This window comes from Pseudomonas umsongensis, from assembly GCF_002236105.1.
In the GTDB taxonomy this organism is placed as follows: domain Bacteria; phylum Pseudomonadota; class Gammaproteobacteria; order Pseudomonadales; family Pseudomonadaceae; genus Aquipseudomonas; species Aquipseudomonas umsongensis.
The window spans coordinates 57672-115342 of record NZ_NIWU01000002.1 but is presented as its reverse complement, the minus strand read 5'-3'; the positions used below and the strand labels follow the sequence as shown (position 1 = coordinate 115342).

Below are 57671 nucleotides of genomic sequence, written 5' to 3'. Positions count from 1 at the left end.
CCGGATTCAAACAAATATCTGAATCACAACAGCTTGCTCGAGTGACCAATAACTTTTTCGAATCAAGGATTAGATTAATGAAAACTGAAACAACTGAAAGTGTGAAAAACGTGCCGAATGAAATCAGAATTAGCGGCATCCCTGCACAGCCTATAAAAACCGGAAACCCCCTCAATGCTAACACCGGTGTGAGCGTGCACGGCCCAAACGGAAGTACATTCCCCAATGAGTTTATCAACTGGGAAGTATCATCGCAGCCGGCTTCCAATATGACTGCCATTAAAACTGGCACTCAATTCGCAAGAATCCATTTGCCTAGTGTACAGAGAAGCTACAACGTAACAGTAACTGCAACAGTGCATAACTATCCAAACCTGAAAGCAATCACGACATTTGCTGTCAATGCAGTTTAATCAAATCTAGTTTTAAAAATCACCAAGCCAGCAACCCAACACATGTAGTCACTTTACTGCTGACTTTTCCACCGAAACAAAGTTTTTGTGGTGAAGGAGCTTGCTCACTCGCCACAAAAACCGTTCGAATTCCTTTCAAATCTCCCTCCTGGGGGAACATCAATCCGTCATCCCTGTCGGTTACACAGGTAGCTGTAGGCTGCCTTACGACGGATGCGTGCAAAAACGCGACATTTTTTGTTGATCTCAAGCCCCTCACGCCCTAAAGTTCGCGCCGAACGTCCATGCTGGAAACGATCCATCCGGCTCAAGTACTGACGACGAGACAGCAAGGCCAAGGGAAAGCAGCGCTTCCCATGGCCTTTTTGCTTTCGGCGACATGCCTTGGGAAGTAGGCGAACCAAAGTGGGGATACGGAGGACGTTCATTTGCACCCATTGATAATTTCAGTTTGCCAGTAGGAGTTCCCAGCATGTCGATCCAGGTCGAAGACTATTTCGCGCGTGAAACCTTCCAGAAAATGAAGGCGTTCGCCGACAAGCAAGAAACCCCGTTCGTGGTGATCGACACCGCGATGATCAGCCAGGCCTACGATGACCTGCGCGCCGGTTTCGAATTCGCCAAGGTCTACTACGCGGTCAAGGCCAACCCGGCGGTGGAAATCATCGACTTGCTCAAAGAGAAAGGCTCGAGCTTCGACATCGCCTCGATCTACGAGCTGGACAAAGTGCTGAGCCGCGGCGTCAGCGCCGATCAGATCAGCTACGGCAACACCATCAAGAAATCCAAGGACATCCGCTACTTCTTCGAGAAGGGCGTGCGCCTGTATGCCACCGACTCCGAAGCCGACTTGCGCAACATCGCCAAGGCCGCACCGGGCTCGAAAGTCTACGTACGCATCCTGACCGAAGGCTCGACCACCGCCGACTGGCCTCTGTCGCGCAAATTCGGCTGCCAGACCGACATGGCCATGGACTTGCTGATCCTGGCCCGTGACCTGGGCCTGGTGCCGTACGGCATCTCCTTCCACGTAGGCTCGCAGCAGCGCGATATCAGCGTCTGGGACGCCGCGATCGCCAAGGTCAAGGTGATCTTCGAACGCCTGAAGGAAGAAGACGGCATCGTACTGAAGCTGATCAACATGGGCGGTGGCTTCCCGGCCAACTACATCACCCGCACCAACAGCCTGGAAACCTACGCCGAAGAAATCATTCGCTTCCTCAAGGAAGACTTCGGCGACGACCTGCCGGAAATCATCCTGGAACCAGGCCGCTCGCTGATCGCCAACGCCGGCATCCTGGTCAGCGAAGTGGTGTTGGTCGCCCGTAAATCCCGCACCGCCGTCGAGCGTTGGGTATACACGGACGTGGGCAAGTTCTCCGGCCTGATCGAAACCATGGACGAAGCCATCAAGTTCCCGATCTGGACCGAAAAGAAAGGCGAGATGGAAGAAGTCGTCATCGCCGGCCCAACCTGCGACAGCGCCGACATCATGTACGAAAACTACAAGTACGGCCTGCCGCTGAACCTGGCGATCGGTGATCGCCTGTACTGGCTGTCGACCGGCGCCTACACCACCAGCTACAGCGCGGTTGAATTCAATGGCTTCCCGCCGTTGAAGTCGTTCTACGTGTAAGCGCTACACGCCGAAATCAAAAAGCCCATGACGAGTCATGGGCTTTTTTGTGCCTGAAATTTTTTGTACCTGATCGTTCCCACGCTCTGCGTGGGAACGATCTGTCTTCAGGTGTGCCTACAGTTCGGCGCAACGTTTGGCGTAGTCGTCGGCCATTGCGTGAATCCGGGGCTCGGTTGCGCCCATGAGCGCCTGGCTTGCCACCCGAAGAAAGTTCAGATTGCCATTGGCCAATGCCTTGCGTAGCCAGACCAATGCAGTATCGATACTCCCCTCTGCGGCCAACACCGCCGCAAAACTGAACTGCCCACGAAAATCCCCTCCCTCTGCCGAGCGCCGATACCAGTCCCGAGCCGCTTGGGGATCTGCCGGGCAAACACGCCCCTCTTCCAGATAGCGTCCCAGCAGGTTCATCGATTTCGCGTGGCCAAGCTCGGCAGCGCGGCGATACAGGTTCAGCGCCGACGATTGATCCTCAGCCACCCCACGCCCGGTCGCCAGCAGATTGGCGTAGTTGTACATCGCCCAATCCAGCCCCGCTTCTGCGGCGATTCGATAATGCCGGGCAGCCGCCGCTGCATCGGCCACACACCCCCAGCCGTGTTCGTGACATCGCCCCAGCATGTTGCGCGCCATCAGGTGCCCTTGTCGGGCGGCGATGTCGAACCAGCGCAACGCCAGCGGTTGATCCTGGGCGATTCCATTTCCATCCAGCAGGATCTGCCCAAGCAGCGCCTGGGCATCGACGAGTCCCTCGCGGGCTGCTGCTACGATCGCCTGGGCCGCACGGGCCGGGCTTTCGTCGAGCATGGCTTTGAGACGGTCTCCATCGAGTACCTCTTGGCGGCGCAATTGAAAACTCATACCTCGACCCAACGGCGCAACAGGTTGTGATACGTGCCCGTCAGGCGGATCAATGACGGGTGATCCGGCACGTCCTGGGTCAACTGCCGGATCGCCCCGTCCATCTCGAACAGCAGCGCACGCTGGCTGTCTTCGCGCACCAGGCTCTGGGTCCAGAAAAACGAGGCGTAGCGCGTACCACGGGTGACGGCGTTGACCTTGTGCAGGCTGGTGCCGGGGTACAGCACCATGTCACCCGCCGGCAACTTCACCCGCTGGGTGCCGTAGGTGTCCTGGATTTCCAGCTCCCCGCCGTCGTAATCCTCAGGTTCGCTGAAGAACAAAGTGGCCGAGAGGTCGGTGCGCACCCGTTCGATACTGCCCTTGGGCTGACGCACCGCGTTGTCGATGTGGAAATCGAAACTGCCGCCAGCCGTGTAACAGTTCAGTAACGGAGGAAACACCTTGTGCGGTAACGCTGCTGACATGAACTGCGGGTTTTTCCACAGCCGCTCCAGCATGGCCGCGCCGATTTCCTTGGCCAGCGGGTGGCCTTCCGGCAACTGCAGATTGTGCTTGGCCTTGGCCGACTGGTACCCGGCCGTGATCTTGCCATCAGCCCAATCGGCCTGTTGCAGAGCCTCGCGAATGCGCTGCACTTCTTCTTTTTCGAACAGGCCGGGAATGTGCAGCAGCATGGGGCAAGCACCAGAAAGCAAAGGGATGCCAATGGTATTGATTCTTATTGCCCTTGTAAAACCCGCGAGACGAACGAAACAGTAAAAACCGTAAGGCTAAATTGTAAAGATTGTAAATTCAGTGCGAATAGTAATTTTTCGCAATTGATACAAATACGTGTTTACACTATATTCCGCCGCCTCAAATCCTTGGGGAGGGGAATAAAAATGTCACGCCAACAACCACAACTACCGGTCAGTTCACCGCGTTTACTCGCTTCTGCAATTGGCGTGGCGATCACTGCCGGCTCTGCGGGCCAAATGGTTTTCGCGGCGGAAAAAACCAACGAGCAGGCACCGAGCAACACGATTTCCCTCGGCGCAACCGCGATCACCGGCGAAGCCCAGGATGAGACCTCCTACAACGTCGAAAAAGCCTCCTCGCCCAAGTACACCGCGCCCCTGGTAGACACTCCGCGCTCGATCACTGTCATCCCGCAACAAGTCCTCAAGGACACCGGCGCCCTGAACATGCAGGACGCACTGCGTACCGTCCCGGGCATCACCTTCGGTGCCGGTGAAGGTGGCAACCCTCAGGGCGACCGTCCGTTCATCCGCGGTTTCGATGCCCAGGGCGATACCTACCTGGACGGCGTGCGCGATACCGGTTCGCAGAGCCGTGAGATCTTTGCCGTTGAATCGATCGAAGTCAGCAAGGGCCCTAACTCCGCCATTGGCGGTCGCGGCGCTGCCGGTGGCAGCATCAACCTGGTGAGCAAGAAAGCGCATCTGGGCGACTCGTTCGACGGTGGCTTTACCTGGGGTTCGGACCAGACCCAGCGTTACACCATGGACGGCAACTACCAGTTCTCCGACACCGTTGCCGGTCGCCTGAACCTGATGAGTCACGAAAGCAATGTCGCCGGTCGCGAAAGCGTCGACTACGATCGCTGGGGCGTCGCGCCTTCTCTGGCCTTCGGCCTGGGCACCGACACCCGTGTCAACCTTGACTACTACCATCTGGAAAGCAACGACACGCCAGATTCGGGTATTCCCTACACCATCCCGGCCGGTGGCTCGGCTGCCCGCACCAAGTCCAATCCGGACAAGCCCTATGCCGGCGGCGATAGCAGCAACTTCTACGGCCTGACCGATCGTGACTTCCGCAAGGGTCGTACCGACACCGCGACCATCGCCATCGAGCACGACCTGAACGACGCGTTGACCGTCAAGAACACCCTGCGCCACGGCAGCAGCATGCAGGACTACATCCTGACCCAGCCGGACGACAGCAAGGGCAACGTCAACAACGGTACCGTGTGGCGTCGGGCCAACACCCGCGTCAGCAACACCGATACGACGACCAACCAGACCGACCTGTTTGGTGATGTCTACATCGCAGGCTTCAAGAACAGCTTCGCGACCGGTATCGAGTTGAGCCGCGAGGAAAGCAAGAAGTCCTCATATACCGTCAACACCGACACCACGCCAGGGACCACTCCAGTCACCACCACGTGCAACCCGGCAATCATCGGCGCACCCAGCGGCTACAACTGCACCTCGCTGTCGAACCCGAACCCGAACGATCCATGGAACGGTTCGATCACCCGCAACTACGCCGGCACCGACACCAAGGCGAACACCTACGCACTGTACGTGTTCGACACCCTGGAGCTGTCCGAGCAGTGGCTGGTGAACATGGGCCTGCGCTACGACCATTTCGAGACTCAGTACCGCACTTATGATGCCAGCGGGGCAACGGTCGTGAACAAAGGCGTGCCGGCCAAAGCCAAGGACACCAGCGAGTTCGTCACCGGTCAGTTCGGCGTTGTTTACAAACCTGCTGAAAACGGCAGCATCTACGCTTCCTATGCCACCTCTGCCACCCCGCCGGGGAACTCTCTGGGTGAAGCCGTGGAAACCAATTCGTTGCCTGGCACTCCTGATCGCAACGGCAACCAAATAAGCAGCGACCTGGAACCGGAAACCACCAAGAACTACGAAATCGGTACCAAGTGGGACCTGCTCAACGATCGCTTGTCGCTGACTGCCGATATCTTCCGCACCGAAAAAGACAACGCCCGCGTCCAGGTCGATACCACCACATACGAAAACGCTGGCAAGACCCGCGTCCAGGGTGTCGAGCTTTCGGCCACTGGCAAGATCACCGACAAATGGCAAGTCTTCGCCGGTTACGCCTACATGGACAGCGAGCAAGTCGACGGTGGTGACCTGCCGGCAAACAAAGCCAACGACGGCAACGAACTGCCTAACACGCCAAAAAACAGCGCCAGCCTTTGGACGACCTACCAGGTCACGCCAAGGCTGACCATCGGTGGCGGTGCGTTCTATGTCGACGACGTGTTCGGTAACGTGGCCAACACCACCATGGTCAATGACTATGTGCGCTACGACGCGATGGCCGCGTACAAGCTGACCAAGAACATCGACCTGCAGCTGAACGTGCAGAACCTGACCGACGTTACCTACTACGACAAGGCGTTCTCCAACCACTTCGCCAACCAGGCGGCGGGCCGGACTGCCTTGTTGAGCACCAACTTCCACTTCTGATAACAGAAGCATGGACACAAACCTGTAGGAGCTGCCGCAGGCTGCGATCTTTTGATCTTCGGCGATTGCACCACCGCCCAAAATCAAGATCAAAAGATCGCAGCCTGCGGCAGCTCCTACAGGGGTCAGGCCCCGTTCATCCAGGTGAACGGGGCTTTTGTGTGTAAAGGGAATGTTCCTCGATAACCCACGGCATAATGCGCGCCGTGATGACTATTTTTAAACGAGCAAGGCGAGCGACGTGTTGAAGAAAACCCTGTTCCAGTTGCACTGGTTTTTTGGCATCAGCGCAGGTCTCGTCCTGGCCCTGATGGGCATTACCGGGGCGACGGTCTCGTTTCAGGATGAAATCCTGTACGCGCTGAACCCTTCCGTGTTGCAGGTCCAGAAACAAGTCGCCGGCGTGCTGCCACCGGCTGACCTGGTGGAGAAGATCGAGGCGGCGACGCAGATGAAAGTGGCGATGCTCTCGGTCGGCATCGACAGCGACGTTGCCGCAAAAGTGTTCTTCACCCCGCCAGCGGGCGAGCGTCGCGGCCCCATGCGTTACGTCGACCCGTACACCGGCGAACTCCTGGGCGACGCCACCGGCCAAGGCTTCTTCGGCCTGATGTTGCAACTGCACCGCTTCCTCGCCATGGGCGATACCGGCCGGCAAATCACGGGCGCCTGCACCCTGATCCTGGTGTTCTTCTGCCTGTCCGGCCTGTACCTGCGCTGGCCTCGCCAGTGGAAAAGCTGGCGCGCCTGGCTGACCCTCGACTGGAAGAAAAAAGGCCGCAGCTTCAATTGGGACTTGCATTCGGTTGCCGGCACCTGGTGCCTGGTGTTTTATCTCCTGGCCGCGCTGACCGGGTTGTCCTGGTCCTACGAGTGGTACAACAAGGGCCTGACACGCCTGCTCTCCGATTCGCCACAGAATGAACGTGTTCGCGGTGGACGCGGCCCTGGGCCAAGCGGTCCGGCACCGGTGGTCGACTACTCGGCGATGTGGAGCAGCATCTACAGCGCTGCCGGTCCCGACCTGAGTTTCTACAACACCCGCATGCCGTCCGTGGCCGGGCAACCGGCAACTGTTTTCTACCTGTTGAAGAACTCGCCCCACGACCGCGCGCTGAACCAGATCACCCTGGACCCGGTGACCGGCGCGATCAAACGGCATGACCGCTACAGCGACAAGAGTTTCAAGGCGCAGTTGTTGACCAGCATCTACGCGCTGCACGTGGGCAGCTATTTCGGCATCGTCGGGCGCATCGTCCTGACGCTCACGGCCCTGAGCATGCCGCTGTTCTTCGTCACCGGATGGCTGCTGTACCTGGATCGTCGACGCAAGAAACGCCAGATCAAGGACGCCCGCAAAGGCCTGGCACAACCCGACAACAACACCCCGGCCTGGCTCATCGGTTTCGCCAGCCAGAGTGGCTTTGCCGAGCAATTGGCCTGGCAGACCGCCGGCCAGTTGCAGGCGGCGGGCCTGCCGGTGAAGGTGCAGCCACTGGCGGATGTCAGCGAGCAGGACCTGCATGCTTCGAACAACGCGCTGTTTGTGGTCAGCACCTTCGGTGACGGCGAAGCGCCGGACAGCGCCCGGGGTTTCGAGCGCAAGGTGCTGGGCCGGTCGTTAAGCCTCGACAGCCTGAACTATGCCGTGCTGGGACTCGGCGACCGGCAGTATCAACACTTCTGCGGGTTTGCCCAGCGCCTGCACAAGTGGCTGGGCGAGCACGGCGGCAAGACCTTGTTCGCGCCGGTGGAAGTCGACAGCGGCGATCCCTATGCCTTGCGTCACTGGCAGCAGCAACTGGGCCTGTTGACCGGTCAGGCGCCTGTGGGCACCTGGCAAGCACCGAGCTACGAAAACTGGACGCTGGTCCGCAGGGAATTGCTCAACCCCGACAGCAGCGGCTCATCGGTGTACTTGCTGGGCCTGAAGGCGCCAGGTACCAACAGCTGGCTGGCCGGTGACCTGGTGGAGGTGCTACCGCGCAATTGCCCTTGGGCCATCGAGCACTTCCTCGAAGGATTGGGGATCGACGGTCGCGCGACGATTACCCACGAGGGTTTGTCGCAACCGCTGGAACAAGCCCTCGCCAGCCGGCAGCTGCCCGAGAACCGCAGCCATTTGGTCGGCCTGCATGCGCAGTCCCTGGTGGATGCCCTCGTGCCGTTGGCCATGCGCGAATACTCCATCGCCTCGATAGCCGCCGACGGCATCCTGGAATTGATCGTGCGCCAGGAGCTGCACCCTGATGGCACCCTTGGCGTCGGCTCCGGCTGGCTGACCGAACACGCCGCCGTGGGCGGCAGCATCAGCCTGCGCGTGCGGCGCAACAGCGGTTTCCACCTGCCCAATGAACCGGTGCCGATGATCCTGCTGGGCAACGGCACGGGACTCGCTGGCTTGCGTAGCCTGCTCAAGGCGCGCATCGCCGATGGCCAGCAACGCCAGTGGTTGTTGTTCGGTGAGCGCAATCGCGAACACGATTACCTGTGCCGCGACGAGCTGGAGGAGTGGTTGATTTCCGGCGACTTGCAGCGCCTGGACCTGGCATTCTCGCGTGATCAAGCCGAGAAGATCTACGTGCAGGATCGCTTGCGCGATTCGGCCGAAGAGCTGAAGAAATGGCTGGCGGAGGGTGCGGTGATCTACATCTGCGGCAGTCTTCAGGGGATGGCCGCAGGCGTCGATCAGGTGCTGAACGATGTGTTGGGCACCGCCGAAGTCGAGCGCTTGATCGAACAAGGCCGCTACCGCCGCGACGTTTACTGACCCTACAGTGATCATTCCCACGCTTTGTGTGGGAATGCCTCAACGGACGCTCCGCGTTCGGCTCCGGAAGGGACGCGGAGCGTCCCGGGCTGCGTTCCCACGCAGAGCGTGGGAACGATCAATCTGATTTAACGCCCGGAGCCTGATAGCGCCTACAGGGGGCCAGTGTCAGGCGTTGACGGGTTCCACCGCCATCTCCACCACTTCCGGCCGCTTGACCAGCGCATACACCACCGCCGTCAACAAACTCCCCGCCACAATCGCCAGCAAGTACAGCAATGCATGGTTGATCGCATTCGGAATCGCCAACACAAACAACCCACCATGGGGCGCCATCAACTTGCAGCCGAAGTACATCGACAACGCACCGGTCAGCGCACCGCCGGCAATGCTCGCCGGGATCACCCGCAGCGGGTCTTTGGCGGCAAATGGAATCGCGCCTTCGGAGATAAAGCACAGCCCCAGTACCAAGGCCGCTTTACCCGCCTCGCGTTCGGTCTGGGCGAACTTGCGCCTGGCAATGAACGTGGCGATGCCCAGGCCGATCGGCGGCACCATGCCGGCGGCCATGGTCGCCGCCATCGGTGCATAACTCTGCGACGCCAGCAGCCCGACCGAAAACGCATACGCGGCCTTGTTGATCGGCCCGCCAAGGTCGACACACATCATGCCGCCCAGCAGCACGCCGAGCAGAATCGCGTTGGTCGTGCCCATGCTGTCGAGGAAATGCGTGAGCCCGGCGAGCATGCCCGCCACCGGCTTGCCGACCACGTAGATCATCACCAGGCCAGTGAACAGGCTTGCCAGCAAGGGGATGATCAGGATCGGTTTCAGCGCCTCGAGACTCTGCGGCAACCGCGCATAACGATTGATCGCCTGCGCCGCGTACCCGGCGAGGAAACCGGCAATGATCCCGCCGATAAAACCGGCACCCAGGGTGCTGGCCAGCAGGCCGCCGATCATCCCCGGCGCCAGGCCCGGACGGTCGGCAATCGAATAAGCGATGTAGCCTGCCAGCAGCGGCACCATGAGCTTGAACGCGGTGTCGCCGCCGATCTGCATCAGCGCCGCCGCCAGCGTCCCCTCTTCCTTGAAGGCGGTGATGCCGAATACGAACGACAAGGCAATCATCAAGCCGCCTGCCACCACCATCGGCAACATGTACGACACGCCGGTCAACAGGTGTTTGTAGACCCCGGTCTTCTCTTGTTTGACCGGCCCCTTGGCACCGGTCGAAGCGCTTTCCTGCTTGCCTTCGGCCAATGCTTTATTGAGTGTCGCTTCAGCCTGCTTGAGGGCAATGCCGGTGCCGCAACGGTAGATTTTCTTGCCAGCGAATCGCTCGGTGGCCACTTCGATGTCCGCCGCCAGCAGCACCACATCGGCGTCGGCAATCGCTTGGGCGCTCAGCGGATTGCGTGCGCCGACCGAACCCTGGGTTTCCACCTGCAAGTCATAGCCCAAGCGCTTGGCCGCTTGCTGCAAGGCTTCGGCGGCCATGAAAGTGTGGGCGACACCGGTTGGACAGGCCGTCACGGCAACGAGTCGCGGCGCGTTTTTAACGACGGCCACCGGCTCAACCACGGCTTGCGGTGCGACATACACCTGAGCCTCTTCAGCACCACGGCGCAATACCGCTTCGACGTCTTGCAGCGCTTGGGCAGGGGTACTCTGGAACAAACGCTTACCGACAAAACGCGACATATCCACAGGCGCGCTGGTCACCAGCAACACCCACTCGGCCGCCTCGATCGTGGCGGCCGACAGTTGCCGTTCGGGATGTGCCGAATCGCTGATCTCCACGCTGGTGCTCCAGCCCTGACGCTGGGCCGCGGCATCGAGCAACCGGGCGCACAGCACACTGGTGACCATGCCGTTCGGGCAGGCAGTAACAATGGCTAACTTCATGACCAACCCTCTTATTGTTCTGTCAGGGGGCGCACGCGCACGCCCTGTTCGAGCTGCGCCAGTTGCGCTGCATCGCTGATACCGAAGCCGATCTGGGTGACCGCCATCGCGGCAATCGCCGTGGCGGTGCGCAAGGTTTGTTCAGGCGTATCGGCACTGAGCAACCCGTGGAGCATGCCGGCCAACAACGAATCGCCCGCGCCTACCGTACTGGCGACGCTGACTTTCGGCGGCGTGGCATGCAGCGCCGAACCGACGCTGAACCAGTTCACACCCTCGGCACCGTGGGAAATCACCACATGCTCGATGCCTTGGGCGTGCAGGCGACTCGCGGCTTGCGCCTGGGCCAGGACCGACACCGTCTCGCCACCGAGCACTTCAGCCAACTCCTCGGCATTGGGCTTGATCAACCATGGAGCAGCCTTGAGCGCCGCCCGCAATGCTTGCCCACTGGTGTCCAGGGCGACCTTCAAGCCCAGATCATTCAATCGCCCGATCAATGCCTGCAACCACTGCGGGCTGATGCCTTGGGGCAGACTGCCGGCAACCACTACCGCATCATGCCCCGGCGCTATCTGGTCGAGACGCTCGAGCAATGCCTGCTGCGCCGCGGCGCTGACCAGCGGCCCTGGCCCATTGAGGTCGGTGATACGTCCATCGCTTTCCGCCAGCTTTATGTTGCTGCGCGTCTCACCGGGAACACGAATGAACGCATCGACAAAACCGCGTTTGGCGAACAGGTTTTCGAAAGCTTGCTGATTGTCTTCACCGAGAAAACCGCTGACGGTCAATTGATGCCCGAGGTCCGCCAACACCTGCGCCACGTTCACCCCTTTGCCCGCAGCATGGGTGTGCATGGTGTCGCTGCGGTTGACCTGACCGGGTTCCAGGCGCGCAAGCTGGACGGTGAGGTCCAGCGCCGGGTTGAGGGTCAGGGTTAAAATTCTGGCCATTACAAAGCCTCCACTAATGCGCGCACTTCATTCGCGCTGCCCACGGCAAGTGCCTGTTGGGCAAGGGTTTGAGCCTGGGTCAGGCTGAGTTCGCGAACCCGCGCCTTGACCTCGGCAATGCTGCGTGCGCCGACACTGAGTTCATCCACGCCCAAGCCAACCAACACCGGTACCGCCAACGGATCGGCCGCCAACTCGCCGCACACACCGACCCATTTGCCATGGGCATGGGCCGCGCGCACGGTGATGTCGATCAGCTGCAGCACCGCCGGATGCAAGCCATCGGCCTGGGCCGACAAGGTTGGATGGCCACGGTCGATGGCCAGGGTGTATTGCGTCAGGTCATTGGTGCCAACGCTGAAAAAGTCGACTTCCCTGGCCAGCACCGGCGCCAGCAAGGCCGCCGACGGCACTTCGATCATGATGCCCAATTGCAGGTCCGCCACTGGAATTTCCAGGCGCAGGCGTTCGGTCATGTCCCGCGCCTGGCGCCACTCGTCGACGCTGCCGACCATCGGAAACATGATCCGCAGCGGGCGGTTGTCGGCGGCGCGCAACAAGGCGCGCAACTGGGCTTCCATGATCTGCGGCCGTTGCAGGGTCAAGCGAATGCCGCGCACCCCGAGGAACGGGTTTTCTTCCTTGGCGATCGGCCAATACGGCAGCGGTTTATCGCCACCGACATCAAGGGTGCGCACCACCAGCGGACGACCGGCCAGGCCATCGAGAACACGGCGGTATTCGGTTTCCTGGGTCGCCTCGTCCGGCGCTTGCGGGTGGGCCATGAAAATCAATTCGGTGCGCAACAGACCAATGCCTTCGGCGCCCTGCTCTACCGCACTGGTGACGCCGGCACTTTCACCGATATTGGCGAACACTTCGACGGCATGGCCATCGGTGGTCAACGCCGGTTGATGGCGTTGTTCGGCGGCGGCCTTCAGGCGTTGCTCGCGGGTATCACGCTCCTGGGTGGCGCGCTGCAAGGTCGCCGCGTCGGCGTCCACATGCAAACGCCCGCGTTGGCCATCGATCAACAGCGGCGTGCCCGGCGCCAGCAGCAACACCGCGGCACCGGCACCGACCAGGGCTGGAATTCCCAAGGCCCGCGCAACAATCGCGCTGTGAGCGGTGGCGCCACCGCGGGCGGTGAGAATACCGGCGACACGGGCCGGATCAAGGCGCGCCACATCGGACGGACCGACTTCGTCCATCACCAGAATGTAGGGCTGCTCAGGTTCATGCGGTGTTTCGACACCACTGAGCTGCGCCAGCACTCGACGGCCGATATCGCGCAGATCGGCGGCGCGCTCGGCGAGCAAGGCGTCCTGCAAGGACTCCTGTTGCCTGGCAGCGGCTTCGATCACCGACATCCACGCCGCTTCCGCGCTTTCGCCCTGCTTGAGACGGGTGTCGACCTCATCGGTCAACTCCGGGTCGTCGAGCATTTCCTGGTGGGTGATGAAAATCTCGCGGATAGCCTTGGCCTTGCTGCGTTCGATCAAGCCGCCGATGTCCTGGCGCACGTGCGCCAGCGCTTGCTTGAGGCGCTCACGCTCGATGGCGGCGGACTCTCCCCGTAGCGGGTAATCGATGGTTTGCAGTACCTGGATATGCGCCGGGCCGATGGCGATTCCCGGAGCGGCGGCGATGGCCTGCACCAGACTGCCCGGCGCCGGGGCGAGCAGTACTTGGGCCACCTCGACGATTTCTTCACGAGGCTGGCTCACCGCTGGCAACGGCTCGACTTCTTCACCGAGGCCCTCTTCAATCGCGGTCAACAGAGCGGGCAAGGCATCGGCGGCGATGCTCGGCTCGGCGATGATTTCCAGCACCTGCCCACGACGGGCGCCCAGGCTGAGCAGTTTGCTCAAGCTTTTCACCGACACCGCACTGTCCTGGCCGTCGACGATGCGGATGCGAATCTCGCCTTCAAAACTTTTCGCCAGTTGCGCGAGGATCTTCGCCGGACGGGCATGCAGACCGTGGGCGTTGGCCAGCGCAATGCGTGCGCTCGGCCAGTCTGCCGGCAACTCGCCGCCGAGCACTTCAAGCACCGCGCGGCAACTGGTGGCACGGCCCAACTCATGGCCGCGACCTTCAATCAGCAACGCACACAGGCGTTCGAGCAACGCTTGGTGGGCCTCGCCCAGGCTGGCCAGGCAAAACAGGCCGCTCAGCGGTTGACCGAGGTAGCGCAGCGGTTTGTCCGGGGTGACGAACGCCAGGCCTGGACGCTTGACCGTTTGTTCACTGTGCAGCCACCACAGCCCATCGCCCAGCGGCAGCGCTTCGACTTGCTGCAACACGGCGGAGAAACCATTGCTGACGCAGTCGGCCTGACGCAGTAACCGCGCGCCACGCCAGACCAGCTCTTCGAAATCTTCGGCAGCGACGCCCAAGCCGATCATCTGCGCATCCAGCGCCAGCTCTTGCGGCGCGCCTTGCAGCAGTTTCAGCAAGGCCTCGGCGCTGCTGGCGCGACGCAAGGCTTGGCCAAGGTCGGTCTCGCCGAGCGCGCGGGTCAGCAGTTGCAGCAGGCGCAGGTGTTCGTCGGATTTGGCGGCAATCCCGATCGCCAGGTAGACGATCTGTCCGTCACCCCAGTCCACGCCGTCGGGGAACTGCATCAGGCGCACGCCCGTGGAAAACACTTGGTCGCGGGTTTCTGGCGTACCGTGGGGGATGGCAATACCTTGACCAAGAAAAGTCGAGCCCTGGGCTTCGCGTGCCTGCAAGCCGGCGAGGTAGCCTTCGTCAACCAGACCATCGTCGACCAGGTGCCTGGCCAGCAGTTGCAGCGCGGCGGATTTATCCACAGCCGACTGGCCCATGGATATCTGCTCTATGGTGAGCTCGAGCATGCTGTCTCCTGTTGGCGCCCTTGGGGCGCCAGGTATTGTTTTTGAATGATTCAGCTTAGGCCTTTGTCTTAAAACAATCTTCGGCGGTTTCACGGCAGAACCGGCCAAAGCAGCCATTAATGTAGAAAATACGCTTGCTGAATCGTTTAATCTAGAGTGATTGGCACGTTACTCGATAATGGTGCATCGTTGAAGCCCAACTTGTCGGATGCGTTGTGACCAAGGTCGCCTGCCTGAATCGGGTAGGATTGGTGAAAATGTCGAGGCAAGCTCGAAAAAACAAGGAATAGCGGGTTGAAACTCAGTGATATAGCCCAGCTGGCCGGTGTGTCCGTCACCACCGCCAGCTACGTCATCAACGGCAAGGCCGAACAGCAACGTATCAGCAGCGCCACCGTTGAGCGCGTGCGCGCGGTCGTCGAAGAACATGGTTTCACGCCTAATCCCCAGGCGGCCGGCCTGCGCAGTCGCCACACCCGGACCCTGGGCTTCATTCTGCCGGACCTGGAAAACCCCAGTTACGCGCGGATCGCCAAGCTCCTTGAACAAGGTGCCCGGGCGCGTGGCTACCAGCTATTGATTGCCAGTTCCGACGATGCACCCGACAGCGAACGGCAATTGCTGCAACTGTTCCGCGCCCGTCGTTGTGATGCCCTGATCGTTGCCAGTTGCCTGCCGCGGGGTGACGACAGCTATCGCCAACTGCAAGCCAAAGGCATTCCGATCATCGCCATCGACCGGGTCATGGAGCCTGAATATTTCTGCTCGGTGATCAGCGATGACCGAGAGGCCAGCCTGCACCTGACCCAAAGCCTGCTTGAGCCGTTGCCCAAGCAGATCGCCTTGATCGGCGCGCGTCCCGAATTGAGCATCAGCCAGGAACGGGCTGCTGGCTTCAAGCAGGCCCTGGTCGGGTACGACGGCGAAGTGCTCATCGAACACGCTGATTCGTTCAGCCGTGAGTGCGGCAAGCAGTTGATGGAAGAACTGATCCAACGCGTAGGACATTTGCCCGAGGCCCTGGTGACGACGTCCTATGTACTGCTTCAGGGTGTGTTCGATGCGTTGCACGATTTCCCGTTGAAAACCCGCCCGCTGCGCCTCGGCACATTTGGAGACACCCAGTTGCTGGATTTCCTGCCGCTGCCGGTGAACGCCATGGCACAACAACACCAATTGATTGCCGACAAGGCGCTCGCACTCGCCCTGGCAGCCATCGAGCAGTCCGATTACCAACCCGGTGTGCTGGCCATCGCGCGGACGTTCAAACAACGTATTCGCCAGGACTGAGCCATGGACCTGATCGACACCCACACCCACCTGGACTTCCCCGACTTCGACGCGGATCGTCAGGCACTGATGGCCCAGAGCCGTGCTCTCGGGGTACGTGAAATGGTGGTATTGGGGGTGTATCAGGGTAATTGGCAGCGCGTCTGGGAATTGGTGCAAAGCGATCCCGACCTGCATGCGGCGTTCGGTTTGCACCCTGTGTACCTGGAGGATCATCGCCCCGAACATCTCACCGAACTGGGCGACTGGCTGGGGCGACTGGCCGGCCATCGCCAGCTGTGTGCGGTGGGCGAGATCGGCCTGGACTACTTCATCGAAACCCTGGACCGCGAACGACAGCAGGCGTCGTTCGATGCGCAACTGCAACTGGCGGTGGATTTCCACCTGCCCGCGCTGATCCATGTGCGGCGCAGTCATGCGGCGGTGATTGCCACGCTCAAGCGTTTCAAGTTGAAACGCGCCGGAATCATCCACGCCTTCGCGGGCAGTCAGGAAGAAGCGCGCGAATACATCAAGCTCGGTTTCAAGCTCGGCCTCGGCGGCGCTGCGACCTGGCCCCAGGCACTGCGCATGCACCGCGTACTCGCCCACTTGCCACTGGAGTCGGTGGTGCTGGAAACCGACTCGCCGGACATGGCGCCAGCGATGTTCCCCGGCCAGCGCAACAGCCCGGCGCACTTGCCAGCGATCTGCACGGCGCTGGCGCAAATCATGTCGCTCGCCCCGGAACAACTGGCCGCCGCGAGCAGCGCCAACGCCCGTGAACTGTTCAACTGGTAATCAGTCGACGTGGGCCTTGGCGGCCTCGAGAATCAACGTCATGTGCTGACGCTGGCGGGCGAATCGAAGAGCAACGAAGTAGACGAAAATCGCCACCAGTGAAATGTTCAGTTGCTCCACGACGCTGAGCATTCCAATCCATTCCAGTACCAACGCCACCAGCAATGTGCTGCAAATCATGATTAGCAGGCTGGCCTTCAACATGGCTAACGAGTCCAGGGTCTTGAAGCGCCTGATCTGTTTCGGGTCGCTCAGTTGCAGGGCTTTCTGACAGTGGGTACAGGTGAATGCTTCGTTGATTGCAATGGCATTGAGTTGCCAGGGTTTGAGCAATAGCGTGCGCTGGCAATGTGCACAGCGCCCCTGGATACCAAGTGTTGCGACAGCCATAACCGTGCCTCCTCCATGCGGTCAGTGACGTTGATAGTCCTTCATTGAAGACGAAAAAAGCAGCTCCTAAGAAAATAAGGACCTTTCCTACAAAAGAAGAGGATGAGGTACTACAGAAATTTCAGGCGCTCACCAACCTGTGGGACTGAACTCCCACAGGTTGGTGAGATGTCTTCAGACCCGGAAGGCGCTGATCAACTGCTTGAGCTGCACCACCTGCGCCGACAGCGCGCGACTGGCATCCTCCGTCTGGTGCGCACCTTCGGCAGTACGCTCTCCGGCACGATTGATCTCGACAATGTTCTGGTCAATGTCGTGGGCCACGGCGGTCTGCTGCTCCACAGCCGCGGCAATCTGCTGGTTCTGATCGACGATCATGCCGACAGCGCCCAGGATATTGTCCAGGGCTTGCTGGACCTTTTCCGACTGCCCCACCGTTCCATTGGCCATCTCATGGCTGACGCTCATCGCCTTGACCGCGGCCCCAACACCGCCATGCAGCTTGGCGATCATCTGTTCGATCTCTTCGGTCGATTGCTGGGTGCGCTTGGCCAGTGTGCGGACTTCATCCGCCACCACCGCAAATCCGCGCCCCTGCTCACCCGCCCTGGCTGCCTCAATAGCGGCATTGAGTGCCAGCAAGTTGGTCTGTTCGGCAATGCTCTTGATCACCTCCAGCACACGACTGATGGACTGGCTGTCGCTGGCCAGTTGGTTGATCACCTGCACCGACTGGTCGATTTCACTGGCCAGCGCAGCGATGCTGCCCTGCTGCGATTCCACCAGCCCACGACCGCTCGCCGTTTCGTCGTTGACACTGTGGGCGCTGCTGACGGCGGCGGCAGCACTGCGCGCCACCTCAAGGGACGTGGCCGACATCTGATTCATCGCCGTGGCGACCTGCTCGATCTGCGAGCGCTGACCGGCCACGGCCTGGTTGCTTTGCGCGGAGACACTCTCTACTTGCCCGGCTTGGCGCTCGACCTCGCCGACGGTCTGTCCGACACGCTCGATCAAGTCATGGATCTTTTTCACGGTGCCGTTGAACACCTCGCCCAACTCACCCAGCTCATCACGACTGTGGGCGTTGAAAGTGACCGTCATGTCGCCGGCCGCCACTTTGTCCATGACCTCGCCAAGACGCTTGAGGGTGGTGCGGGTCGAGGCGTAGAACGCACCGTACAGATAAAAAATCAGCACAAACACCACCGACAGCGCCACGGCCTGCAGAATCATGTGCGTGCGGTTCTGTTCCAGGCGTTGTTGCAACTGGGTGCCGAGAAATTTCAAGGTGGCTTCATTGAGTTGATAGGTCTGGCCCATCAGCGCCGAGACCTGATCGTAAAAGGCCTGCCATGGTGCATCGAGCGTGTCGGCCATCACCACCTGCTCTTCGAACAGTTCGCTGGCCTTTTTCAACGAGGCCTTGCTGCTGTCAGCCTGGGTCGCCAGGGTTTCACGTGCGGCGTTGCTCGAGCCCGTTGCGTCCTGCAGCTTCAGGCCGTACTCGGCATGGAGCTTGTCGAGCTGTACCAGCAATTCATCGAAACGCGTGCTCGACGACGAATTGAGAAACCCCTGGCCCAGGGAAGAGGAGCCCAACGCGCGACCTTCACCCAGCATCTGGGTAACGCGCGGAGTGATGTTGGTGACGAGCTCGCTCAGCTGACGCATGTCACTCTGGCTATCGTGGCTGAGACCGGCCTGACTGGCGATGATCTGGCCGAAGACCTGCGCATTGCCGAGCAGCTTGCTGATCAGTGCACTTTTGCTTTGCAGGGACTTTTCCGTCTGCTGCGCTTTGAATGCGCTGATCATTTCATCGCGCTTGGCATCGAACAGCACGACCTGCTCCGGATCGGTGGCCATTGCCGTCAAGCCCTGCAAACGTGCCAGGACACCTTGTTCAAGCGTACCGATCTGCGTCTCGACATTTCCCGCCTTGCCCGACTGGCCCAAGGCGACGTTGATCTGCACAAGATTGTTCAGGGTTTCCAGATCACGCCTTAACGCGAGACTGCTACCCAACAGATCCAGGCTCTGCAATTCGACCCGGGTGCCCTGGAACTCGCGATAGGAATCACGCACCAGGTAGAAGTTGGTTACCAGCATCGGCACCAGGAACAGTACGCTGATCAGGCTGAACTTCATGCCGAAGCTCAGGCGGTTCATCAGCGCGACGGCGGGATAGAGCAAGCTCTTCACTGGAAGTCTCCCTTCGATTTCTTATTTTTATTGGCGGGCGCAGCGAGACGGCAGATAGCCAGTATTCGGCGCTATCTCTGTATAGCGTAAATCAGGGGAGATTTTTGTAACTTAAGGTTAACGGAAGACACATTTTAAGAGTGACGGCATTCCCGCGAAGAACGATGACGCGGTGCTACAGACACACCGCGGCGCCTGGTTCGCCGGCAACCCAGCGCCTACGGCAGAACCGTCCACAACGCAAACCCCGCATACCAGAGCACTGCCGCTCGCAGCAGCAACTCCCAGATGCGATCGAGGCTGTTGACGCCTTCAGGCCCGACCACCGGGGCTGGAATCTCACCGGCTACCAGCCCGACCTTTTCGATCAATTGGGCAGCGCTGATGTTCCAGTTCAACAGTTCGTGCAACATCACCCGGCTGACCGCGACAAAGTTGCCGACCAGGGCAAAGCTCGCTGCCAACAGACGCACCGGCACCCAGTCGAATGCATGGCGCAGTTGCGCAGCACGCTCGACCACAGCCGGGTTTTGCCCGTGTTCTTCTGCCAGCGCCAGCAATCGATAACTCAGCGCGGCCACCGGCCCGAGCAGGAAGTACCAGAAAATTATCGCGAAAAAGCTCTGGTAGGCCTCCCACAGCAAATGCCCTTCGACCCGCTCCAGCAGTTGCTCGGCATTGTCGGCGCAGATGTCCAGGTCACGCTTGGCCACATGAGCCGCCGCTTGCAGGTCTTCGCGACGCCAGGCATCGCGAAAGGATCCTAGCTCCCCCAGCAGGTCACCACGCCCCAGGCTGTAGATCACCACCAGCAAATGCACCGGCAACGCCAACAGACCGTAGGCTACGGGGTCGAGCACCACCAGCAGCAAGCCCAGCACCGCCACTGGAAACAACACCAGCACGGCAAGGACCAGCCACGGCCGCTCTACCAGACGCGGGCTGAGCTCTAGCTTGTTCAGCTCACGAATCCAGCCAGCGTCGTGCTGAACCCGGTGGCGCAGGGCCGAAAACTTCTCGATCCATACCGCCAACAGCAACACCAGAAAACTCATTATCCTTCCTCTTGTGCCAAGGCCGCGCGATAGCGTGCCCAATCGAACGCGGGTCCCGGATCGGTCTTGCGCCCAGGGGCGATATCGCTGTGCCCGCAGATACGCTGCGTGGTGATGGCCGCAAATGCCGATTGCAACTGCCGGGTCAGGGTCGTCAACGCTCGATATTGCGCATCGTCGAACGGCAGATCATCCGTGCCTTCGAGTTCGATGCCTATGGAAAAATCGTTACAGGTTTCCCGCCCTTCAAAACTCGACACGCCCGCATGCCAGGCACGCTCAAGGCAAGAAACAAACTGAGTGACGGTGCCGTCACGCTCGATCAGAAAGTGCGCGGAAACCCGCAGGTGCGCAATCCCTTCAAAATAGGGATGCTCCGTGACATCCAGGCGGTTCTGGAAAAACTCCTGCACCTTTCCAGTCTTGAACTGCGCTGGCGGCAGGCTGATGTTGTGGATCACCAGCAGGGAAATTTCGCCCTCGGGGCGCGCATTGAAGTTGGGCGAGGGGCATAAATGCACGCCTTTGCACCAACCGCTGGCGGGGTCCAACTGCATACAGGTTCCTTCAACGACGACTGTGTTGGCGCCAGTATGCCGCGATAGGCCATCGGGGGCGATCATTTGACGCGATTGAGGTACTGCAATTTGCCCATCACTGAAGCCAGGTCTGGTTCAAACAATACGCCATCGTCGAACACACGTGCAGTATCGACCGGACCTTCCTCAGCCGTAGGCAGGATGATTGGCTCCAATACCTCGACCGTCGCTGTCGCGTCGGCTCGCGAATGCCCTGGATGCTCGAACATTTGAACGTGCAGGTACTCCAGCTCGCTGAAAAACGCACGGGTCGCAAATGGATCGAACGCCGAACCGCTCAGCCCTTCGCGCAATGCCTTTAGCAACGCCGGAACCAGCGTCAACAAATGCTCACGAGCATCGGGCGGGTCATGACGTTGGACGCTCCAGATCAATTGCATCATGGTCTGCACATCAGCCTGCCACTGCAGTGACAGATGGCCACGCTTGAGGCAGGTCAGTAGCAATACCTTGCTCCAAGTCTCGAGCACGAATGCCAGCACACTTTGCGGCAATGTCTTACCCAGCAGAGCCTGGTTCAAAGCTTGCTCTACTCGCTGGCGGGCCAAAGCGGTCTGGGCGTGACTTTCTTCGGCGTCGCGAATCCGCTGCTCCAGCCGTTCAATGCGTCGGCGTTCGTCACGGGTGAGCGCGTCAGCTTGCTCACCTTCCGGCATGGCAAGCTCAGAAGCGATGTTGTTATCCATCGTGTCGTTTGTAGGGGCAGGTGTCAGGCCTGGCAGCACGCCGGTGGCGATCAACAGTTGGTTGGCCTGGGCGTAAAGCTGGCCGGCGCCACTGAGCACATAGCGATCAAACAGCGTGAGGATGATCAGCTTGACCTTGATGTCCACACCCAGGTGACGCCCGGCCGCCAGGAAGCACTTGCAGAGCACCGTGGGCCCCAGGGGATTGTGCTGTTCGATCAGCGTCCTTCCCAACAACGTACTGAGGCGTGCGGTGAGCTGGTCGAGGGCGAAACCGTCGCGGTAGAGCACCTTGTTGACCATCGCTTGCACAGCCAGGTTGCGTTCGGGCGCGTCATCAGTCGGCGCAACACTCGCATTGGGAGACAATGACCGAGGCAGCATCCTGTAGGCGAGATCGCATTGGCCGAGGTTGATGAACGCCTTGAAGAGTTGCTCGAAAAACAACCGCTCGATACTTTTGCGTTTCAAACGCAAATCGCGCATCGCCTCAAAGAAAAGATTCTGCTCAACATCGTCAGGTGCCCGGTCGGCCATTTCGAAGAGGGTATCGTCGGCATTATCGAACAGCGCCTGCAAGCCCTGCCTGAGCTGTTGCGTCGCCTTGTCGCGAACCTGCAACACAATGACAGGCAGGCGGGCGAGTGGCAGTTGCGTCGCCTGGTCACTAGCGACCCTGCGCAATGGCACTACATTCCCGTCGATGTGCATCCAGCCTCCTGAAATTCCAGACCGTCAAAGCCATGACGTCAAATCCAAGGCGAATTATCAGGTAAAGGGCGTCCTTGCGCCACCCCGGCGCGTACTTCGCAGGAAAAGGAGGCAGCCCCAAGGGGGCATCACACACGCAATCGACCAAATGCAGGCTTCAGAACGCCAGCAACCGTTCTGACGCCTTGGGTTGCTCAGTACCATGGCCCTATAATCGGGGCACTTTGTTTGTGGAGCGCCTTATGCCGAATCTACGTCTCGCCGACTTGAACGCCGAAATCGAAGCCAACGTGCGCCGCGCGTTGCTCGAAGACATCGGCAGCGGCGACATCACCGCACAGCTGATCCCTGCTGAACGCCTGGCCAAAGCCACCATCATCACTCGCGACGCTGCCGTCATCAGCGGCACCGCCTGGGTGGATACCGTGTTTCGCCAGCTCGACCCACGGGTTGCGGTGCACTGGCAGGTTGCCGATGGCGAGCGGGTCAAACCCAATCAGGTACTGTTCCACCTCGAAGGGCCAGCTCGCTCGCTGCTGACGGGGGAGCGCAGCGCGCTGAACTTCCTGCAAATGCTCTCTGGCGTTGCCACTCGCGCGCAGCAGTTGGCGGACTTCGTTGCCAATACCCAAGTTAAACTGCTCGACACCCGCAAAACCCTGCCAGGGCTGCGTTTGGCGCAGAAGTACGCCGTAACCTGTGGCGGTTGCCACAACCACCGCATCGGCCTGTATGACGCCTTCCTGATCAAGGAAAACCATATCGCCGCCAGCGGTGGCATCCCGCAGGCCATCGCCGCCGCCCACAAGATTGCGCCGGGCAAGCCGGTAGAAGTCGAAGTGGAAAGCCTGGATGAACTCAAGGAAGCCCTGGCGGCCGGTGCCGACATCATCATGCTTGATGAGCTGAGCCTGGATGACATGCGCGAAGCCGTGCGCTTGAACAACGGCAAGGCAAAGCTGGAGGCCAGCGGCGGGATCAACGAAAGCACGCTGCTGCCGATTGCCGAAACCGGGGTGGATTACATTTCGATTGGGGCGATGACCAAGGATGTGAAGGCTGTCGATCTGTCGATGCGACTGAGTCTGTGACCAGCAACGCATACCTGTAGAAGCCCGGCTTGCCGGCGATGGCGATCTGAAGGACGCTATCGTCGGCAAGCCGGCCTCTTAAAGAGCGTTTTTGTCAGACCACCAGATTGTTCATCTCGCAGTACTCTTCCCATTCCACACCCAAGACCTCGGCCGCTTCCTTGTGCAGTTTCAGGCGTTCGGTCTCGTACTCTTCAGGGGTCGAGGTGTACTTGAGCGTCAACTCCCACGGCTGCAAGCCCTGGGCTTCGGCTTCATCCTCGAATGCCCACTGGATCTGGTCCTTCTGATCATCGGGTGGCAAGTCCTTGATCTCTTCCAGCAAATGGGGTACGTCCAGCACGTATTTCTTGAGGGCTTCTTCGTGTCTGGCTTCTTGAGACAATTCTTTAACGGTCATGGCGTTCTCTTTGATCGGGGGAATGGAAGATGGATCTGGATCATCAAGGATCTCTCTGACGCAAAAAAACCGCGTGAAGCCCGGCTTTTCTGGCCTTCAGAACCATTCGGGATCATCTGAAAACAACGTGTCGCTGGTGCCCGAGACAGGAATCGAACCTGCGACCTTCGCGTTACGAGTGCGCTGCTCTACCGACTGAGCTACACGGGCAGTGGGCTAAACCTAGCACTGACCATGGGGCCAGGCAACTTCGAACACTGTTAAAAATCAAAAGATCGCAGCCTTCTGCAACGCCCGCATAAGGCTACGATCCTTTGATTTTTCTGCACATGGCAAAACGCCCCGAACCAGTCGGGGCGTTTTGTTGTTCAGCGGTCAGATGCGGGAGTGATTAAACGCCCGAAGCCTTCGCCGCCGCTACGTCCTTGATGGACAGCTTGATACGGCCGCGGTTGTCCACGTCCAGTACCAGCACTTCCACTTCCTGACCTTCTTTCAGAATGTCAGTCACTTTCTCTACGCGAGCATCGCTCAGCATGGAGATGTGAACCAGACCGTCCTTGCCAGGCAGGATGTTGACGAATGCGCCGAAGTCGACGATGCGCTCAACCTTACCGACGTAGATCTTGCCGATTTCGGCTTCAGCGGTAATACCCAGGACGCGCTGACGAGCAGCTTCTGCAGCTTCCTTGGTTTCACCGAAGATCTTGATCGAACCGTCGTCTTCGATGTCGATCGAAGCCTTGGTCTCTTCACAGATCGCACGAATGGTCGCGCCGCCTTTACCGATGACATCACGGATTTTGTCGGTGTCAATTTTCATCGCGATCATGGTCGGAGCGTTTTCCGACAGCTCGGTACGCGACTGGCCAATGATCTGGTTCATCTGGCCGAGGATGTTCAGGCGCGCTTCCAGGGCTTGGCCCAGAGCGATCTCCATGATCTCTTCGGTGATGCCCTTGATCTTGATGTCCATCTGCAGCGCGGTCACGCCTTTGGCGGTACCGGCTACCTTGAAGTCCATGTCGCCCAGGTGGTCTTCGTCACCCAGGATGTCGGTCAGGACGGCGAATTTCTCGCCTTCTTTAACCAGACCCATGGCGATACCGGCAACCGGTGCCTTCATTGGGACGCCAGCGTCCATCAGGGCCAGGGAAGCACCGCAAACGGAAGCCATGGAGCTCGAACCGTTGGATTCGGTGATTTCCGATACAACGCGGATGGTGTACGGGAACACGTCAGCGGCAGGCAGCATGGCCTGAACCGAACGACGTGCCAGGCGGCCGTGACCGATTTCACGACGACCAGCGCCACCCATGCGACCACACTCGCCCACCGAGAACGGAGGGAAGTTGTAGTGCAGCATGAACGGGTCTTTTTTCTCGCCTTCCAGGGTGTCCAGAAGTTGTGCGTCACGGGCAGTACCCAGCGTCGCAACTACCAGGGCCTGGGTTTCGCCACGGGTGAACAGGGCCGAACCGTGAGTCTTCGGCAGAACGCCGACTTCGATGTTCAGCGGACGTACGGTACGGGTGTCGCGACCGTCGATACGTGGCTTGCCGTTCACGATGTTTTCGCGAACGGTGCGGTATTCGATTTCGCCGAAAGCCGCTTTGACTTCAGCAGCGGAAGGTTGGCCTTCTTCGCCGGACAGCTTGGCGACGACCTGGTCCTTCAGCTCACCCAGGCGAGCGTAACGGTCAGCCTTGATGGTGATGGTGTAGGCCTGGGAGATCGCCTCGCCGAACTCGGCGCGGATCGCACCCAGCAGTTCAGTGGCTTCAGCTTGCGGAGCCCAGGTCCAGGTTGGCTTGGCAGCTTCGGCAGCCAGCTCCTTGACGGCTTGGATCACGGCCTGGAATTCGTCGTGGGCGAACAATACTGCGCCCAGCATCTGGTCTTCGGTCAGCTCTTTGGCTTCCGATTCAACCATCAGGACAGCTTCCGAAGTACCGGCAACGACCATGTCCAGGCTCGAAGCCTTCAGTTGTTCGTAAGTCGGGTTCAGCAGGTAGCCGGTGCTTTCGTGGAAGGCAACGCGGGCAGCGCCGATCGGGCCATCGAAAGGAATGCCGGAGATGGCCAGGGCAGCCGAGGTACCGATCATCGCAGCGATGTCCGGATCGGTCTTCTTGCTGGTGGACACGACGGTGCAGACAACCTGCACTTCGTTCATGAAGCCTTCAGGGAACAGCGGACGGATCGGACGATCGATCAGTCGGGAAGTCAGGGTTTCTTTCTCGGAAGGACGGCCTTCGCGCTTGAAGAAACCGCCTGGGATCTTACCGGCAGCGTAAGTCTTTTCCTGGTAGTGAACAGACAGAGGGAAGAAACCCTTGCCTGGATCGGCTTGCTTGGCACCAACGACGGTCACCAATACGCTGACGTCGTCGTCAACGGTGACCAATACTGCGCCGGAGGCCTGACGGGCGATACGGCCAGTCTCGAGGGTAACGGTCGACTGACCGAACTGGAATTTTTTGATTACCGGGTTCACGGTGTCCTACCTTCTTTTGTGGCTCTTGGGGAAACTGGGTTCTTGCGAAATTCTTGGGCAACGCCGGGAATCGGCCCGATGGGTTGTCCTGGGTGTCTCACACAGGCAAAACGGATATCCAGATAAAACTTGAGGCTGGGAGCCTGCCATGCGCCGGCGGAAACCCGCTGACGCACGACAGACAACCAACCTCTAGCGCAATCGCTGATTAGCGACGCAGACCCAGGCGAGCGATCAGAGCGCTGTAACGGCTCACGTCCTTGCCTTTCAGGTAGTCCAGCAGCTTACGACGCTGGTTAACCATGCGGATCAGACCACGACGGGAGTGGTGATCTTTACCGTTGGCCTTGAAGTGACCTTGCAGTTTGTTGATGTTGGCGGTCAGCAGTGCAACTTGCACTTCTGGCGAACCAGTGTCACCAACAGCTTGCTGGTAGTCAGCTACGATTTGAGCTTTTTCTTGAACGTCGAGAGCCATGTGGCAATCCTTTTATCAGGAAACTGTTTCAAAAACAGTTTCAACAGGCCAGGGACAAATCCCTGTATCTAAAAATGAGTAGTGACCGTGCCTGCTAACAGCCACACTCGTCCGGTCATTCTGACCGAATCAGTCGACGCGGCGCGATGCGCCCGTCTTCACTCACTTCACCAATACCGATGAAGCGACCATTGTGATCCTGTACCCGTACCATGCCGAACTTCGGGGCATCCGGGGCGCGTACCGGCTGGCCATTGAGCCAGTAGAACGCGCTCGCTTCCGAGAACTGCAACAGTGGCCAATCCAGCAGGCCGCTGTCCGATGGCATCAGGAAGCGGTCGACCGCCTCGTTGCCGCCTTCGGCATGTACCGCTTCCAGCTCTTCGAGGGTCACGGTCTGCGCCAGGGTGAAAGGCCCGGCCTGGGTACGTCGCAGTTCTGCAACGTAAGCGCCACAACCGAGTTGCTCACCGATATCCTCCACCAGGGTGCGAATATAGGTGCCTTTGGTGCAATCCACCGCAAGCCGCGCAGTATCCCCTTCGAAGGCCAGCAATTCCAAGCGCGTAATAGTAACAGAACGCGGTTCGCGCTCCACTACTTCACCTGCACGGGCCAGCTTGTACAAGGGCTGCCCATCACGCTTGAGAGCCGAGTACATCGGCGGTATCTGACTGATTTGCCCACGAAATTGCGGTAATACAGCTTCGATATCGGCGCGACCAACGGTCACCGGGCGCTCCTGCAAAACCTCGCCCTCGGCATCGGCCGTGGTGGTTGTCTTGCCCAGTTGCGCGAGGGTTTCGTAACCCTTGTCGGAATCGAGCAGGTACTGCGAGAACTTGGTGGCCTCACCGAAGCACAGCGGCAACACGCCAGTGGCCAGCGGATCGAGACTACCGGTGTGCCCGGCCTTCTCGGCGTTGAGCAACCAGCGGACCTTCTGCAAGGCTGCGTTGGAGGTGAACCCCAGCGGCTTGTCGAGCAGGATGATGCCGCTGACGTTACGACGGATACGTTTGACCTGAGCCACCGATTACTCCTTGGTGTCTTCGGCTTGTGCCGTAACCGAGTGCTGGTTGTCTTCAGCCACTGCGCGCTCGATCAAGGCCGACAGATGCGCACCGCGCACGACGCTTTCATCGTAGTGGAAGTGCAACTGTGGAACGCTGCGCAGCTTCATCTCGCGAGCCAGCTGCATGCGCAGGAAGCCAGCGGCGGAGTTGAGCACCTTGATGCTTTGCGCGATCTCTTCGTGACTGTCCTGGCCCATCACGGTGATGAAAATCTTGGCGTGACCGACGTCACGGCTGACTTCCACAGCGGTAATGGTGACCAGGCCGACGCGCGGGTCTTTGACTTCACGACGGATCAGTTGTGCCAGCTCACGCTGCATCTGATCGCCGATACGTTGGGTACGGCTGTATTCTTTTGCCATGTCTTGTTACCTGTTACTGCCCCACGGTGAAACCCGTAAGGTCTGAAAGCGGCAAACGCCCGGCCTGACAAAAGCCAGACCGGGCGTTGCGTTTAGAGTCCGGGCGATGCGCCGCGCAATTGCATGCGGCTGGCCATCACGGCTCTTGAAGTGCGCGAGTTAGAGGCTGCGAGCAACCTGGACCTTCTCGAAGACTTCGATCTTGTCACCGACCTTGACGTCGTTGTAGCTCTTCACGCCGATACCGCATTCCATGCCGGCACGTACTTCGGAAGCGTCATCCTTGAAGCGACGCAGGGATTCCAGCTCGCCTTCGAAGATAACGATGTCTTCACGCAGTACACGGATTGGACGGTTACGGTGAACAACACCTTCGATCACCATGCAACCGGCGATCGCGCCAAACTTCGGCGAACGGAACACGTCACGCACTTCGGCGATGCCCAGGATGTTCTCGCGAACGTCGCTGCCGAGCATACCGGTCAAGGCTTTCTTGACGTCTTCGATGATGTCGTAGATCACGTTGTAGTAACGCATATCCAGACCTTCCTGCTCGACGATCTTGCGAGCGCCGGCATCGGCACGCACGTTGAAGCCGAACAGTACAGCGTTGGAAGCCAGTGCCAGGTTGGCGTCGGATTCGGTAATACCACCAACACCGCCACCGACCACGCGCACTTGCACTTCGTCGTTGCCCAGGCCGTTCAGGGCACCGTTCAACGCTTCCAGCGAACCACGGACGTCGGATTTGAGGACGATGTTGAGCGTCTTCTTCTCTTCCTGACCCATGTTTTCAAAGATGTTTTCCAGCTTGCCGGCGTGAGCACGGGCCAGCTTGACTTCGCGGAACTTGCCTTGACGGAACAGAGCCACTTCACGGGCTTTCTTCTCGTCGGCAACCACGCTCATCTCGTCGCCAGCGTCCGGGGTACCGTCCAGGCCGAGGATCTCGACAGGGATGGCCGGACCGGCTTCCTTGATTGGCTTGCCGTTCTCGTCGAGCATGGCACGAACGCGGCCATAGTTCGAACCGACCAGGACCATATCGCCCTGGCGCAGGGTACCGTCTTGAACCAGAACGGTAGCCACCGGGCCACGACCCTTGTCCAGACGGGATTCAACCACGACACCACGGCCAGGAGCCGATGGCGTTGCAGTCAGTTCCAGGACCTCGGCTTGCAGCAGTACCGCTTCGAGCAATTCGTCGACGCCAGTACCCATTTTCGCCGAAACCGGTACGAATGGAGTGTCACCACCCCACTCTTCCGACGTCACGCCGTGTACCGACAGCTCGCTACGAATGCGATCGAGGTCAGCACCTGGCTTGTCGATCTTGTTCACTGCGACAACCAGCGGAACGCCAGCAGCCTTGGCGTGCTGAACAGCCTCGATGGTCTGTGGCATCACGCCGTCGTCCGCCGCAACCACCAGGATCACGATGTCAGTCGCCTTGGCACCACGGGCACGCATTGCGGTAAACGCGGCGTGACCAGGGGTGTCGAGGAACGTCACCATGCCACGGTCGGTTTCAACGTGGTAGGCACCGATGTGCTGGGTGATACCGCCGGCTTCGCCAGCAGCTACCTTGGCACGACGGATGTAGTCGAGCAGGGAAGTCTTACCGTGGTCAACGTGGCCCATTACGGTCACGACCGGTGCACGGGAAACCGCCTCACCTTCAAACTTCAGGGACTCAGCCAGGGAATCTTCCAGGGCGGTGTCGCTGACCAGGGTCACTTTGTGGCCCAGCTCTTCGGCAACCAGCTGGGCAGTTTCCTGGTCCAGTACCTGGTTGATGGTCGCTGGGGTACCCAGTTTGAACATGAACTTGATGATTTCAGCAGCCTTGACCGACATCTGCTGGGCGAGATCGCCCACAGTGATGGTCTCGCCGATCTTCACTTCGCGCACGACAGGGCCGGTTGGGCTCTGGAAACCGTGGGCGTTGCGCTTCTTCAGCTTGGCCTTGCCGCGACCACCACGACGGAAGCCATCGCTTTCTTCGTCGGTAGTACGTGGGGCAACGCGTGGCGCAGGCGCCTTCTCCTTGACCGAAGCACGATGCGGAGCGTTTTTGCGCTCACCATCGCCGCCACCGCGACGACTGTTGTCGTCGGCACGTGGCTTATCCGGACGACGCTGCTCGTCGCGCTTGCGGGTATCGGCTGCAGGTGCCGGAGCGGCAGCCACGACCGGCGCGCTTTCGCGCACAGGCTCGGCCACCGCAGCTGGCGCTGCAGCAGGTTGGGCTTGGGCGGACGGCGCAGCAGCTGGCTGGCGACGCGCTTCTTCTTCGGCGCGGCGCTTGGCTTCTTCTTCAGCCTTCTGACGTGCAGCATTTTCTACTGCGCGACGTTCATCCAGTTCACGCTTGCGCTCGGCTTCGATTTCTTCCGGGCTGCGCTGTACGAAGACTTTCTTCTTGCGTACTTCAACGCTGATGCTTTTGCTGCCAGCAACACGCAGGGTGCTGGTGGTTTTACGCTGCAGCGTAATCTTGCGTGGTTCTTCCACTTTCGCCTTGTGACTGCTCTTCAAGTGAGTCAGCAACGATTGCTTCTCACTGTCAGTCACACTTTCTTCGGCGGCGGTGTGCGGCAGACCTGCCTCACGCATCTGCTGCAACAGGCGCTCTACCGGTGTTTTGACCTCATCGGCCAGTTGTTTCACCGTGACTTGCGTCATGCATTTCTCTCCTCAGGCCGCGCCTAATTACTCGAACCAGTGGGCTCGGGCGGCCATGATCAACTTGCCGGCACGATCATCGTCAATGCCGTCGATGTCGAGCAGGTCGTCAATAGACTGCTCGGCCAGGTCTTCGCGGGTAATTACGCCGCGCACCGCCAGTTCCATCGCCAAATCCTTGTCCATACCCTCAAGCGAGAGCAGGTCTTCGGCCGGATGGGCGTCTGCCAGCTTTTCCTCAGTAGCGATGGCTTTGGTCAACAAACGATCCTTGGCACGAGCGCGAAGCTCGTTGACGGTGTCTTCGTCAAAGCCGTCGATGTTGAGCATTTCTTCCAGCGGTACGTAGGCAATCTCTTCCAGGCTGGTAAAGCCTTCATCGACCAGCACCTGTGCCAGATCTTCGTCGACTTCCAGCTCGTCGATGAAGTTGCGCAGGATGTCGCCGGTTTCTGCTTGCTGCTTAGCCTGGATGTCCGATTCGGTCATCACGTTCAGGGTCCAGCCAGTCAACTGGCTGGCCAGACGCACGTTCTGACCACCACGACCGATGGCCTGAGCCAGATTGTCTGCGCCGACGGCGATGTCCATTGCATGGGCATCTTCGTCAACGATAATTGCCGCAACCTCAGCCGGGGACATGGCGTTGATCACGAACTGAGCCGGGTTGTCGTCCCACAGGACGATGTCCACACGCTCACCGCCCAACTCGCCCGACACTGCCTGGACGCGCGAACCGCGCATACCGATGCAAGCGCCCTGCGGGTCGATGCGTTTGTCCTTGGAGCGAACGGCGATCTTGGCGCGCGAACCCGGATCACGGGACGCAGCCATTACTTCGATCAGCCCTTCAGCAATTTCCGGCACTTCGATGCGGAACAACTCGATCAGCATTTCCGGCGCGGTACGCGACAGGATCAACTGCGGGCCGCGGTTCTCGGTGCGGATTTCCTTGAGCAGCGCACGCAAGCGCACGCCAACCCGGAAAGTTTCGCGAGAAATGATGTCCTCACGGGCCAGCAACGCTTCGGCGTTGTTGCCCAGATCAACGATCACGTTGTCGCGGGTAACTTTTTTCACGGTGCCGGAGATGATTTCACCCAGGCGTTCGCGGTAAGCGTCGACAACCTGGGCGCGCTCGGCTTCGCGAACCTTCTGCACGATGACTTGCTTGGCAGTCTGTGCAGCGATACGGCCGAATTCGATGGACTCGATCTTCTCTTCGACAACGTCACCGACCTTGGCGCCAGGATGCGTCTCGGCAACCTTGCTTGGCCAGGTTTCGATGGCCGGATCGTCAAGATCGTCTTCTTCGACGACCGTCCAGCGACGGAAAGTCTCGTACGCACCGGTGTGGCGGTTGATTTCCACACGCAGATCGACTTCGTCCTCGAAACGCTTTTTGGTAGCCGTGGCCAGAGCGAGCTCCAGCGCTTCAAAAATTACGTTAGCCGGTACGCCCTTTTCATTGGATACCGACTCAACAACCAGCAGTACTTCTTTGCTCATCGTACGCCTCGCCTTTCGCAAGCCATTGGATCCGCGGGATCCGCAGTATCTGGCACGCCTCAGTCAAAACTGGGAATAATGTTGGCCTTGTCGATCATATCGATCGGCAACAGGAACTCATGGTCTTCTACCTGCACCACGACGTCCTGCTCTTCTACACCGCGCAGAAGGCCCTGAAAGTTGCGTCGTCCTTCAAAAGGCGAGCGCAGCTTGATCTTCACTTGTTCACCGGCAAATTTTGCAAACTGCTCAAGAGTGAACAGCGGGCGTTCCATGCCTGGCGAGGAAACTTCGAGGGTGTATTCAACGGAGATTGGATCTTCAACATCCAGCACACCGCTGATCTGACGGCTGACGATGGCACAATCGTCCACCAGCACACCGCCCTCTTTATCAATATAAACGCGCAACATCGAGTGACGACCCTGAGCCGAAAACTCGATACCCCAGCATTCATAGCCTAGGGCCACGACCACCGGGGCCAGCAAGGCCTGCAACTCTTCTAGCTTGCTCGACACCTGAACCCCCTCGTGCATGTATGTGCATGCTATGCAAAATAAAAAAATGGGCGAAGCGCCCATCCTTGAAACGCCGTCGAACAGCGGCGTTGGAAGTGTCCAGCTAACAAAAAGCCCCTTAAAAGGGGCTCCTTAAACTGGTTGCGGGGGCCGGATTTGAACCGACGACCTTCGGGTTATGAGCCCGACGAGCTACCAGACTGCTCCACCCCGCGACAAAGCTGGGGCGGAAGTATACGACCGATCCCCGACAGGGTCAATGTAACCTTCCACCTGCAAGAAAGCCCGCAACAGCGGGCTCTCCTGACTAATTGGTACCGAGAAGGGGACTCGAACCCCTACACCCTATGGGCACAACCACCTCAAGGTTGCGTGTCTACCAATTCCACCACCTCGGCAATACTACGTTTGAAACCCTTCTTACTTCTGCTCTTGAGCTGGAGGCACGTCAGTCGCTGGAGTAGCCGACTTTTGCTCTTGAAGCACCGGGACATCATCAGAAGCCGGTTGTTGCTTTGGTACTTCCAACACTGCTGGATTTGGGAGACCTACTTGAGTCAGCTGGTGAGCTTTCTCTTTAGCAAAGTAACCTAACCCTAAGCTGGTTATGAAGAAACCTGCGGCAAGTATAGCAGTAAACTTACTAAGAAAGGTAGAGGAACCTTGGCTTCCGAACACAGTATTTGAAGCACCTGCTCCGAAAGACGCGCCAGCGTCCGCACCTTTACCCTGCTGCAGCAAAACCAGAGCTACTACGCCCAATGCACCCAGCAGATGAAAAACGACTACGACTGTTTCCAGCATTTTTTCAGTTTCCCGCGGCGCGAATAATCGCACCGAACTCATCTGCATTCAGGGAAGCCCCACCAATGAGGCCCCCATCGATATCCGGCATGCCGAACAGTTCGACCGCATTGGCCGCCTTCACGCTGCCGCCGTATAGAAGCCGCACACCTTGTGCGACTTCAGAATTCTCTGCCGCCAACTGCGCGCGAATGGCTGCGTGCACATCCTGCGCCTGTTGCGGCGAAGCAGTCAGCCCGGTGCCAATGGCCCAGACCGGCTCGTAAGCAATTACTGCCTTTGCAAACGCACCGACACCCAACTCATCGATGATGCTGCCCAATTGCTGCGAGACAACCTCAAGGGTCTTCCCGGCTTCACGCTGCTCAAGGGTTTCCCCTATGCACAACACCGGAACCAGGCCACTTGCCTGTGCCGCTGCGAACTTGCGAATCAGCACTCCGTCCTGCTCACCCATTAACTGGCGGCGCTCGGAATGCCCGACAAGAACCAGGGAACAACCTGCATCCACCAACTGACTAGGCGAGACCTCACCGGTCAGCGCACCTTGTCCGGATTCCACCGCAGAATTCTGCGCACCGACCGAAATCGACTTTCCTTTCAAGCCATCAACCACTTGGCTGATATGCAACAAAGGCGGGAATACCGCTACTTCAACACCGCTCGGCAAGGCCAAGTCACGTAGGCCGTTGATCAGCTCAGCGACGCTGGCGCGGGTACCGTGCATCTTCCAGTTACCAGCTACCATAGGGCGACGCATGCTGTACCTCGTCGGTCAAAGTGGGCGCAGATGTTACCCAACACAATCGAGGCTGGCAAGCCGAATTCAGGCAGAAACTTCAGTAACCAGTTTTGCCAGCTCTTCGGCATAGCCGCGAACCAGGGTTTCGTCTTCGCCTTCGACCATCACACGCACCAGCGGCTCGGTCCCGGACTTGCGCAACAACACGCGCCCGCGACCCGCCATGGCCTGGGTGACACGCTCGCTGGCTTCCTTGACCGACGCATGCTCGAGCGGGTTTGCACCGCCACCGAAACGCACATTGATCAATACCTGAGGGCACTTGCGTAACGCCTGACGAGCCTCTGCCAACCCTTGCGAACGAGTCTTCAACGCCATCAACACCTGCAACGCGGCAATGATCGCATCACCGGTCGTGGTGTGATGGAAGCACACGATATGCCCCGAGTTCTCGCCACCGATCAGCCAGTTACGCTCCAGCAGGTCCGCGATCACATAACGGTCACCGACGTTGGCGCGCACAAAGGGAATCGCCAGGTCCGCGAGGGCGAGCTCCAGCCCCAGGTTACTCATCAACGTACCGACTACGCCGCCTTGCAGCTTGTCCTGTTCATGCAGATCGCGAGCGATGATAAACAGCAGCTCGTCGCCATCGACGATGGCACCGGTGTGATCAACCATCAACACCCGATCGCCGTCACCATCAAATGCGATACCCAGGTCGGCATGCTCGGCCAAGACGGCAGCCTGCAATTGGCCCATGTGGGTTGAACCGCAGTTGTCGTTGATGTTCAGGCCATTGGGGTGCGCGGACAGAACCACGACCTCGGCACCTAGCTCGCGAAATACGCTTGGCGCCACCTTGTACGTCGCACCGTGGGCGCAATCGATGACGATTTTCAGACCGGAGAAGCTGGTGCCGGTTGGCACGCTGCTCTTGCAGAATTCTATATAGCGGCCAGAGGCATCGTTGATTCGCGAGACCTTGCCGATCTTGCTCGACTCAACCACGGTCATCGGGGTGTCGAGCAACTCTTCGATCATGTGCTCGATCTCATCGGGAAGCTTGGTGCCCTTCCCGGAGAAAAACTTGATGCCATTGTCGTCATGGGGATTGTGCGAAGCACTGATCACGATGCCGGCTTCGGCATGAAAGGTACGCGTCAGGTAGGCGATGGCCGGTGTCGGCATCGGGCCCAGGAGCATCACGTCGGCACCCGCCGATGTCAGCCCGGCCTCGAGCGCCGATTCGAACATGTAACCGGAAATCCGCGTGTCCTTGCCCACCAGCACCTTGCACGCACCCATCTTGCGGAACGCCATGCCGGCAGCCCAGCCCAGCTTGAGCATGAAGTCAGGAGTGATCGGATAAACACCGACCCGACCGCGAATGCCGTCGGTGCCAAAATATTTCTTTGTCATAACTACTCCATAATTCTTATTCGGCTGATTCCACTGCGGTGATCATTTTCACCACATCAACTGTTTCAGCTACGTCATGGACACGCAATATACGCGCGCCCTTGTGCGTTGCCAGCGCCGCCAGGGCAAGACCGCCATACAGGCGCTCACCGACAGGGCGACTCAACGCTTGACCGATCATGCTCTTTCGCGACACCCCAACCAACAACGGGCGCCCCAAGGCATGCAAGGCTTCCATATGCTTGAACAAGCTTAGATTGTGCTGCAGATTTTTTGCGAACCCAAAACCCGGATCAAGAATGATCCGCTCAGCTGGAATCCCCACCGTCGCACATTGAGCCATGCGCTCGGCTAGAAACTCGCCCACCTCTTGGGTGACGTCCTGGTAGTGCGGGTTGTCCTGCATGTCACCCGGCTCACCGAGCATATGCATCAGGCAAACGGGCAAGCCGGTCGCCGCCGCCGCATCCAGGGCACCCTCGCGGCGCAAGGAACGCACGTCATTGATCAGGCCGGCACCCAGCCGCGCCGATTCGCGCATGACCGCGGGCGTGGAGGTATCGACCGAGATGATCACATCCAGTTCACGGTGAATCATTTCAACGATTGGTGCCACGCGCTCAAGCTCTTCGAGCGGTGAAACCGCCCTCGCGCCTGGCCGAGTAGACTCGCCGCCAACATCGATCAAGGTGGCGCCAGCCGCAACCATGGCTTGCGCATGGCGCAACGCCGCATCGAGCTGGCTGAATTTGCCACCATCGGAGAAAGAATCGGGAGTGACATTGAGAATGCCCATGACATGCGTCTGGGACAAATCAAGAACCCGGTTGCCGCAAGGCAACCGGGTCGAGGACTGAACAAAAGTCATTTCAAACCTTAAACGTCAGCAGCGGGACCGCCGATAGGTGTTTCCGGACGCTCACCCTGCACCGCTGGCGGCGTACCGGAGGTACCCGTGCCACCCGACCAGTCGCGAGGCTCGCGAGGTGTGCGTCCAGCCATGATGTCGTCGATCTGCTCGGCATCGATGGTTTCATACTTCATCAGGGCATCGGCCATGGCGTCGAGCTTGTCACGGTTGTCCGTGAGGATCTGCTTGGCGGTGCCGTAGCACTGGTCGATGATGCTGCGCACTTCGGAGTCGATCAGCTTGGCTGTCTCACCGGAGAAACTTGCACTCTGGCCACCGCCTCCGCGACCTAGGAACACTTCACCTTCCTCTTCAGCGTACATCAGCGGACCGAGTTTTTCGGAAAGCCCCCACTTGGTCACCATGTTCCGCGCAATCTGGCTGGCACGCATGATGTCGTTGGACGCACCGGTGGTGACGCCATCGAAGCCCAGGGTCATTTCTTCAGCGATACGGCCACCGTAAAGCGAGCAGATCTGGCTGATCAGCGCACGCTTGGACAGGCTGTAGCGATCTTCTTCCGGCAGGAACATGGTCACGCCCAGCGCACGACCGCGCGGGATGATCGAGACCTTGTAAACCGGGTCATGCTCAGGCACGACGCGACCCACAATGGCGTGGCCAGCTTCGTGATAAGCGGTGTTCTGCTTTTCTTTCTCGGACATGACCATGGATTTGCGCTCGGCGCCCATCATGATCTTGTCCTTGGCCAGTTCGAACTCTTTCATTTCGACGATGCGCTTGCCGGCACGGGCAGCGAACAACGACGCCTCGTTGACCAGGTTGGCCAGGTCGGCACCAGAGAAACCCGGGGTACCACGAGCGATCACTGCCGGAGCGACGTCGTCGCCCATTGGCACCTTGCGCATGTGGACCTTGAGAATCTGTTCGCGACCACGGATATCCGGCAGACCGACCACGACCTGACGGTCGAAACGGCCCGGACGCAGCAGCGCAGGGTCCAACACGTCAGGACGGTTGGTCGCGGCAATCACGATGATGCCATCGTTCATTTCGAAGCCGTCCATCTCCACCAGCAACTGGTTGAGTGTCTGCTCGCGTTCGTCGTGACCACCGCCCATGCCGGCACCACGGTGGCGACCGACGGCGTCGATTTCATCGATGAAGATGATGCATGGAGCGTGTTTCTTGGCCTGTTCGAACATGTCGCGAACACGGCTTGCACCGACACCGACGAACATCTCGACGAAATCGGAACCGGAAATGGTAAAGAAAGGCACCTTGGCTTCGCCGGCAATCGCCTTGGCCAGCAAGGTCTTACCGGTACCCGGAGGACCGACCATCAATACGCCACGAGGAATGCGGCCACCCAGGCGCTGGAACTTGCCCGGATCACGCAGGAACTCGACCAGCTCACCGACTTCTTCCTTGGCTTCGTCGCAACCGGCAACGTCTGCCAGGGTGGTTTTCACCTGGTCTTCGGAGAGCAGGCGCGCCTTGCTCTTGCCAAAGCTCATCGGCCCGCCCTTGCCACCGGCACCGCCCTGCATCTGGCGCATGAAGAACATGAACACGGCGATGATCACCAGGATCGGGAAGCTCGCGACCAGGAGTTGGGTCCAGATGCTTTGCTGTTCAGGCTGCTTGCCTTCGACCACGACGTGGTTATCCACCAGGTCGCCGATCAGGCCGTTGTCCTGGATTGCCGGACGAATGGTCTTGAAGCTGTCGCCATCGTTGCGCTTGCCGGTAATCACGTAGCCATCAACCGCCACGCGCTCGACCTTGCCATCCTTGACCTGCTGGATGAAGTCGGAATAGTTGAGGGTCTGCGGCTCGTTAGGGCTGGAGAAGTTGTTCATCACTGTCACCAGGACAGCCGCGATGATCAACCACAGGATCAGATTCTTTGCCATATCGTTCAATTAACTACCCTCTGAAGCAAGCGCCGCTGTTGGCGCGCGCTTCGCATGATATTCACCGGCCTAACTTACTACATTACCTACAACTCTGGCAGGCGCCGTCTGTAACCCTTTGTGAAACTCTTCCTACACAATATTCGCTATTTCCCACAGGGCGAAATACGAAATTCCTATTGCCCTGCAAAAAAACCGCGCTTTATTCACTCCGGCCGCGGTAGCCCCAAGCCAGCATGTATTGCTCGCGGGAGCTGCCTCGGGAAGAGTCCGGCTTGATCATCTGGACCTTGTCGAATTTCTGACGAGCGTCCTTCACGTAAGCATCAAACCCTTCACCCTGAAAAACCTTGATCACAAAATTACCACCCGGCTTGAGTATCCGGGCTGCCAGATCAAGCGCCAGCTCGCAAAGAAACATGGCTTTGGGCATATCTACGGCAGGCGTACCACTCATATTGGGGGCCATATCGGAAATCACAAGGTCCACCGGCGAATTACCGACGGCGTCCAGGATCTGAGCGAGCACTTCGTCCTGGGTAAAGTCCCCCTGGATGAAAGTCACGTCCGGAATGCTGTCCATTTCCAGGATATCCGAGGCGATCAGGCGCCCCTGACCACCGATCAGCCGGCTAGTGACCTGCGACCAGCCACCAGGCGCCGCCCCCAGGTCAACAACGGTCATGCCCGGACGGATCAGCTTGTATTTCTCCTGGACCTCCAGAAGCTTGTAACTCGCACGCGAGCGGTAGCCATCCTTCTGCGCCTGCTTCACATAGGGATCATTGACATGTCTTTTCAGCCAACCAAGGCTTGTCTTGGAACGCGCCATTGGGCACCTCGATGATAAGGGTCGTGATTAGTTGGGCGGATCCACGAACCCTCGGGTAAAATGGCCGCCATTTTACAGAATCCAGACGAAAGGGTCAGATTATGCCGCTCACTCAAGAGCAGAAGAAACAGTACAAATCCATTGGCCACCATCTGAAACCGGTTTTGATTGTGGCTGACAACGGTTTGACTGAAGGTGTGTTAGCCGAATTTGAACGCGCATTGGCGGATCACGAACTGATCAAGATCAAGCTCAATATCCTCGATCGCGAATCGCGCCTGGCATCCATTGCCGAGCTGTGCAAGGTTGGCAAAGCGGATCTGGTACAGGTCATCGGCAAGATGGCACTGATTTACCGCAAGAACTTCAGCGTCAACAAGCAGCTGTCGAACGTCCATCGCTTCAAGTGATGACAAGGGTCAAGGGTGTGCTTCGCGCACCCTGACACTCCATCCGGGCACCGGCTGCATAATCAGCACCAGCCCCGAGAACCCCAAAACCAGATAGCTGAACACCTGCCAGCGCTGCGCATCCGGCCAGCCGATAGGCACGGCCACAAACATCGCACAGGCGCACAACGCGACCAGCAGCACCTGCCCACGAAAATCCCGCCATAGACTGGCAAGGCCATTAGCCTGTACCAGCACCAAAGCCTGAAAGATCACGCACACGGCGGCAAACCCCACCACCACGGTCTCGAACATGCCGGCGATCTCATCGATCAGCAACGGTGCCAGGCCAATTCGGCCCAACACCGGCTGCAAACCGAGATGCACCAGCCACAGACCGCCGACCCACAACATCTGGGCCAGCTGCCAGAGCATGGCGCCCGCATTCAGCGGGCGCCTTGCTTCAGATGTGACGGACTTCGACAATCTCGTACTCGATAACGCCACCAGGCGTTTTGACGACGACCACATCACCCTCTTCCTTGCCGATCAAGGCTCGAGCCAAGGGTGAACCGACCGAAATCTTGCCGAGTTTGAAGTCAGCCTCATCCTCACCCACGATGTGGTAAGTGACGCTTTCATCAGTCTCGACGTTGGCGATTTCGACGGTGGTGCCGAAGATAACCTTGCCAGTGTGAGGAATGGTCGTGACGTCGATGATGACCTGATTCTGAATCCGGCCTTCGATGTCACGAATCCGCGCCTCGACCATACCCTGCTGCTCGCGAGCAGCGTGGTATTCGGCGTTTTCCTTCAAGTCGCCCAACTCACGGGCCGTACCGATGTCCTGGCTGAGCTTTGGACGGACGACTTTGGTCAGGTGAGCGTGCTCTTCCTCCAGGGCGCGAGCGCCCTGAACGGTCATCGGGTACTTCGTTATGCTCATGCCTTCAATCCTGCGTGTAGATCCTGCAAGCGGCGTACGGTCTTCTCGGGACCGAACTTCAGCGCTTCACAGATCGCTTCGCCAGCAGCAATGGTGGTGGTGCAGTAAATCTTGTGCTGCAGGGCATTGCGACGAATGGAATAGGAGTCAGCGATCGACTGACGGCCTTCGGTGGTGTTGATGATCAAGGTGACTTCGTCATTCTTGATCATGTCGACTACGTGCGGACGCCCTTCGGTCACCTTGTTCACGCGGCGCACTTTCAGGCCTGCGGCTTCGATCAGCTTGGCAGTACCGGCAGTGGCAACCACTTCAAAGCCCAAGTTGATCAGATCACGGGCCACGCCTGCAACCAGTGGCTTGTCGTCATCACGTACGCTGATGAACGCAGTACCGCCGGTCGGCAGCACTTCGCTGGCACCCATCTGGGCCTTGGCGAATGCTTCACCGAAGGTGTCGCCCACGCCCATCACTTCGCCGGTCGACTTCATCTCTGGGCCGAGGATCGGGTCGACGCCAGGGAATTTGGCGAACGGGAACACCGCTTCTTTCACGCTGTAGAAGTTCGGGATAATTTCCTTGGTGAAACCCAGCTCCTGCAGGGTTTTACCGGCCATCACGCGCGCTGCGATCATCGCCAGGGAAACACCGATGCACTTGGACACGAACGGTACGGTACGCGAAGCGCGCGGGTTGACTTCGATGACGTAGATGTCTTCGCCTTGCAGCGCCAACTGAACGTTCATCAGGCCGACCACACCCAGTTCCAGGGCCATTTTCTTGACCTGTTCGCGCATTTCGTCCTGGATGTGCGCCGGCAGGGAGTATGGCGGCAGCGAGCACGCGGAGTCACCGGAGTGAACGCCGGCCTGCTCGATGTGCTGCATGATCGCGCCGATCACTACGTCCTTGCCGTCGCAGACCGCATCCACGTCCATTTCAATGGCGCAGTTGAGGAAGTGGTCCAGCAGCACCGGGCTGTCGTTGGACACTTGAACCGCTTCACGCAGGTAGCGCTTGAGTTCTTCTTCTTCGTAGACGATTTCCATCGCACGACCGCCCAGTACATAGGACGGGCGCACCACCAGCGGGTAACCGATCTTGCTGGCTGCACGAATCGCTTCGTCTTCGCTGCGCACGGTGGCGTTTGGCGGCTGACGCAGGTTCAGGCGCTGGACCATTTGCTGGAAGCGCTCGCGGTCTTCGGCACGGTCGATGGCGTCAGGGCTGGTGCCGATGATCGGCACGCCAGCGGCTTCCAGGGCACGGGCCAGTTTCAGCGGGGTCTGGCCGCCGTACTGAACGATCACGCCTTTTGGCTTCTCGACGCGGACGATTTCCAGCACGTCTTCCAGGGTCACTGGTTCGAAGTACAGGCGATCGGAGGTGTCGTAGTCGGTGGAAACGGTTTCCGGGTTGCAGTTGACCATGATGGTCTCGTAACCGTCATCGCGCAGGGCCAGTGCCGCGTGCACGCAGCAGTAGTCGAACTCGATACCCTGGCCGATACGGTTAGGACCGCCACCCAGGATCATGATTTTGTCGCGGCCCGACGGCGCGGCTTCGCACTCTTCTTCGTACGTGGAGTACAGGTACGCGGTATCGGTGGCGAACTCGGCGGCGCAGGTGTCGACGCGCTTGTAGACCGGGAAGATTTCCAGCTTGTGGCGGTGGGCACGCAGGCTCTTCTCGGTCACACCCAGCAGCTTGGCCAGGCGCATGTCGGAGAAGCCCTTGCGCTTGAGACGGAACATCAGGTCACGGTCGATGCTGGTCAGACCCAGGGTCTTGACCTTCTCTTCGTCCTTGATCAGATCTTCCATCTGCACCAGGAACCAAGGATCGATCATGGTCATGCCGAAGATGTCTTCAACGCTCATGCCAGCGCGCATGGCGTCCGCCACGTACCAGATACGCTCGGCGCCCGGCACGGTCAGTTCGCGCTTGAGGATGCTCATGCTTTCCGGGTTGCGCAGGTCAACCTTCTCGTCCAGACCGCAAACACCGACTTCCAGGCCGCGCAGGGCTTTCTGCAGGGATTCCTGGAAGGTGCGGCCGATGGCCATGACTTCACCTACCGACTTCATCTGAGTGGTCAGGCGCGCATCAGCCTTGGAGAACTTCTCGAAGGCGAAACGTGGCAGCTTGGTCACGACGTAGTCGATGGACGGTTCGAAGGACGCCGGGGTCTTGCCGCCGGTGATGTCGTTCGACAGCTCATCCAGGGTGTAGCCCACAGCCAGCTTGGCCGCGACCTTGGCGATCGGGAAACCGGTGGCCTTCGAGGCCAGTGCCGAGGAACGGGATACACGCGGGTTCATTTCGATCACGACCATGCGGCCGGTGTTCGGGCAGATACCGAACTGAACGTTCGAACCGCCGGTTTCCACGCCGATCTCACGCAGTACCGCCAGGGAGGCGTTACGCAGGATCTGGTATTCCTTGTCGGTCAGGGTCTGTGCCGGCGCCACGGTGATCGAGTCACCCGTGTGCACGCCCATCGGGTCAAAGTTTTCGATGGAGCAGACGATGATGCAGTTGTCCTTTTTGTCGCGGACAACTTCCATTTCATATTCTTTCCAACCGATCAGCGATTCGTCGATCAGCAGCTCTTTGGTCGGAGACAGGTCCAGGCCGCGGGCGCAGATTTCTTCGAACTCTTCACGGTTGTACGCGATACCGCCACCGGTGCCGCCCATGGTGAAGGACGGACGGATGATGCACGGGAAGCCCAGCTTCTCGAGGACCGCATTGGCCTCTTCCATGCTGTGCGCGATGCCGGAACGCGGGCACGCCAGGCCGATGGATTTCATCGCCTTGTCGAAACGCGAACGGTCTTCAGCCTTGTCGATGGTGTCGGCGTTGGCACCGATCATTTCTACGCCGAACTTCTCCAGGACGCCTTCGCGCTCCAGGTCCAGGGCGCAGTTCAGGGCGGTCTGGCCGCCCATGGTCGGCAGCAGCGCGTCCGGACGCTCTTTCTCGATGATCTTGGCAACGGTCTGCCACTTGATCGGCTCGATGTAGGTGGCGTCGGCCATGGCCGGGTCGGTCATGATGGTGGCCGGGTTGGAGTTCACCAGGATGACGCGGTAGCCCTCTTCGCGCAGGGCTTTGCAGGCCTGGGCGCCGGAGTAGTCGAATTCGCAGGCCTGGCCGATCACGATCGGGCCAGCGCCGAGAATCAGGATGCTTTTAATGTCTGTACGTTTTGGCATGGGTTTGTCACTCAAATCCGCAGGTCAGTCGGCAAGCCGTCTTGTTCAATCTGTGAAGACTTGAAGGGGTCGCCGATATCGGGACCACCCTCAAGCTTTGCAACATCAGGGCGAGCGATCAGCGTCGCTTGGCCATCTCGTTGATGAAGCGATCGAACAGAGGTGCTACGTCGTTCGGGCCAGGGCTGGCTTCAGGGTGACCCTGGAAGCTGAAGGCGCTCTTGTCGGTACGCTCGATACCTTGCAGGGTGCCGTCGAACAGCGATTTGTGAATCGCGCGAACGTTGGCAGGCAGGGTGGCTTCGTCTACCGCAAAACCGTGGTTCTGGCTGGTGATCATCACCACGCCGCTGTCCAGATCCTGGACCGGGTGGTTGGCACCGTGGTGGCCGTGACCCATTTTCAGGGTCTTGGCGCCGGAGGCCAGGGCCAGCAACTGGTGACCGAGGCAGATACCGAACACCGGGATGTCGGTTTCCAGCACGTCCTTGATCGCCTGGATCGCGTAGTCGCAAGGCTCGGGATCGCCAGGGCCGTTGGACAGGAACACGCCGTCCGGCTTCAGGGCCAGCGCTTCGGCGGCTGGAGTTTGTGCAGGCACCACGGTCACGCGGCAACCGCGCTCGACCAGCATGCGCAGGATGTTCACCTTGACGCCGTAGTCGTAGGCCACCACGTGGTACGGCAGTTCGGAGGCTTCGATGGTCGCGTGGCTGTCGGTCTTCAGATCCCAGACAGTCGAACGCCACTCGTACTTCTCTTTGGTACTGACGACTTTCGCCAGGTCCATGCCCTTGAGGCCAGGGAAGCCTTGGGCAGCGGCGATGGCGGCTTCTTCGGAAATGTTGTCACCGGCCATGATGCAGCCGTTCTGCGCACCTTTTTCACGCAGGATGCGCGTCAGGCGGCGAGTGTCGATACCGGCGATGGCGACGACGTTGTTGGCCTTCAGGTAGTCCGACAGGGACATCGTGTTACGCCAGTTGCTCGCCACCAGCGGCAGGTCACGGATGACCAGGCCAGCAGACCAGACGCGGTTGGACTCGGCGTCTTCCGGCGTGGTGCCGGTATTGCCGATGTGCGGGTAAGTCAGGGTAACGATCTGTTGGGCGTAGGAAGGATCGGTAAGGATTTCCTGATAGCCGGTCATTGCGGTGTTGAACACCACCTCACCAACGGTTTGACCGTCGGCTCCAATGGCTTCGCCGCGAAAAATGCTGCCATCAGCAAGGGCGAGTATGGCTGGCTTAGTCAAGAAGACCTCCCGTAAATAAAGCCTGAAAGGGCGATCGCAGGTTGTAAAAAAGCGGAGTGACGTATGGACACGTCACCCCGCTTCTTCACTGAATTATTCTGCGCGCTTTTAGTGGACACACTAAAGCTGTAGCTTACAGAAAAAGGCATTTTTGGTCTACCGCCAATGAGCCTTAAAGGCTGGAGAATGCGACAGGTCGTCGCTTGGCGGGGTAAAACCGGGCTCAAACGCTGTGCGCGAGCCCGATTTAGGGTGCATCTTAACGCAGGTCGAGCACGTCTTGCATGTCATAAAGACCCGCTTCACGCCCGTCGAGCCACAAAGCAGCACGCACCGCACCCTTGGCGAAGGTCATGCGGCTGGAGGCCTTGTGAGTGATCTCGACACGCTCACCGTCGGCTGCGAACAACACAGTGTGATCACCCACGATATCGCCAGCGCGCACCGTGGCAAAACCGATGGTCTCGCGCTCGCGAGCACCGGTCTGGCCCTCACGACCGTAAACCGCGACTTTCTTCAGGTCGCGACCCAGGGCATCGGCAATCACCTCACCCATGCGCACGGCCGTACCGGACGGCGCATCGACTTTATGCCGATGGTGAGCTTCGGTGATCTCGATATCGACATCATCGCCCAGCACCCGGGCGGCGGTATCGAGCAGCTTCAGGCACAGGTTTACACCGACGCTGAAATTGGCCGCGAAGACGATCGGGATATCCTTGCCCGCCTCTGCCAGCAACTGCTTCTCTTCAACACTGAAGCCGGTGGTGCCAATGATCATCGCCTTGTTGTGCTTGCGGCAGAAGGCGAGGTTTTTCAGGGTCACCGTCGGATGAGTGAAGTCGATCAGCACGTCGAACTCATCGACCACGCGATCCAGGTCACCCGACAGCGGCACGCCGATGCGACCGATAGCCGCCAGCTCACCGGCGTCCGCGCCGACCAGCGTACTGTCAGGACGATCCACTGCCGCCGTCAGGCCGGCACCTGGCGCCTGCTGCACAGCCTCGATCAGGGTTTTGCCCATGCGCCCGGCGGCGCCCATCACAGCTATACGTCGCATGCCTGTCTCCTTACAAATCGCCGAAGAAGCGCTTCACGCCTTCGAACCAGCCCGTGGTTTTCGGGGAATGACTGTTGTCGTCCGCCAGGGAGCTGCGGAACTCTTCGAGCATTTCACGCTGGCGACGGCTCAGGTTGACTGGCGTCTCGACTGCCACACGGCACATCAAGTCACCCGCACCGCCGCCACGCACAGGCGCAACGCCCTTGCCACGCACGCGGAACTGCTTGCCGGTCTGAGTCCCCTCAGGGATTTTCAGCTTGACTCGACCATCGAGGGTCGGAATCTCCAGCTCGCCACCCAACGCCGCATCGACGAAGCTGATAGGCACTTCACAGAACAGATGCTTGCCGTCACGCTGGAAAATCGAGTGCTCGCGCACGTTGATCACCACGTACAGATCGCCGGTTGGCCCGCCCTGGGCACCCGCCTCGCCCTCGCCCGACAGGCGAATGCGGTCACCGGTATCGACACCGGCCGGCACTTTGACCGACAGGGTCTTGTACTCTTCGACACGACCTTCGCCATGGCAGGAATCGCAAGGATCGGAAATGATCTTGCCCTGGCCGTGGCAACGCGGACAGGTTTGCTGCACCGAGAAGAACCCTTGCTGCATGCGCACCTGGCCGATACCGCCACAGGTCGGGCAGGTCACCGGCGAAGAGCCTTTCTTGGCACCCGAGCCGTCACATGGCTTGCAGTTGACCAGTGTCGGAACGCGAATATTCACGCTGGTGCCACGCACCGCTTCTTCCAGGTTCAGCTCCAACGTGTAACGCAGGTCGCTGCCTCGCTGGGCACCACCGCGGGAACCACCGCGACCGCCACCGAAGAAGTCGCTGAAGACATCACCAAAGATGTCCGAGAAGTTCTGGCCACCGAAACCGGCGCCGCCACCACCCATGCTCGGGTCGACACCGGCATGACCGTACTGGTCGTAGGCCGCACGCTTGCTGGAATCGGAGAGCACCTCGTAGGCCTCGTTGGCCTCCTTGAACATCTCTTCCGACGCCTTGTCATCAGGATTACGGTCCGGGTGGTGCTTCATCGCCAGGCGACGGTAGGCCTTTTTCAGGTCCGCCTCGCTTGAACCTCGCTCAACACCCAATACTTCGTAATAGTCACGCTTTGCCATAAGTCTCTGCACTCTTGAGGACGTTCGACAAACCTCTCCTGAGCCTCGTCAAACTCGTTGAGCCCCAATACAGGCCCGGACCCAACTCACGTCAATTCAACGATCCTGGTCTTTGTTTCAATGTGGCACTTTCGGCTCGGAAAGCAGGAGCATTCCCGACCATGCCGCCAACAAGCGAACCGTGTCGCATGCTGTAAAAATTCGCTGACTCCAGACACGCCAACGCGGGAGCAAGCTCCCGCGCGGCGACATCCTACCAGTCACCGCCTGAAGGCAGTCAACCGGCCGACCAACAACTTACTTGTGGTCTTTTACTTCTTCGAACTCAGCATCGACAACGTCGTCTGCCTTTTGCGCCTTGTCGTCGTGCGGTGCCGCGCCTTCAGCAGGCTGAGCCTGTTCGGCGTACATCTTCTGCGCCACTGGAGCGGAGACTTTCGACAGTTCTTCAACCTTGGCTTCGATAGCAGCCTTGTCGTCGCCTTTTACAGCGGCTTCCAGGGCAACCACGGCAGCTTCGATCGCAGTCTTCTCTTCAGCGCTTACCTTGTCGCCAGCGTCAGCGACCATTTTGCGCGTCGAGTGAACCAGTGCGTCACCCTGGTTACGGGCAGCGGCCAGCTCTTCGAACTTGCGGTCTTCCTCGGCATTGGCCTCGGCGTCACGCACCATGCGCTCGATCTCTTCATCGGACAGGCCGGAGTTGGCCTTGATCACGATCGACTGAGTCTTGCCGGTGGCCTTGTCCTTGGCGCCTACGTGCAGGATGCCGTTAGCGTCGATGTCGAAGGTCACTTCGATTTGTGGCACGCCACGTGGTGCTGGTGGAATCTCGGCCAGGTCGAACTTGCCCAGGGACTTGTTCTGTGCAGCCTGCTTACGCTCACCTTGCAGCACGTGAATGGTCACGGCGCCCTGGTTGTCGTCGGCAGTCGAGAACACTTGCGATTTCTTGGTAGGAATCGTGGTGTTTTTCTCGATCAGCGCAGTCATCACGCCACCCATGGTTTCGATACCCAGGGTCAGCGGGCTGACGTCCAGCAGCAGAACGTCTTTCACGTCACCGGCCAGTACCGCACCCTGGATGGCAGCACCCATGGCAACAGCTTCGTCCGGGTTCACGTCTTTACGTGCTTCTTTACCGAAGAACTCGGTCACCAGCTTCTGAACCAGTGGCATACGGGTCTGACCGCCGACCAGGATCACGTCGTTGATCGCGCCAACGTCGATACCGGAGTCTTTCAGCGCAATGCGGCAAGGTTCGATAGTGCGTTGAACCAGGTCTTCAACCAGCGCTTCCAGCTTGGCGCGGGAGATCTTCACGTTCAAGTGCTTAGGACCGGTAGCGTCTGCAGTGATGTACGGCAGGTTGACGTCGGTCGACTGAGCGGAAGACAGCTCGATCTTGGCTTTTTCAGCGGCTTCTTTCAGGCGCTGCATCGCCAGCGGATCACCCTTGAGGTTCATGCCGCTTTCTTTCTTGAATTCGTCGACGAGGTAGTCGATCAGACGAATGTCGAAGTCCTCACCACCCAGGAAGGTGTCGCCGTTGGTGGCCAACACTTCGAACTGGTGCTCGCCATCGACTTCAGCGATCTCGATCACGGAAACGTCGAAAGTACCGCCACCCAGGTCATAAACGATCACGGTGTGATCGCCCTTGGCCTTGTCCATACCGTAAGCCAGAGCAGCCGCGGTTGGTTCGTTGATGATACGTTTCACGTCCAGGCCCGCGATGCGGCCGGCGTCCTTGGTCGCCTGACGCTGGCTGTCGTTGAAGTAGGCCGGAACGGTGATCACCGCTTCAGTCACTGGCTCGCCGAGGTAGTCTTCGGCGGTCTTCTTCATCTTCTTCAGGATTTCAGCCGAGATTTGTGGCGGCGCCATCTTCTGGCCGTTCACTTCAACCCAGGCGTCACCGTTGTCAGCCTTGGCGATCTTGTACGGAACCATCTTGATGTCTTTCTGCACGACTTCTTCGTCGAACTTGCGACCGATCAGACGCTTCACGGCGTACAGGGTGTTATGCGGGTTGGTCACAGCCTGACGCTTGGCGGACTGGCCGACCAGGATTTCGCCATCGTTGGCGTAAGCGATGATCGACGGCGTGGTACGCGCGCCTTCGGCGTTTTCAATAACTTTGGCTACGCCGTTTTCAAGCACGGAGACGCAGGAGTTGGTGGTCCCCAGGTCGATACCGATAATTTTGCCCATGTTCACTCTCCCGAAACTTTGGATTTGGTTGCCGCAGCAGTGGTGGCTAACTGCGGTAGCACTTAAACGCTTGACTTCTAAATGGGGGCCTTGCGGCTAATTTCAAGCCTGCTCGTCAATAGAAGGCGAAACTGGCGCCGGAGCCTTGCTGACCACGACCATCGCCGGGCGCAGCAGGCGACCGTTAAGCTGGTAGCCCTTCTGGAACACCTTGAGCACGCTGTTTGGCTCGAGGTCAGCGCTTTCCTGCATGGCCATTGCCTGATGAAGAACGGCGTTGAACGGCTCGCCATGCGGATCGATCGCTTCCAGCTGATAACGCTTCAGGGTGTCCTGGAACATTTTCAGGGTCAGCTCGATGCCTTCACGCATCGGACGAATGCTTTCGTCATCCGGGCTGGACAATTCCAGGCCACGCTCCAGGCTGTCGATGATCGGCAGCAGGTCGCCGGCGAATTTTTCCAGCGCGAACTTGTGAGCTTTTTCTACATCCTGCTCGGCGCGACGGCGGACGTTCTGCAGATCGGCGGCTACACGCAAAGCCTGATCCTGCGCACCTGCCAGTTGCTCTTCGAGCACTTGTACACGAGCCGCCAGGTCATCACCCGAAGCCTGGGAAGCCTGATCGGCGTCTAGATTTTGCGTATCCACTGTCTGTTCGTCAGCCATAGAATTCTCCTTTCAATATCGTCCGCGAGCCTGACTCGCGCTTCTGTCCAGCTATATGGGGCCGCAAAATCCGGCTTCAAGGGCTGATCAAACATTAACCCTACAAAAAACAGCTGCATTGTCATTCCCCTCCGCGCTAAGGATTTCGTCGGATCAAGCAAATCGAGCTAACGAGGGGCATTGTCAGCCGCAAATAAAACACTGTATAAATAACCAGACCTAAAGCCTGGGAGCGGCCTTCATGCTGGTGCACCTGTCCGTACATAACTACGCCATCGTTGAACATCTCGATCTTGAACTTGATCGAGGCATGAGCGTGATCACAGGGGAAACCGGCGCCGGCAAGTCGATCATGCTCGACGCCCTGGGCCTGACCCTCGGCGATCGAGCCGACAGCGGCGTGGTCCGCCCCGGCGCAGACAAAGCCGACATCCTGGCAACCTTTGACCTGGCCGACATCCCGGAAGCCAGCGCCTGGCTCGCCGAACGCGACCTCGAGAACGACGGCCCGTGCATCCTGCGCCGAGTCATTACCGCCGAAGGGCGCTCGCGCGGCTACATCAACGGCACCCCCTGCCCGCTGGGCGACCTCAAGGCCCTGGGCGAACTGCTGATCGACATCCATAGCCAGCATGAACACCAGTCCCTGCTCAAGACCGATACCCATCGCCGCCTGCTCGACGAATACGCCGGCGCCACGGACCTTGCCCGCCAGGTGCACCTGGCCGCCCAGCGCTGGCGCCAGACTCACCAGGAGCTTGAGCGACTGTCCAACTCCGGCGACGAGCAGCGCGCTCGCCATCAGTTGCTCAGCTACCAACTTGAAGAGCTTGAAAACCTTGGCCTCGGCGACAACGAGCTGGAGCAGTTGGAACAGGAACACAAGAACCTGACCAACGCGGAAACCTTGCTGGGTATCTGCCGGCAAGTGGTCGAACAATGTAGCGAGAGTGATTCCGGCAATGTCCTGAACGCCCTGACTGCAAGCCTTAATCGCCTGTCGAGCGTGAACAACTCGATTGGCGCGCTGGGCGAAGCCAGCAGCTTGCTGACCAGCGCGCAGATCCAGGTTGAAGAAGCCGTGGGTGAGCTGAACCGCTTCCTGGATAACTTCGACGCAGACCCGGCGCGCCTTCAATACCTGGAAGAACGCCTCGATGCGATCTACACCATGGCACGCAAGCACCGCATCCAGCCAACCGAGGTCGCTGAGATGCAACAGCGGTTACTGGATGAAATCGAAACCCTGAACGCCAACGATGAATCCATCGAGCGACTGAGTGATGAGCTGGCGTCTTATGCCCGTCATTATCAGGAGAAGGCTCGAGAGTTGAGCGACCTGCGCCACCAAGCCTCCAGCAGCCTGGCCAGCGCGGTGGAACAGGAGATCCAGCGCCTGGGCATGCCCGGAGGGCGCTTTGCCATTGAGCTGCGACCGAACAGCAGCAATGAATTGCTTCCGAACGGACTCGAACAGGTGGAACTGTTGGTTAGCGCTAACCCGGGGCAGCCATTAAAAGCGCTGGCGAAGGTGGCATCGGGTGGCGAACTGTCGCGTATCAGCCTGGCGATCCAGGTGATCACCGCGCAAACGTCCCGGGTCCCGACCTTGGTGTTCGACGAAGTGGACGTCGGCATTGGCGGACCGACTGCAGAAATCGTCGGCCAATTGCTGCGCAGGCTTGGTGAACGCGGGCAGGTCCTGACGGTCACGCACCTGCCCCAAGTTGCCGCACAAGGGCATCAGCACCTGTTCGTGCACAAAGTCCGGGGCGAAGATGCCACTCGCACGGCCGTCTCCAAATTAAGCAAGAACGATCGCGTAGAAGAAGTGGCGCGAATGCTGGGCGGGATCGATCTCACCAAGGAATCCCTGGCTCACGCCAAGAAAATGGTCGTCACTGCAAAAATCTAAAACGAACCCTGTAGGAGCTGCCGAAGGCTGCGATCTTTTGACTTTGCCCATACAAGATCGCAGCCTTCGGCAGCTCCTACAGAACCGTTTGCAAACCGCACAAGCGGCAGAAAGCACGAAGGCGACCCTGGGGTCGCCTTCGTTCGTTTCGCGAACCCTGGGTTCGCGCGACATGCTTACTTTTTCTTGCGCACGTACAACACAAGATTGTGATCAACCATCTCGAAACCGTACTTGTCGACGATGGCTTTCTGCAGGCGCTCGATTTCTTCGTCGAAGAATTCGATCACTTCGCTGGTTTCGACGTTGACCATATGATCGTGATGCTTGCCGTCGTCCAGTTCGAAGACCGCATGGCCTCCGTCGAAGTTGTGCCGCACCACAAGTCCAGCCGCCTCGAACTGGGTCAGTACACGGTAAACCGTGGCCAGACCGACGTCCTCGCCAGCCTCCATCAATGCCTTATAGACATCCTCGGCACTCATGTGGCGCTGCTCGGCAGAGTCGAGCATTTGCAGAATCTTGACCCGTGGCAGGGTCACTTTGAGGCCGGCTTTGCGTAGTTCGCTATTTTCAACCATGGTCAGCTTTCTCGCGATGCTGCTTCGCAGCTTCTCTTAATGCGGGTATGATCGGCGTTTACGTTGTCCCAGCCAAGATAGTGGAAGTCGCCCACCGATGCAAAACACCAAGCTCTTGCTAACCAGTTTCACCTTTGTGGGACTGCTCGCACTCGCCGGTTGTTCATTCCCCGGGGTTTACAAAATCGACATCCAGCAGGGCAATGTCGTCACGCAGGACATGATAGACCAGTTACGCCCGGGAATGACCCGTAAGCAAGTAAGGTTTATCATGGGCAACCCCCTGCTGACCGATACGTTCCACGCCGATCGCTGGGATTACCTGTATAGCCTGCAACCGGGTGGCGGCGAACGCCAACAGGAACGCATTAGCGTTATCTTCAACTCAAATGACCAGCTTGTCAGTCTCTCTGGCGATTTCATGCCTGGCATGAGCCGCGACGAAGCCATTCTGGGCAAGGACACTGGCACCACCGTGACTGCGCCAGCAGAGCAGGTCGAGCAGCCGAAACCGGAAAAACCGGTCAAGCCTGGCTCGTTGCTCGATCAGATCCAGAAGGAAGTGGACGGTGTCGAAACCGTGCCAGTCCCGACTCCAGAACCTCTGGAAACCTCGCCGCAATAATTTGCGACATAAAAAAACCCGGCATGTCCGGGTTTTTTTACGCCTGGCATTTACCCGACTTACTGATTCCGGGCCTTGGCCTCGGCAGCCTTCGCCGCACGCAGGCGACGCACTTCCTTCGGGTCCGCCAGCAACGGCCGGTAGATCTCGATGCGATCACCTGATTGAACCGGACGACTGTCGGGATCGGCAATCACCTTGCCGAAGATCCCCACCGGACACTGCGACAGGTCCAGCTCAGGAAAAGCCTGATGCATGCCGGACTTCAACAACGCGGCGCGAACGGTGGTTCCTGCCGGCACGCTCACCGACAAGAGCAGCTGACGATCAACGGCGGTATAGACCACCTCGATTTCTATCATCGCCTCAACCATGCATTTGCTTGGCGCGCTGGCAGAACGCGTCCACCAGCGTATTCGCTGCCTGATTGAACAACGGCCCCAGGGTGGCGCGAATGATCGGCCCTGCATAATCGAACGACAGGTCCAGGCTGATCTTGCAGGCCTTCTCACCCAACGGCTTGAACACCCAAACGCCATGCAACTGGGTGAACGGTCCCTCCTCGAGGTTCATCTCGATCGACTGGCCGGGCACCAGGGTGTTGCGCGTCACGAAATGCTGGCTGAGCCCGCCCTTGGCCACGCCAACGCTCGCGCGCATATGATCGGCAGAGCTTTCCAGCACTTCAGCTGAAGAGCACCAGGGCAGGAATTCCGGATAACGCGCCACGTCGTTGACCAGGTCATACAGCGCTTGCGCGGGGTACGGCAGCAACGCCGAACGTGAAATGTGTGTCGTCATGTCAGCGTCACTTCCAGAGCTGGGCGGCAAACACTATGAGAATGCCGATTGGCGCCACATAGCGCATCAAGAACAAGGACAAGGCAAACAACATCGGGTTTCGCATCGACAGCTCGTCACGCACTGCTTCACGCCCCATTACCCAGCCTGCAAATACCACGAAACACAATCCACCGAGCGGCAGCATGATCCGTGAGGTGAAGAAATCGATCACGCCAAAGAAGTCCAGACCACCCGCCGCACCCCATTGATAGAGGTGAAACAGCCCGTCTTCGTTCACGAAAAACTTGGCTTGTTTCCAGACATTGAAGGAAAACACGGTACCCAGACCGACAAACCAGCAACTGAAGGCCAACCAGAAGGTGACCCAGGTTCGACTGATTTTCGAGCGCTCCACCAGGTAAGCCACCATGGGTTCGAGCAAGGATATGGCCGAACTCCAGGCTGCAATCGCGACCAGCACGAAGAACACTACGCCCATCAACTGGCCAAACGCTACGTTGCCAAAGGCATATGGCAGGCTGACAAACATCAGGCCAGGGCCTTCGCTTGGGTTCAACCCTCCGGCAAATACAATCGGAAACAGCGCCAGGCCAGCCACCAGGGACACAAAGGTATCCAGCAGCGCCACGCCAACGATGGTCCCGGAGATCGACGAATGCTTGGGCATGTAGGCGCCGTAGATCATGATCGAACCGACACCGACGCTCAGGGAAAAGAAGGCGTGCCCCATGGCCGGCAGCAAGCCGTCGAGGACTTTTTCCGGGTGGAAGTCGAACATGAAATGCACGCCTTCCATGAAATGCCCGGTGGTCATGCTGTAGCCCAGCAACACAAGGATCATCACGAACAGCAACGGCATCATGATCCGCAGACTGCGTTCAAGCCCCGCGACCACGCCTTTTGCGATCACCACCGCAGACAGCAGCATAAAAATCGTGTGCCAAAGTGTCAGGCGCCAGGGATCGGCAATCACATTGCCAAAGTACGCCCCCACCTGATCGGGAGTCGCTCCCTGGAAGTCGCCACGACCCATATCGATGATGTAGTCCAGCGACCAGCCGCCGACGACACTATAGAAAGACAGGATCAACAATGCCGTGATCATTCCGGCAAAAGCACCCCAGGACCATTTTGTCGAATGGCCCGCTTCCAGCGCCAGCACCTTCAAGGCATTGGCCGGGCTCTGCCGGGCACGCCGGCCAATCAGGGTTTCGGCGAGCATGACCGGCACGCCGATCAAGGCGATACAGGCCAGGAACATCAGCACGAAAGCGCCGCCGCCGTAGACGCCAACCATGTAGGGGAATTTCCAGATACTACCCAGGCCCACGGCCGAACCGGTCGCGGCGAGTATGAAAACCCAACGGCTAGCCCAACTGCCGTGGACAGAAACCTTGTCTGTCGACATCTATATTACGACCAAGCGTTCAAAAAAGAGGCCGCATTGTCCGGGATTCAATCAACCTACTCAAGCATGTAGCAATCCCGTAGCCGACTCGCGTGCAACTCCCTATAATGCCGCCCCTATGGCTAAACAGAAGAAACACCCAACAGGGACCATCGCGCAAAATAAAAAGGCGCGACACGATTACTTCATCGAACATCGGTTCGAGGCTGGTCTGGTCCTGGCCGGCTGGGAAGTAAAAAGTCTGCGGGCAAGCAAGTTGCAACTGGTTGACAGTTACGTACTGCTCAAGGATGGCGAAGCCTGGCTGCTCGGCAGTCATATCACGCCCCTGACGACCGCCAGCACCCACGTCATCGCCGATCCGGTGCGCACGCGAAAATTGCTGCTCAACCGGCGGGAGCTGGAAAAGCTCGCCGCTGCCGTGCAGCAAAAAGGCTACGCCTGCGTGTGCCTGTCCTGGTACTGGAGCAAGCACATGGTCAAGTGCGAAATTGCTCTGGGCAAGGGCAAGAAGGAATACGACAAGCGCGACACCGAGCGCGAACGCGACGCCGGGCGCGAATTGCAGCGCGCGGTGCGCAACAAGGGCAAGGAAGATTAATTCCTTGCACTGATCGTTCCCACGCTCTGCGTGGGAATGCATCCCGTGACGCTCCGCGTCACAAAGCGAATGCAGAGCGTCCATTGCCGCATTCCCACGCAGAGCGTGGGAACGATCACCAGCTGACTACATCCCCTTGCGCCGCTCCGCCCGAGCCACGCGCTGCACTTCCTGACGCACCTCCTCCAGCACCTCCTGCACATACAGAATGTGTCGACTGGAGACTTCCCGGGCCTGTTCCGCCCTGCCTTCGATAATTGCCTGATACAGCTCCCGGTGCTGCGTAATCAGCATGTCGCGGGTCTCTGTACGCTGTTTGTACATGCCGCCAATGTTCGTGACCACATTGCGCTTGAGCAGGTCGAACAACCCGCGAATGGTGTGCAGAAGCACCGCGTTATGACTGGCTTCGGCAATCGCCAGATGAAAATTTGCATCCGCCGCGCCCTCCTCCGCCCGACTGACTTCATCGTGACGCGAATAGCAGTCCTGCAATTGATTGAACGCGGCAGCCAGTCGCTCGCGGTCAACGTCGGTGGCACGTAGCGCTGCGTAATAGGCGCAGGACGCTTCCAGCGTGTGGCGAAACTCCAGCAGATCGCGCTGCGCTTCGGGGTTGCTTTCCAGCAGATGCAACAGCGGATCACTGAACGTCGTGCCCAGGGATTCCACCACATAATTGCCGCCACCTTGACGGCTGACCAGCAGCCCCTTGGCGGTCAACTTCTGAATAGCTTCGCGCAACGAAGGTCGAGAGACACCAAATTGCTCGGCCAGCGCGCGTTCCGCCGGCAGGCGTTCACCGGCTTTCAGCGTGCCCTCAAGGATCATGCCCTCGAGCTGCTCGACAATATCGTCAGACAAACGGCGCTGCCGAATCTGATCAAACCCCATAACTCGATTTCTCCACCATCCCGACGGCGCGCCGGGGCTCTATTCTGGCCTATCCAGGCTACGCAGGCACCTGCCAAGCGACCATTACCCAAACGGGCCAGACCTTCTGCAAATCCCTGCCTACGACAAAAGTTTTAGGGCGGCAAATTGACACACCGCCTACAACGCTTTTACCCTAGCCAACAGCGATTGTAAATTGGTATTACCAATTAACCAAGAACGCTGATCAGTGCCTGACCAACAACAATTAGGGGCCACCCCATATGCAAACCTGGCAACAGCTCTACAGCCCGCTCGGCAGCCTCGGCCTGTCCGCACTCGCAGCCGTTATTCCCATCGTGTTTTTCTTCCTGGCCCTGGCCGTGTTCCGCCTCAAAGGACACGTGGCTGGCAGCATCACCCT

49 protein-coding genes and 3 tRNA genes (1 of these 52 only partly in view) are annotated in these 57671 nt (G+C 59.1%); 12 read left to right on the top strand and 40 right to left on the bottom strand.

All coding sequences use genetic code 11. The annotated features are described in order from the left end of the window. Positions 1 to 77: 77 nt before the first annotated feature. Both PSUM_RS31155 and PSUM_RS10710 read left to right on the top strand, forming a co-directional pair. On the top strand, positions 78 to 413 hold the full coding sequence (locus PSUM_RS31155; RefSeq protein WP_141195491.1) for a hypothetical protein: 336 nt from the start codon (positions 78 to 80) through the stop codon (positions 411 to 413). Between the two features lie 472 nt (positions 414 to 885). Beyond that, entirely contained in the window at positions 886 to 2049 is a 1164-nt protein-coding gene (locus tag PSUM_RS10710) for a type III PLP-dependent enzyme (protein WP_020796555.1), read from the top strand. Positions 2050 to 2166: 117 nt separating this feature from the next. Here the strand turns inward: PSUM_RS10710 and PSUM_RS10705 are convergent, their stop codons facing one another. Both PSUM_RS10705 and PSUM_RS10700 read right to left on the bottom strand, forming a co-directional pair. Next, positions 2167 to 2913, bottom strand: coding sequence for a tetratricopeptide repeat protein (locus PSUM_RS10705; protein ID WP_020796554.1), 747 nt, complete (start codon positions 2911 to 2913; stop codon positions 2167 to 2169). Beyond that, positions 2910 to 3590, bottom strand: a complete 681-nt coding sequence (locus tag PSUM_RS10700) for a Fe2+-dependent dioxygenase (protein ID WP_008057456.1) — start codon at positions 3588 to 3590, stop codon at positions 2910 to 2912. The genes PSUM_RS10705 and PSUM_RS10700 overlap by 4 nt, the downstream gene beginning before the upstream one ends. Before the next feature lie 207 nt (positions 3591 to 3797). Between PSUM_RS10700 and PSUM_RS10695 the strand changes: the two genes are divergently transcribed. Beyond that, positions 3798 to 6140, top strand: a complete 2343-nt coding sequence (locus PSUM_RS10695) for a TonB-dependent receptor (protein ID WP_083348217.1) — start codon at positions 3798 to 3800, stop codon at positions 6138 to 6140. Between the two features lie 241 nt (positions 6141 to 6381). Next, positions 6382 to 8910 carry a PepSY domain-containing protein gene (locus PSUM_RS10690; RefSeq protein WP_033044573.1) on the top strand — a complete coding sequence of 843 codons (2529 nt, stop codon included), beginning with the start codon at positions 6382 to 6384 and terminating at the stop codon, positions 8908 to 8910. A gap of 168 nt (positions 8911 to 9078) precedes the next feature. Here PSUM_RS10690 and PSUM_RS10685 read toward each other — a convergent pair whose 3' ends face one another. The 3 genes from PSUM_RS10685 to ptsP are packed head-to-tail and all read right to left on the bottom strand — an operon-like array spanning position 9079 to position 14632. Then, positions 9079 to 10818 (bottom strand): PTS fructose-like transporter subunit IIB, encoded by a 1740-nt coding sequence (locus tag PSUM_RS10685; RefSeq protein WP_020796551.1) that lies wholly within the window; start codon positions 10816 to 10818, stop codon positions 9079 to 9081. Positions 10819 to 10829: 11 nt separating this feature from the next. Continuing rightward, the gene (gene pfkB / locus PSUM_RS10680; RefSeq protein WP_020796550.1) at positions 10830 to 11771 is read right to left on the bottom strand and encodes a 1-phosphofructokinase; all 942 of its coding nucleotides are present in this window, start codon (positions 11769 to 11771) and stop codon (positions 10830 to 10832) included. Further along, positions 11771 to 14632: a phosphoenolpyruvate--protein phosphotransferase gene (gene ptsP, locus PSUM_RS10675; RefSeq protein ID WP_020796549.1), complete on the bottom strand. Its 2862-nt coding sequence runs from the start codon at positions 14630 to 14632 to the stop codon at positions 11771 to 11773. The genes pfkB and ptsP overlap by 1 nt, the downstream gene beginning before the upstream one ends. A 294-nt stretch (positions 14633 to 14926) precedes the next feature. Here ptsP and cra point away from each other — a divergent pair, with 294 nt between their 5' ends. Continuing rightward, entirely contained in the window at positions 14927 to 15922 is a 996-nt protein-coding gene (gene cra, locus PSUM_RS10670) for a catabolite repressor/activator (RefSeq protein WP_020796548.1), read from the top strand. A 3-nt stretch (positions 15923 to 15925) separates the two neighbouring features. Next, the gene (locus PSUM_RS10665; RefSeq protein ID WP_083348216.1) at positions 15926 to 16702 is read left to right on the top strand and encodes a TatD family hydrolase; all 777 of its coding nucleotides are present in this window, start codon (positions 15926 to 15928) and stop codon (positions 16700 to 16702) included. On the opposite strand, the gene PSUM_RS10660 is transcribed toward PSUM_RS10665, so the two are convergent. The 5 genes from PSUM_RS10660 to PSUM_RS10640 all read right to left on the bottom strand — a co-directional run bounded on the left by PSUM_RS10660 (position 16703) and on the right by PSUM_RS10640 (position 22348). Further along, positions 16703 to 17092, bottom strand: coding sequence for a hypothetical protein (locus PSUM_RS10660; RefSeq protein ID WP_020796546.1), 390 nt, complete (start codon positions 17090 to 17092; stop codon positions 16703 to 16705). 174 nt (positions 17093 to 17266) lie between these two features. Further along, on the bottom strand, positions 17267 to 17971 hold the full coding sequence (locus PSUM_RS32610) for a methyl-accepting chemotaxis protein (protein WP_371106603.1): 705 nt from the start codon (positions 17969 to 17971) through the stop codon (positions 17267 to 17269). Positions 17972 to 19515: 1544 nt separating this feature from the next. Next, a complete protein-coding gene (gene ampE, locus PSUM_RS10650) occupies positions 19516 to 20352 on the bottom strand; it encodes a regulatory signaling modulator protein AmpE (protein ID WP_020796544.1) in 837 nt (278 codons plus the stop codon). Then, positions 20352 to 20909 carry a 1,6-anhydro-N-acetylmuramyl-L-alanine amidase AmpD gene (gene ampD, locus PSUM_RS10645; RefSeq protein WP_020796543.1) on the bottom strand — a complete coding sequence of 186 codons (558 nt, stop codon included), beginning with the start codon at positions 20907 to 20909 and terminating at the stop codon, positions 20352 to 20354. The genes ampE and ampD overlap by 1 nt, the downstream gene beginning before the upstream one ends. Positions 20910 to 20971: 62 nt before the next feature. Beyond that, the gene (locus PSUM_RS10640) at positions 20972 to 22348 is read right to left on the bottom strand and encodes a DUF1631 family protein (protein ID WP_083348215.1); all 1377 of its coding nucleotides are present in this window, start codon (positions 22346 to 22348) and stop codon (positions 20972 to 20974) included. Positions 22349 to 22590: 242 nt separating this feature from the next. Between PSUM_RS10640 and nadC the strand changes: the two genes are divergently transcribed. Next, positions 22591 to 23439 carry a carboxylating nicotinate-nucleotide diphosphorylase gene (gene nadC, locus PSUM_RS10635; protein ID WP_020796541.1) on the top strand — a complete coding sequence of 283 codons (849 nt, stop codon included), beginning with the start codon at positions 22591 to 22593 and terminating at the stop codon, positions 23437 to 23439. A 94-nt stretch (positions 23440 to 23533) separates the two neighbouring features. On the opposite strand, the gene PSUM_RS10630 is transcribed toward nadC, so the two are convergent. The 17 genes from PSUM_RS10630 to rlmE all read right to left on the bottom strand — a co-directional run bounded on the left by PSUM_RS10630 (position 23534) and on the right by rlmE (position 39551). Beyond that, the gene (locus PSUM_RS10630; protein ID WP_020796540.1) at positions 23534 to 23839 is read right to left on the bottom strand and encodes a DUF6388 family protein; all 306 of its coding nucleotides are present in this window, start codon (positions 23837 to 23839) and stop codon (positions 23534 to 23536) included. Positions 23840 to 23973: 134 nt separating this feature from the next. Then, positions 23974 to 24049 (bottom strand) — tRNA-Thr (locus PSUM_RS10625). Between the two features lie 181 nt (positions 24050 to 24230). Beyond that, positions 24231 to 26336 (bottom strand): polyribonucleotide nucleotidyltransferase, encoded by a 2106-nt coding sequence (pnp, locus tag PSUM_RS10620; protein ID WP_020796539.1) that lies wholly within the window; start codon positions 26334 to 26336, stop codon positions 24231 to 24233. Between the two features lie 208 nt (positions 26337 to 26544). Further along, positions 26545 to 26814, bottom strand: a complete 270-nt coding sequence (rpsO, locus tag PSUM_RS10615; protein WP_011332409.1) for a 30S ribosomal protein S15 — start codon at positions 26812 to 26814, stop codon at positions 26545 to 26547. Between the two features lie 115 nt (positions 26815 to 26929). Beyond that, positions 26930 to 27847 (bottom strand): tRNA pseudouridine(55) synthase TruB, encoded by a 918-nt coding sequence (gene truB / locus PSUM_RS10610; protein WP_020796537.1) that lies wholly within the window; start codon positions 27845 to 27847, stop codon positions 26930 to 26932. A gap of 3 nt (positions 27848 to 27850) precedes the next feature. Beyond that, positions 27851 to 28252, bottom strand: coding sequence for a 30S ribosome-binding factor RbfA (rbfA, locus tag PSUM_RS10605; RefSeq protein ID WP_020796536.1), 402 nt, complete (start codon positions 28250 to 28252; stop codon positions 27851 to 27853). Between the two features lie 159 nt (positions 28253 to 28411). Then, on the bottom strand, positions 28412 to 30937 hold the full coding sequence (gene infB / locus PSUM_RS10600) for a translation initiation factor IF-2 (protein WP_020796535.1): 2526 nt from the start codon (positions 30935 to 30937) through the stop codon (positions 28412 to 28414). 27 nt (positions 30938 to 30964) lie between these two features. Further along, positions 30965 to 32446: a transcription termination factor NusA gene (gene nusA, locus PSUM_RS10595; protein ID WP_020796534.1), complete on the bottom strand. Its 1482-nt coding sequence runs from the start codon at positions 32444 to 32446 to the stop codon at positions 30965 to 30967. A 59-nt stretch (positions 32447 to 32505) separates the two neighbouring features. Beyond that, positions 32506 to 32964, bottom strand: coding sequence for a ribosome maturation factor RimP (gene rimP, locus PSUM_RS10590; RefSeq protein ID WP_007973115.1), 459 nt, complete (start codon positions 32962 to 32964; stop codon positions 32506 to 32508). A gap of 138 nt (positions 32965 to 33102) precedes the next feature. Continuing rightward, a tRNA-Met gene (locus PSUM_RS10585) sits at positions 33103 to 33179 on the bottom strand. 97 nt (positions 33180 to 33276) lie between these two features. Continuing rightward, positions 33277 to 33362: transfer RNA gene (locus PSUM_RS10580), tRNA-Leu, on the bottom strand. A gap of 22 nt (positions 33363 to 33384) precedes the next feature. Then, positions 33385 to 33768, bottom strand: a complete 384-nt coding sequence (gene secG, locus PSUM_RS10575; protein WP_017336473.1) for a preprotein translocase subunit SecG — start codon at positions 33766 to 33768, stop codon at positions 33385 to 33387. A gap of 4 nt (positions 33769 to 33772) precedes the next feature. Beyond that, positions 33773 to 34528, bottom strand: a complete 756-nt coding sequence (tpiA, locus tag PSUM_RS10570) for a triose-phosphate isomerase (RefSeq protein WP_033045245.1) — start codon at positions 34526 to 34528, stop codon at positions 33773 to 33775. 66 nt (positions 34529 to 34594) lie between these two features. Next, a complete protein-coding gene (glmM, locus tag PSUM_RS10565) occupies positions 34595 to 35932 on the bottom strand; it encodes a phosphoglucosamine mutase (RefSeq protein ID WP_020796532.1) in 1338 nt (445 codons plus the stop codon). Between the two features lie 16 nt (positions 35933 to 35948). After that, the gene (folP, locus tag PSUM_RS10560) at positions 35949 to 36800 is read right to left on the bottom strand and encodes a dihydropteroate synthase (protein ID WP_033045246.1); all 852 of its coding nucleotides are present in this window, start codon (positions 36798 to 36800) and stop codon (positions 35949 to 35951) included. An 8-nt stretch (positions 36801 to 36808) separates the two neighbouring features. Continuing rightward, on the bottom strand, positions 36809 to 38719 hold the full coding sequence (gene ftsH, locus PSUM_RS10555; protein ID WP_020796530.1) for an ATP-dependent zinc metalloprotease FtsH: 1911 nt from the start codon (positions 38717 to 38719) through the stop codon (positions 36809 to 36811). Between the two features lie 202 nt (positions 38720 to 38921). Then, on the bottom strand, positions 38922 to 39551 hold the full coding sequence (gene rlmE / locus PSUM_RS10550; RefSeq protein ID WP_008057410.1) for a 23S rRNA (uridine(2552)-2'-O)-methyltransferase RlmE: 630 nt from the start codon (positions 39549 to 39551) through the stop codon (positions 38922 to 38924). Between the two features lie 101 nt (positions 39552 to 39652). Here rlmE and PSUM_RS10545 point away from each other — a divergent pair, with 101 nt between their 5' ends. After that, positions 39653 to 39961, top strand: a complete 309-nt coding sequence (locus PSUM_RS10545; protein ID WP_020796529.1) for a YhbY family RNA-binding protein — start codon at positions 39653 to 39655, stop codon at positions 39959 to 39961. Positions 39962 to 39970: 9 nt separating this feature from the next. Here the strand turns inward: PSUM_RS10545 and PSUM_RS10540 are convergent, their stop codons facing one another. The 8 genes from PSUM_RS10540 to grpE form a co-directional block, all read right to left on the bottom strand. Next, positions 39971 to 40375: a hypothetical protein gene (locus tag PSUM_RS10540; RefSeq protein ID WP_020796528.1), complete on the bottom strand. Its 405-nt coding sequence runs from the start codon at positions 40373 to 40375 to the stop codon at positions 39971 to 39973. 28 nt (positions 40376 to 40403) lie between these two features. Continuing rightward, on the bottom strand, positions 40404 to 40880 hold the full coding sequence (greA, locus tag PSUM_RS10535; protein WP_032831479.1) for a transcription elongation factor GreA: 477 nt from the start codon (positions 40878 to 40880) through the stop codon (positions 40404 to 40406). Between the two features lie 2 nt (positions 40881 to 40882). Next, the gene (carB, locus tag PSUM_RS10530) at positions 40883 to 44104 is read right to left on the bottom strand and encodes a carbamoyl-phosphate synthase large subunit (RefSeq protein WP_020796527.1); all 3222 of its coding nucleotides are present in this window, start codon (positions 44102 to 44104) and stop codon (positions 40883 to 40885) included. Between the two features lie 118 nt (positions 44105 to 44222). Next, positions 44223 to 45359: a glutamine-hydrolyzing carbamoyl-phosphate synthase small subunit gene (gene carA / locus PSUM_RS10525; RefSeq protein ID WP_020796526.1), complete on the bottom strand. Its 1137-nt coding sequence runs from the start codon at positions 45357 to 45359 to the stop codon at positions 44223 to 44225. 259 nt (positions 45360 to 45618) lie between these two features. Continuing rightward, the gene (gene dapB / locus PSUM_RS10520) at positions 45619 to 46422 is read right to left on the bottom strand and encodes a 4-hydroxy-tetrahydrodipicolinate reductase (protein WP_008057399.1); all 804 of its coding nucleotides are present in this window, start codon (positions 46420 to 46422) and stop codon (positions 45619 to 45621) included. 10 nt (positions 46423 to 46432) lie between these two features. Continuing rightward, positions 46433 to 47557 (bottom strand): molecular chaperone DnaJ, encoded by a 1125-nt coding sequence (dnaJ, locus tag PSUM_RS10515; RefSeq protein ID WP_020796525.1) that lies wholly within the window; start codon positions 47555 to 47557, stop codon positions 46433 to 46435. 297 nt (positions 47558 to 47854) lie between these two features. Then, positions 47855 to 49771: a molecular chaperone DnaK gene (gene dnaK, locus PSUM_RS10510; protein WP_020796524.1), complete on the bottom strand. Its 1917-nt coding sequence runs from the start codon at positions 49769 to 49771 to the stop codon at positions 47855 to 47857. A 102-nt stretch (positions 49772 to 49873) separates the two neighbouring features. Beyond that, positions 49874 to 50440, bottom strand: coding sequence for a nucleotide exchange factor GrpE (gene grpE / locus PSUM_RS10505; protein ID WP_020796523.1), 567 nt, complete (start codon positions 50438 to 50440; stop codon positions 49874 to 49876). A 241-nt stretch (positions 50441 to 50681) separates the two neighbouring features. Here grpE and recN point away from each other — a divergent pair, with 241 nt between their 5' ends. Then, positions 50682 to 52355 (top strand): DNA repair protein RecN, encoded by a 1674-nt coding sequence (gene recN, locus PSUM_RS10500; RefSeq protein ID WP_020796522.1) that lies wholly within the window; start codon positions 50682 to 50684, stop codon positions 52353 to 52355. A gap of 176 nt (positions 52356 to 52531) precedes the next feature. Here the strand turns inward: recN and fur are convergent, their stop codons facing one another. Next, positions 52532 to 52936 carry a ferric iron uptake transcriptional regulator gene (gene fur / locus PSUM_RS10495; protein WP_003197684.1) on the bottom strand — a complete coding sequence of 135 codons (405 nt, stop codon included), beginning with the start codon at positions 52934 to 52936 and terminating at the stop codon, positions 52532 to 52534. 97 nt (positions 52937 to 53033) lie between these two features. Here fur and PSUM_RS10490 point away from each other — a divergent pair, with 97 nt between their 5' ends. Then, complete coding sequence (locus PSUM_RS10490; protein ID WP_020796520.1) at positions 53034 to 53561, top strand: outer membrane protein assembly factor BamE; 528 nt, start codon at positions 53034 to 53036, stop codon at positions 53559 to 53561. Positions 53562 to 53620: 59 nt separating this feature from the next. Here the strand turns inward: PSUM_RS10490 and PSUM_RS10485 are convergent, their stop codons facing one another. Genes PSUM_RS10485 through PSUM_RS10475 form a run of 3 tightly spaced genes read right to left on the bottom strand, consistent with a single transcriptional unit; the run spans position 53621 to position 55773 of the window. After that, on the bottom strand, positions 53621 to 53935 hold the full coding sequence (locus PSUM_RS10485) for an RnfH family protein (RefSeq protein WP_083350117.1): 315 nt from the start codon (positions 53933 to 53935) through the stop codon (positions 53621 to 53623). Then, positions 53928 to 54362 (bottom strand): type II toxin-antitoxin system RatA family toxin, encoded by a 435-nt coding sequence (locus PSUM_RS10480; protein ID WP_020796518.1) that lies wholly within the window; start codon positions 54360 to 54362, stop codon positions 53928 to 53930. Before PSUM_RS10480 ends, PSUM_RS10485 begins: the two co-directional genes overlap by 8 nt. A gap of 7 nt (positions 54363 to 54369) precedes the next feature. Beyond that, the gene (locus PSUM_RS10475; protein WP_083350116.1) at positions 54370 to 55773 is read right to left on the bottom strand and encodes a sodium-dependent transporter; all 1404 of its coding nucleotides are present in this window, start codon (positions 55771 to 55773) and stop codon (positions 54370 to 54372) included. 118 nt (positions 55774 to 55891) lie between these two features. Here PSUM_RS10475 and smpB point away from each other — a divergent pair, with 118 nt between their 5' ends. Further along, the gene (gene smpB, locus PSUM_RS10470; RefSeq protein WP_008057382.1) at positions 55892 to 56374 is read left to right on the top strand and encodes an SsrA-binding protein SmpB; all 483 of its coding nucleotides are present in this window, start codon (positions 55892 to 55894) and stop codon (positions 56372 to 56374) included. Between the two features lie 126 nt (positions 56375 to 56500). On the opposite strand, the gene PSUM_RS10465 is transcribed toward smpB, so the two are convergent. After that, positions 56501 to 57268, bottom strand: coding sequence for a GntR family transcriptional regulator (locus tag PSUM_RS10465; protein ID WP_020796516.1), 768 nt, complete (start codon positions 57266 to 57268; stop codon positions 56501 to 56503). A 263-nt stretch (positions 57269 to 57531) separates the two neighbouring features. Between PSUM_RS10465 and PSUM_RS10460 the strand changes: the two genes are divergently transcribed. Next, a protein-coding gene (locus PSUM_RS10460) for a lactate permease LctP family transporter (protein WP_020796515.1) crosses the window boundary here: on the top strand, positions 57532 to 57671 show its beginning. The gene runs 1555 nt beyond the window's last position; only the first 140 of its 1695 coding nucleotides appear in the window; its start codon is at positions 57532 to 57534; the stop codon falls past the right edge of the window.

Coding starts and splice junctions, on each gene's coding strand:
- PSUM_RS10685 (WP_020796551.1), bottom strand. CDS start 10,818: ATGAAGTTAGCCATTGTTACTGCCTGCCCGAACGGCATGGTCACCAGT.
- glmM (WP_020796532.1), bottom strand. CDS start 35,932: ATGACAAAGAAATATTTTGGCACCGACGGCATTCGCGGTCGGGTCGGT.
- PSUM_RS10710 (WP_020796555.1), top strand. CDS start 886: ATGTCGATCCAGGTCGAAGACTATTTCGCGCGTGAAACCTTCCAGAAA.
- PSUM_RS31155 (WP_141195491.1), top strand. CDS start 78: ATGAAAACTGAAACAACTGAAAGTGTGAAAAACGTGCCGAATGAAATC.
- PSUM_RS10665 (WP_083348216.1), top strand. CDS start 15,926: ATGGACCTGATCGACACCCACACCCACCTGGACTTCCCCGACTTCGAC.
- PSUM_RS10705 (WP_020796554.1), bottom strand. CDS start 2,913: ATGAGTTTTCAATTGCGCCGCCAAGAGGTACTCGATGGAGACCGTCTC.
- nadC (WP_020796541.1), top strand. CDS start 22,591: ATGCCGAATCTACGTCTCGCCGACTTGAACGCCGAAATCGAAGCCAAC.
- secG (WP_017336473.1), bottom strand. CDS start 33,768: ATGCTGGAAACAGTCGTAGTCGTTTTTCATCTGCTGGGTGCATTGGGC.
- PSUM_RS10490 (WP_020796520.1), top strand. CDS start 53,034: ATGCAAAACACCAAGCTCTTGCTAACCAGTTTCACCTTTGTGGGACTG.
- PSUM_RS10700 (WP_008057456.1), bottom strand. CDS start 3,590: ATGCTGCTGCACATTCCCGGCCTGTTCGAAAAAGAAGAAGTGCAGCGC.
- folP (WP_033045246.1), bottom strand. CDS start 36,800: ATGACTTTTGTTCAGTCCTCGACCCGGTTGCCTTGCGGCAACCGGGTT.
- PSUM_RS10480 (WP_020796518.1), bottom strand. CDS start 54,362: ATGACGACACACATTTCACGTTCGGCGTTGCTGCCGTACCCCGCGCAA.
- rlmE (WP_008057410.1), bottom strand. CDS start 39,551: ATGGCGCGTTCCAAGACAAGCCTTGGTTGGCTGAAAAGACATGTCAAT.
- recN (WP_020796522.1), top strand. CDS start 50,682: ATGCTGGTGCACCTGTCCGTACATAACTACGCCATCGTTGAACATCTC.
- PSUM_RS10660 (WP_020796546.1), bottom strand. CDS start 17,092: ATGGCTGTCGCAACACTTGGTATCCAGGGGCGCTGTGCACATTGCCAG.
- dnaK (WP_020796524.1), bottom strand. CDS start 49,771: ATGGGCAAAATTATCGGTATCGACCTGGGGACCACCAACTCCTGCGTC.
- PSUM_RS10475 (WP_083350116.1), bottom strand. CDS start 55,773: ATGTCGACAGACAAGGTTTCTGTCCACGGCAGTTGGGCTAGCCGTTGG.
- PSUM_RS10545 (WP_020796529.1), top strand. CDS start 39,653: ATGCCGCTCACTCAAGAGCAGAAGAAACAGTACAAATCCATTGGCCAC.
- PSUM_RS10465 (WP_020796516.1), bottom strand. CDS start 57,268: ATGGGGTTTGATCAGATTCGGCAGCGCCGTTTGTCTGACGATATTGTC.
- ampD (WP_020796543.1), bottom strand. CDS start 20,909: ATGCAGTTGGACCCCGCCAGCGGTTGGTGCAAAGGCGTGCATTTATGC.
- dnaJ (WP_020796525.1), bottom strand. CDS start 47,557: ATGGCAAAGCGTGACTATTACGAAGTATTGGGTGTTGAGCGAGGTTCA.
- pfkB (WP_020796550.1), bottom strand. CDS start 11,771: ATGGCCAGAATTTTAACCCTGACCCTCAACCCGGCGCTGGACCTCACC.
- PSUM_RS32610 (WP_371106603.1), bottom strand. CDS start 17,971: ATGTCGGCCACGTCCCTTGAGGTGGCGCGCAGTGCTGCCGCCGCCGTC.
- rbfA (WP_020796536.1), bottom strand. CDS start 28,252: ATGGCAAAAGAATACAGCCGTACCCAACGTATCGGCGATCAGATGCAG.
- infB (WP_020796535.1), bottom strand. CDS start 30,937: ATGACGCAAGTCACGGTGAAACAACTGGCCGATGAGGTCAAAACACCG.
- ptsP (WP_020796549.1), bottom strand. CDS start 14,632: ATGCTCGAGCTCACCATAGAGCAGATATCCATGGGCCAGTCGGCTGTG.
- rpsO (WP_011332409.1), bottom strand. CDS start 26,814: ATGGCTCTCGACGTTCAAGAAAAAGCTCAAATCGTAGCTGACTACCAG.
- nusA (WP_020796534.1), bottom strand. CDS start 32,446: ATGAGCAAAGAAGTACTGCTGGTTGTTGAGTCGGTATCCAATGAAAAG.
- PSUM_RS10540 (WP_020796528.1), bottom strand. CDS start 40,375: ATGCTCTGGCAGCTGGCCCAGATGTTGTGGGTCGGCGGTCTGTGGCTG.
- tpiA (WP_033045245.1), bottom strand. CDS start 34,528: ATGCGTCGCCCTATGGTAGCTGGTAACTGGAAGATGCACGGTACCCGC.
- smpB (WP_008057382.1), top strand. CDS start 55,892: ATGGCTAAACAGAAGAAACACCCAACAGGGACCATCGCGCAAAATAAA.
- carB (WP_020796527.1), bottom strand. CDS start 44,104: ATGCCAAAACGTACAGACATTAAAAGCATCCTGATTCTCGGCGCTGGC.
- PSUM_RS10485 (WP_083350117.1), bottom strand. CDS start 53,935: ATGGTTGAGGCGATGATAGAAATCGAGGTGGTCTATACCGCCGTTGAT.
- grpE (WP_020796523.1), bottom strand. CDS start 50,440: ATGGCTGACGAACAGACAGTGGATACGCAAAATCTAGACGCCGATCAG.
- fur (WP_003197684.1), bottom strand. CDS start 52,936: ATGGTTGAAAATAGCGAACTACGCAAAGCCGGCCTCAAAGTGACCCTG.
- ftsH (WP_020796530.1), bottom strand. CDS start 38,719: ATGGCAAAGAATCTGATCCTGTGGTTGATCATCGCGGCTGTCCTGGTG.
- PSUM_RS10640 (WP_083348215.1), bottom strand. CDS start 22,348: ATGCACATCGACGGGAATGTAGTGCCATTGCGCAGGGTCGCTAGTGAC.
- dapB (WP_008057399.1), bottom strand. CDS start 46,422: ATGCGACGTATAGCTGTGATGGGCGCCGCCGGGCGCATGGGCAAAACC.
- ampE (WP_020796544.1), bottom strand. CDS start 20,352: ATGAGTTTTCTGGTGTTGCTGTTGGCGGTATGGATCGAGAAGTTTTCG.
- PSUM_RS10695 (WP_083348217.1), top strand. CDS start 3,798: ATGTCACGCCAACAACCACAACTACCGGTCAGTTCACCGCGTTTACTC.
- PSUM_RS10630 (WP_020796540.1), bottom strand. CDS start 23,839: ATGACCGTTAAAGAATTGTCTCAAGAAGCCAGACACGAAGAAGCCCTC.